The 56,632-nt window shown below is 71.5% G+C and carries 50 protein-coding genes (2 of these 50 running past the window's edge); 31 read left to right on the forward strand and 19 right to left on the reverse strand.

The window, feature by feature from the left end:
* The 9 genes from AB0C66_RS24415 to AB0C66_RS24455 all read left to right on the forward strand — a co-directional run.
* Positions 1-341, forward strand: the end of a protein-coding gene (locus AB0C66_RS24415) for a GntR family transcriptional regulator (protein WP_362442641.1). Its footprint begins 424 nt before the window's first position; the window shows 341 of its 765 coding nt (coding positions 425-765); its start codon lies beyond the left edge, outside the window; it ends in the stop codon at positions 339-341.
* A gap of 511 nt (positions 342-852) precedes the next feature.
* A complete protein-coding gene (locus tag AB0C66_RS24420) occupies positions 853-1,836 on the forward strand; it encodes a sugar ABC transporter substrate-binding protein (protein WP_362442644.1) in 984 nt (327 codons plus the stop codon).
* Entirely contained in the window at positions 1,833-2,927 is a 1,095-nt protein-coding gene (locus AB0C66_RS24425) for an ABC transporter permease (RefSeq protein WP_362442354.1), read from the forward strand. Before AB0C66_RS24420 ends, AB0C66_RS24425 begins: the two co-directional genes overlap by 4 nt.
* A complete protein-coding gene (locus AB0C66_RS24430) occupies positions 2,924-3,724 on the forward strand; it encodes an ATP-binding cassette domain-containing protein (RefSeq protein ID WP_362442357.1) in 801 nt (266 codons plus the stop codon). The genes AB0C66_RS24425 and AB0C66_RS24430 overlap by 4 nt, the downstream gene beginning before the upstream one ends.
* A 208-nt stretch (positions 3,725-3,932) precedes the next feature.
* On the forward strand, positions 3,933-5,084 hold the full coding sequence (locus AB0C66_RS24435; RefSeq protein WP_362442360.1) for an ROK family glucokinase: 1,152 nt from the start codon (positions 3,933-3,935) through the stop codon (positions 5,082-5,084).
* Entirely contained in the window at positions 5,081-5,695 is a 615-nt protein-coding gene (locus AB0C66_RS24440; RefSeq protein WP_362442363.1) for a hypothetical protein, read from the forward strand. The genes AB0C66_RS24435 and AB0C66_RS24440 overlap by 4 nt, the downstream gene beginning before the upstream one ends.
* 33 nt (positions 5,696-5,728) lie before the next feature.
* Positions 5,729-7,039 carry a 4-carboxymuconolactone decarboxylase gene (pcaC, locus tag AB0C66_RS24445; RefSeq protein ID WP_362442366.1) on the forward strand — a complete coding sequence of 437 codons (1,311 nt, stop codon included), beginning with the start codon at positions 5,729-5,731 and terminating at the stop codon, positions 7,037-7,039.
* A 38-nt stretch (positions 7,040-7,077) separates the two neighbouring features.
* Complete coding sequence (locus AB0C66_RS24450) at positions 7,078-7,725, forward strand: MBL fold metallo-hydrolase (RefSeq protein WP_362442369.1); 648 nt, start codon at positions 7,078-7,080, stop codon at positions 7,723-7,725.
* A gap of 33 nt (positions 7,726-7,758) precedes the next feature.
* A complete protein-coding gene (locus tag AB0C66_RS24455) occupies positions 7,759-8,538 on the forward strand; it encodes an exodeoxyribonuclease III (protein ID WP_362442372.1) in 780 nt (259 codons plus the stop codon).
* A gap of 34 nt (positions 8,539-8,572) precedes the next feature.
* On the opposite strand, the gene AB0C66_RS24460 is transcribed toward AB0C66_RS24455, so the two are convergent.
* Positions 8,573-10,393 (reverse strand): GDSL-type esterase/lipase family protein, encoded by a 1,821-nt coding sequence (locus AB0C66_RS24460; protein ID WP_362442375.1) that lies wholly within the window; start codon positions 10,391-10,393, stop codon positions 8,573-8,575.
* A 154-nt stretch (positions 10,394-10,547) separates the two neighbouring features.
* Between AB0C66_RS24460 and AB0C66_RS24465 the strand changes: the two genes are divergently transcribed.
* From AB0C66_RS24465 to AB0C66_RS24485, 5 genes are all read left to right on the forward strand, one after another.
* A complete protein-coding gene (locus tag AB0C66_RS24465) occupies positions 10,548-10,988 on the forward strand; it encodes a DUF6278 family protein (RefSeq protein WP_362442378.1) in 441 nt (146 codons plus the stop codon).
* A 249-nt stretch (positions 10,989-11,237) separates the two neighbouring features.
* Positions 11,238-11,984: an amino acid ABC transporter ATP-binding protein gene (locus AB0C66_RS24470; RefSeq protein ID WP_362442381.1), complete on the forward strand. Its 747-nt coding sequence runs from the start codon at positions 11,238-11,240 to the stop codon at positions 11,982-11,984.
* Between the two features lie 17 nt (positions 11,985-12,001).
* Positions 12,002-12,919, forward strand: a complete 918-nt coding sequence (locus tag AB0C66_RS24475) for a glutamate ABC transporter substrate-binding protein (protein ID WP_362442384.1) — start codon at positions 12,002-12,004, stop codon at positions 12,917-12,919.
* Between the two features lie 9 nt (positions 12,920-12,928).
* Positions 12,929-13,573 carry an amino acid ABC transporter permease gene (locus tag AB0C66_RS24480; protein WP_362442386.1) on the forward strand — a complete coding sequence of 215 codons (645 nt, stop codon included), beginning with the start codon at positions 12,929-12,931 and terminating at the stop codon, positions 13,571-13,573.
* Positions 13,570-14,430 carry an amino acid ABC transporter permease gene (locus AB0C66_RS24485; protein WP_362442389.1) on the forward strand — a complete coding sequence of 287 codons (861 nt, stop codon included), beginning with the start codon at positions 13,570-13,572 and terminating at the stop codon, positions 14,428-14,430. Before AB0C66_RS24480 ends, AB0C66_RS24485 begins: the two co-directional genes overlap by 4 nt.
* Positions 14,431-14,460: 30 nt before the next feature.
* On the opposite strand, the gene AB0C66_RS24490 is transcribed toward AB0C66_RS24485, so the two are convergent.
* Together AB0C66_RS24490 and AB0C66_RS24495 are read right to left on the reverse strand one after the other, a co-directional pair.
* Positions 14,461-16,083, reverse strand: a complete 1,623-nt coding sequence (locus AB0C66_RS24490) for an alpha/beta fold hydrolase (protein ID WP_362442392.1) — start codon at positions 16,081-16,083, stop codon at positions 14,461-14,463.
* 221 nt (positions 16,084-16,304) lie between these two features.
* Positions 16,305-17,051, reverse strand: a complete 747-nt coding sequence (locus AB0C66_RS24495) for a hypothetical protein (protein WP_362442395.1) — start codon at positions 17,049-17,051, stop codon at positions 16,305-16,307.
* A 230-nt stretch (positions 17,052-17,281) separates the two neighbouring features.
* Between AB0C66_RS24495 and ggt the strand changes: the two genes are divergently transcribed.
* Entirely contained in the window at positions 17,282-19,084 is a 1,803-nt protein-coding gene (gene ggt, locus AB0C66_RS24500) for a gamma-glutamyltransferase (protein WP_362442399.1), read from the forward strand.
* A 386-nt stretch (positions 19,085-19,470) separates the two neighbouring features.
* On the opposite strand, the gene AB0C66_RS24505 is transcribed toward ggt, so the two are convergent.
* Positions 19,471-19,665, reverse strand: a complete 195-nt coding sequence (locus tag AB0C66_RS24505) for a hypothetical protein (protein WP_362442402.1) — start codon at positions 19,663-19,665, stop codon at positions 19,471-19,473.
* Between the two features lie 199 nt (positions 19,666-19,864).
* On the opposite strand from AB0C66_RS24505, the gene AB0C66_RS24510 reads away from it, so the two are divergent.
* The 8 genes from AB0C66_RS24510 to AB0C66_RS24545 all read left to right on the forward strand — a co-directional run bounded on the left by AB0C66_RS24510 (position 19,865) and on the right by AB0C66_RS24545 (position 29,152).
* Positions 19,865-20,707: a nitrilase-related carbon-nitrogen hydrolase gene (locus tag AB0C66_RS24510; protein WP_362442405.1), complete on the forward strand. Its 843-nt coding sequence runs from the start codon at positions 19,865-19,867 to the stop codon at positions 20,705-20,707.
* Positions 20,704-22,032 (forward strand): aspartate aminotransferase family protein, encoded by a 1,329-nt coding sequence (locus tag AB0C66_RS24515; RefSeq protein WP_362442408.1) that lies wholly within the window; start codon positions 20,704-20,706, stop codon positions 22,030-22,032. The genes AB0C66_RS24510 and AB0C66_RS24515 overlap by 4 nt, the downstream gene beginning before the upstream one ends.
* On the forward strand, positions 22,029-23,432 hold the full coding sequence (hydA, locus tag AB0C66_RS24520; protein ID WP_362442647.1) for a dihydropyrimidinase: 1,404 nt from the start codon (positions 22,029-22,031) through the stop codon (positions 23,430-23,432). The genes AB0C66_RS24515 and hydA overlap by 4 nt, the downstream gene beginning before the upstream one ends.
* A gap of 19 nt (positions 23,433-23,451) precedes the next feature.
* Positions 23,452-24,453, forward strand: a complete 1,002-nt coding sequence (locus AB0C66_RS24525; RefSeq protein ID WP_362442411.1) for a TIGR03842 family LLM class F420-dependent oxidoreductase — start codon at positions 23,452-23,454, stop codon at positions 24,451-24,453.
* Positions 24,454-24,519: 66 nt separating this feature from the next.
* Entirely contained in the window at positions 24,520-26,055 is a 1,536-nt protein-coding gene (locus AB0C66_RS24530) for an NCS1 family nucleobase:cation symporter-1 (RefSeq protein ID WP_362442413.1), read from the forward strand.
* Positions 26,056-26,197: 142 nt separating this feature from the next.
* Positions 26,198-27,025, forward strand: a complete 828-nt coding sequence (locus AB0C66_RS24535) for an inositol monophosphatase (RefSeq protein ID WP_362442416.1) — start codon at positions 26,198-26,200, stop codon at positions 27,023-27,025.
* 49 nt (positions 27,026-27,074) lie between these two features.
* The gene (locus AB0C66_RS24540) at positions 27,075-28,484 is read left to right on the forward strand and encodes an NAD(P)/FAD-dependent oxidoreductase (RefSeq protein ID WP_362442650.1); all 1,410 of its coding nucleotides are present in this window, start codon (positions 27,075-27,077) and stop codon (positions 28,482-28,484) included.
* A gap of 98 nt (positions 28,485-28,582) precedes the next feature.
* Positions 28,583-29,152: a dihydrofolate reductase family protein gene (locus AB0C66_RS24545; RefSeq protein WP_362442419.1), complete on the forward strand. Its 570-nt coding sequence runs from the start codon at positions 28,583-28,585 to the stop codon at positions 29,150-29,152.
* Between the two features lie 21 nt (positions 29,153-29,173).
* Here the strand turns inward: AB0C66_RS24545 and hemC are convergent, their stop codons facing one another.
* Positions 29,174-30,109 carry a hydroxymethylbilane synthase gene (hemC, locus tag AB0C66_RS24550; protein WP_362442422.1) on the reverse strand — a complete coding sequence of 312 codons (936 nt, stop codon included), beginning with the start codon at positions 30,107-30,109 and terminating at the stop codon, positions 29,174-29,176.
* Positions 30,110-30,196: 87 nt separating this feature from the next.
* Positions 30,197-30,559 (reverse strand): CU044_2847 family protein, encoded by a 363-nt coding sequence (locus AB0C66_RS24555; RefSeq protein ID WP_362442425.1) that lies wholly within the window; start codon positions 30,557-30,559, stop codon positions 30,197-30,199.
* A 139-nt stretch (positions 30,560-30,698) separates the two neighbouring features.
* On the opposite strand from AB0C66_RS24555, the gene AB0C66_RS24560 reads away from it, so the two are divergent.
* Positions 30,699-32,174, forward strand: a complete 1,476-nt coding sequence (locus AB0C66_RS24560) for an AlkA N-terminal domain-containing protein (protein ID WP_362442428.1) — start codon at positions 30,699-30,701, stop codon at positions 32,172-32,174.
* Positions 32,175-32,246: 72 nt separating this feature from the next.
* On the forward strand, positions 32,247-32,777 hold the full coding sequence (locus tag AB0C66_RS24565; RefSeq protein ID WP_362442431.1) for a methylated-DNA--[protein]-cysteine S-methyltransferase: 531 nt from the start codon (positions 32,247-32,249) through the stop codon (positions 32,775-32,777).
* Between the two features lie 23 nt (positions 32,778-32,800).
* Here AB0C66_RS24565 and AB0C66_RS24570 read toward each other — a convergent pair whose 3' ends face one another.
* Together AB0C66_RS24570 and AB0C66_RS24575 are read right to left on the reverse strand one after the other, a co-directional pair.
* Positions 32,801-33,547 carry a Sir2 family NAD-dependent protein deacetylase gene (locus tag AB0C66_RS24570; RefSeq protein WP_362442434.1) on the reverse strand — a complete coding sequence of 249 codons (747 nt, stop codon included), beginning with the start codon at positions 33,545-33,547 and terminating at the stop codon, positions 32,801-32,803.
* Between the two features lie 94 nt (positions 33,548-33,641).
* On the reverse strand, positions 33,642-34,727 hold the full coding sequence (locus AB0C66_RS24575) for an ADP-ribosylglycohydrolase family protein (RefSeq protein WP_362442437.1): 1,086 nt from the start codon (positions 34,725-34,727) through the stop codon (positions 33,642-33,644).
* A gap of 216 nt (positions 34,728-34,943) precedes the next feature.
* Here AB0C66_RS24575 and AB0C66_RS24580 point away from each other — a divergent pair, with 216 nt between their 5' ends.
* Positions 34,944-36,074 (forward strand): glycerate kinase, encoded by a 1,131-nt coding sequence (locus AB0C66_RS24580; protein WP_362442653.1) that lies wholly within the window; start codon positions 34,944-34,946, stop codon positions 36,072-36,074.
* Positions 36,075-36,174: 100 nt separating this feature from the next.
* Here the strand turns inward: AB0C66_RS24580 and pssA are convergent, their stop codons facing one another.
* The 9 genes from pssA to AB0C66_RS24625 form a co-directional block, all read right to left on the reverse strand.
* Positions 36,175-37,035 carry a CDP-diacylglycerol--serine O-phosphatidyltransferase gene (gene pssA, locus AB0C66_RS24585; protein WP_362442440.1) on the reverse strand — a complete coding sequence of 287 codons (861 nt, stop codon included), beginning with the start codon at positions 37,033-37,035 and terminating at the stop codon, positions 36,175-36,177.
* Positions 37,022-37,669, reverse strand: a complete 648-nt coding sequence (locus AB0C66_RS24590) for a phosphatidylserine decarboxylase (protein ID WP_254737565.1) — start codon at positions 37,667-37,669, stop codon at positions 37,022-37,024. Before AB0C66_RS24590 ends, pssA begins: the two co-directional genes overlap by 14 nt.
* Before the next feature lie 170 nt (positions 37,670-37,839).
* Entirely contained in the window at positions 37,840-39,045 is a 1,206-nt protein-coding gene (locus tag AB0C66_RS24595) for an acyl-CoA dehydrogenase family protein (protein WP_362442443.1), read from the reverse strand.
* 1 nt (position 39,046) lies between these two features.
* Complete coding sequence (locus tag AB0C66_RS24600; RefSeq protein ID WP_362442656.1) at positions 39,047-39,553, reverse strand: MaoC family dehydratase; 507 nt, start codon at positions 39,551-39,553, stop codon at positions 39,047-39,049.
* A gap of 2 nt (positions 39,554-39,555) precedes the next feature.
* Positions 39,556-40,533 carry a CoA ester lyase gene (locus tag AB0C66_RS24605; RefSeq protein ID WP_362442446.1) on the reverse strand — a complete coding sequence of 326 codons (978 nt, stop codon included), beginning with the start codon at positions 40,531-40,533 and terminating at the stop codon, positions 39,556-39,558.
* The gene (locus AB0C66_RS24610; RefSeq protein ID WP_362442449.1) at positions 40,530-42,548 is read right to left on the reverse strand and encodes a protein meaA; all 2,019 of its coding nucleotides are present in this window, start codon (positions 42,546-42,548) and stop codon (positions 40,530-40,532) included. Before AB0C66_RS24610 ends, AB0C66_RS24605 begins: the two co-directional genes overlap by 4 nt.
* Entirely contained in the window at positions 42,548-43,885 is a 1,338-nt protein-coding gene (gene ccrA, locus AB0C66_RS24615) for a crotonyl-CoA carboxylase/reductase (RefSeq protein WP_362442452.1), read from the reverse strand. The genes AB0C66_RS24610 and ccrA overlap by 1 nt, the downstream gene beginning before the upstream one ends.
* 424 nt (positions 43,886-44,309) lie before the next feature.
* A complete protein-coding gene (locus AB0C66_RS24620) occupies positions 44,310-45,131 on the reverse strand; it encodes a TetR family transcriptional regulator (RefSeq protein ID WP_362442455.1) in 822 nt (273 codons plus the stop codon).
* A gap of 85 nt (positions 45,132-45,216) precedes the next feature.
* The gene (locus AB0C66_RS24625; RefSeq protein ID WP_362442458.1) at positions 45,217-47,055 is read right to left on the reverse strand and encodes a 3-hydroxybutyryl-CoA dehydrogenase; all 1,839 of its coding nucleotides are present in this window, start codon (positions 47,053-47,055) and stop codon (positions 45,217-45,219) included.
* Positions 47,056-47,430: 375 nt separating this feature from the next.
* On the opposite strand from AB0C66_RS24625, the gene AB0C66_RS24630 reads away from it, so the two are divergent.
* Positions 47,431-48,084, forward strand: coding sequence for a HEAT repeat domain-containing protein (locus AB0C66_RS24630; RefSeq protein WP_362442461.1), 654 nt, complete (start codon positions 47,431-47,433; stop codon positions 48,082-48,084).
* A gap of 237 nt (positions 48,085-48,321) precedes the next feature.
* On the opposite strand, the gene AB0C66_RS24635 is transcribed toward AB0C66_RS24630, so the two are convergent.
* Together AB0C66_RS24635 and AB0C66_RS24640 are read right to left on the reverse strand one after the other, a co-directional pair.
* Positions 48,322-48,858 carry a GNAT family N-acetyltransferase gene (locus tag AB0C66_RS24635; RefSeq protein WP_362442464.1) on the reverse strand — a complete coding sequence of 179 codons (537 nt, stop codon included), beginning with the start codon at positions 48,856-48,858 and terminating at the stop codon, positions 48,322-48,324.
* Positions 48,859-48,907: 49 nt separating this feature from the next.
* Positions 48,908-49,966: an Rv2578c family radical SAM protein gene (locus AB0C66_RS24640; RefSeq protein WP_362442467.1), complete on the reverse strand. Its 1,059-nt coding sequence runs from the start codon at positions 49,964-49,966 to the stop codon at positions 48,908-48,910.
* A gap of 171 nt (positions 49,967-50,137) precedes the next feature.
* On the opposite strand from AB0C66_RS24640, the gene AB0C66_RS24645 reads away from it, so the two are divergent.
* The 4 genes from AB0C66_RS24645 to AB0C66_RS24660 form a co-directional block, all read left to right on the forward strand.
* On the forward strand, positions 50,138-50,593 hold the full coding sequence (locus tag AB0C66_RS24645) for an SRPBCC family protein (RefSeq protein ID WP_362442470.1): 456 nt from the start codon (positions 50,138-50,140) through the stop codon (positions 50,591-50,593).
* A 233-nt stretch (positions 50,594-50,826) separates the two neighbouring features.
* Entirely contained in the window at positions 50,827-53,370 is a 2,544-nt protein-coding gene (locus AB0C66_RS24650; protein ID WP_362442473.1) for an MFS transporter, read from the forward strand.
* 303 nt (positions 53,371-53,673) lie between these two features.
* Positions 53,674-56,187: a SpoIIE family protein phosphatase gene (locus tag AB0C66_RS24655; RefSeq protein ID WP_362442476.1), complete on the forward strand. Its 2,514-nt coding sequence runs from the start codon at positions 53,674-53,676 to the stop codon at positions 56,185-56,187.
* Between the two features lie 135 nt (positions 56,188-56,322).
* Positions 56,323-56,632, forward strand: partial view of a class I SAM-dependent methyltransferase gene (locus tag AB0C66_RS24660; RefSeq protein WP_362442479.1) — the start only. The gene runs 425 nt beyond the window's last position; the window shows 310 of its 735 coding nt (coding positions 1-310); the start codon lies at positions 56,323-56,325; its stop codon lies beyond the right edge, outside the window.

The raw sequence follows: 56,632 nt of genomic DNA on the forward strand, positions 1-56,632 counted from the left end.
TGATCGAGCGGCTGCGGCTGGCCCACGGCGAGCCCATGGCCCATCTCTGCAACCACCTCCCCGCGGGGCTGCTCAGCCTGGACAGCGCGGAGCTGGAGGACACCGGTCTGTACCGGCTGATGCGCGGCGCCGGGATCACCCTGCACAGCGCCCGCCAGGCGGTCGGCGCCCGCGCGGCCACGGCCGAGGAGGGGGAGCGGCTCGGTGAGCCGGAGGGCGCGCCGCTGCTGACGATGGAGCGTACGACCTTCGACGACACCGGGCGGGCCGTGGAGTTCGGCTCGCACACCTACCGGGCCTCGCGCTACGCCTTCGAGTTCCAGCTGCTCGTCCGCCCCTGACCGGCGTTCCCGGCGCGCTCCTCCCCGGCTGATGCCCCGAGGGCCGGTCCGTCCTCAACCGGCCCTGGAGCGCGCTGCCTTGACGCGGTCCGCGCCCGCCGCTACAAGTCCTCCAGCCGCCATGGGGCGGCCGGGAGAAGAAGGCGGATCCAGCATGAGGCGTCTGCGCGACGGCAACTCTCGTACGGCCCGTACGTCCCGCACGGCGGCCGCCCCCGGCGGCACACCCGCGCCCGCCCCGGCGGCGGGCGGCGCCGGGCCGGTCACCGTGACCCGGGGATACCGCCCCGGCCTGCGGAAAGGCGCCCTTCGTCAGACGGCCGAGCCCCCCGCGGCCCCGGTGGCCACCGGTGACGGATACTTGGCGGCGGCCGGAGCCCGGAACAGCTGGCGCCCGGCCGTGATCATGACAGCGGACAGACTGGGTCATCCGGGACGTAACCGGAACAGACGGCGAGAAGGGCGACGCTACGTGGCGAGCGCGGCGAAGGTTCGGACAGGGGTGCGCGCGATGACCGCCGCCCTGGTGGCGGCGGCACTGGGCGCGGGCCTTGCCGGGTGCAGCAGTACCGGCGGCAAGCGCGCCGAGGAGCGGGCCGCCCAGGCGGCCGAGGGCCGGGCGGCGGTCAACACCCCGAAGTGGACCTTCGCCATGGTCACCCACTCCGGCGACGGTGACACCTTCTGGGACATCGTGCAGAGCGGCGCCAAGCAGGCCGCGATCAAGGACAACATCAAGTTCCTCTACGCCCACAACGAAGAGGGCAAGGAGCAGGCCCAGCTCGTCCAGTCCTATATCGACCAGAAGGTCGACGGGCTGATCGTCACCCTCGCCAAGCCCGATGCCATGAAGTCCGTGGTCAAGCGGGCCCAGAAGGCCGGGATACCCGTGATCACCGTCAATTCCGGCTCCGGTGAGTCCAAGAAGTTCGGCGCCCTGACCCATGTCGGCCAGGACGAGACCATCGCGGGCCGGGCCGTCGGCGAGGAGCTCAACAAGCGCGACCGCAAGAAGGCCCTGTGCGTGCTGCACGAGCAGGGCAACGTCGGCCATGAGCAGCGCTGCGACGGCGCGGCCGACACCTTCAAGGGGAAGATGGAGAAGATCTACGTCGAGGGCACCAACATGCCCGATGTCGAGTCCTCCATCGAGGCCAAGCTCCAGTCCGACAAGGACATCGACAGCGTGGTCACCCTCGGCGCGCCCTTCGCGGACACCGCCGCCAAGGCCGCCGACCGCGCGGGCAGTGACGCGGAGATCGACACCTTCGACCTCAACGCGAAGGTCGCCGCCGCGCTCCAGGACGGCACCCTCGGCTTCGCCGTCGACCAGCAGCCGTATCTCCAGGGCTATGAGGCGGTGGACCTGCTCTGGCTGCACCGTTACAACGCCGATGTGCTCGGCGGCGGCAAGCCGGTCCTCACCGGCCCGCAGATCGTCACCAAGGAAGACGCCGGTGCGCTCGCGGCGTACACCAGGCGGGGGACCCGATGAGCACGGACGCCCAGCCCCTGAAGACACCCGGTGCGCCCGGCGGTCCCGGTGCGTCCGGTGGCCCGCGCCGCCCGGACGACGTACGGACGGTGCGCGCCTCGCTGCCGCGCCGTCTGGTGAGCCGCCCGGAGCTCGGTGCGGTGGTCGGCGCCGTCGCCGTCTTCGTCTTCTTCTCGTTCGCCGCCGACGCGTTCCTCCAGTGGTCCAGCTTCAGCACCGTGCTGTACGCCTCGTCGACCATCGGGATCATGGCGGTGCCGGTGGCGCTGCTGATGATCGGCGGGGAGTTCGACCTCTCGACCGGGGTCCTGGTGACCTCCTCGGCGCTGGTCTCCTCGATGTTCTCGTACCAGATGACGGCGAACGTCTGGGTCGGTGTCGGGGTGTCCCTGCTGGCCACCCTCGCCATCGGCTTCTTCAACGGCTATCTGCTGGTGCGCACCAATCTGCCGAGCTTCATCATCACCCTGGCCACCTTCCTGATCCTCCAGGGCTGCAACCTCGGCTTCACCAAGCTGATCAGCGACACCGTCTCCACCAAGACCATCGCCGATATGGAGGGCTTCCCCTCCGCGCACAAGGTCTTCGCCTCGCACCTCACCATCGGGGATGTCGAGATCCAGATCACCGTCCTGTGGTGGTTCGCGCTGATCGCGCTGGCCACCTGGATCCTGCTGCGCACCCGCGCCGGCAACTGGATCTTCGCGGTGGGCGGCGCCAAGGAGGCGGCCCGCGCGGTCGGCGTCCCGGTGAACCGCACCAAGATCGGGCTCTATATGGGCGTCGCGTTCGCCGCCTGGATCTCCGGTCAGCATCTGCTCTTCAACTACGACGTCGTCCAGTCCGGCGAGGGCGTCGGCAATGAGCTGCTGTACATCATCGCGGCCGTCATCGGCGGCTGTCTGCTGACCGGCGGCTACGGCTCCGCGGTGGGCGCGGCCGTCGGCGCGTTCATCTTCGGCATGACCAACAAGGGCATCGTCTACGCGCAGTGGGGCGCGGACTGGTTCAAATTCTTCCTCGGGGCGATGCTGCTGCTCGCCACCCTGCTCAACTGGTGGGTCCGCAAGCGGGCGGAGGCGAGCACATGACCACATCACCGCTGATCGAACTGAACGACATCAGCAAGTACTACGGCACCGTCAAGGCGCTGGAGGGGGTCTCCCTCGAGGTCCGCGCCGGGGAGATCACCTGCGTCCTCGGCGACAACGGCGCGGGCAAGTCCACCCTCATCAAGATCATCTCCGGACTGCATCAGCACGACGGCGGCAGCCTGGTGATCGAGGGGGAGGAGACCCGGCTCGGCTCCCCGCGCGAGGCCCTGGACCGCGGGATCGCCACGGTCTACCAGGACCTCGCCGTCGTCCCGCTGATGCCGGTGTGGCGCAACTTCTTCCTCGGCTCCGAGCTGCGCAAGGGCTACGGCCCCGTCCGGCGGCTCGACGTGGACCGGATGCGCGCCATCACCCGCAGCGAGCTGCTGCGCATGGGCATCGATCTGCGCGATGTGGACCAGCCCATCGGCACCCTGTCCGGCGGTGAGCGCCAGTGTGTGGCCATCGCCCGCGCCGTCCATTTCGGCGCCAAGGTGCTGGTGCTGGACGAGCCGACCGCGGCGCTGGGCGTCAAACAGTCCGGGGTGGTGCTCAAGTACGTCGCCGCCGCCCGGGACGCGGGCCTGGGCGTGGTGCTGATCACCCACAATCCGCACCACGCCTATCTGGTCGGGGACCGCTTCGTCCTCCTCATGCGCGGCGCCATGGCGGGCAGCCATACCAAGGACGGCATCGCGCTGGACGAGCTCACCCGCCAGATGGCGGGCGGCAGCGAGCTGGAGCAGCTCAGCCACGAGCTGGCGCGGCTGGATTCCGGCCCCGCCGCGAGCTGATCACCGTGGGTCCCGGGGCACGCTGCCCCGGGACTCCGCCATGCGGTGCGAGCCCCGGGTGAGGCACAATCGCACGGCGGGCCCCACCCGCCACGGAACGACGCACCCGAGGCCCCCCGGCCTCCCGAGACCCCCGCAGGGACGACGAACTCTTGCGAGCACGCACCCGCAGCGACCGCACCCCCCGCACTGGTGAAGGGGGCGGCCGATGAGCATCTACCGCGAAAGAGTGCACCGGGGCTCGGCCCGCGCCACGGTGCTGCGGACCGTCGGCACCCGCGAGCGCCGCTCGCACCTGTCCGCGCCCCGGGTGCCCACCGTCGGCATCGACATCGGCGGCACCAAGGTGATGGCCGGGGTGGTGGACGCCGACGGCGTCATCCTCGAGAAGCTGCGCACCGAGACGCCCGACAAGTCCAAGAGCCCCAAGGTCGTCGAGGACACCATCACCGAGCTGGTCCTGGACCTCTCCGACCGGCACGATGTGCACGCGGTGGGCATCGGCGCCGCCGGCTGGGTGGACGCCGACCGCAACCGCGTCCTGTTCGCCCCCCATCTGTCCTGGCGCAATGAACCGCTGCGGGACCGGCTCGCCGAGCGGCTCGCCGTCCCGGTCATGGTCGACAACGACGCCAACGCGGCCGCGTGGGCCGAGTGGCGGTTCGGCGCCGGACGCGGCGAGGACCATCTCGTCATGATCACCCTCGGCACCGGTATCGGCGGCGCCATCCTGGAGGACGGCCAGGTCAAGCGGGGCAAGTACGGGGTCGCGGGCGAGTTCGGCCATATGCAGGTCGTCCCCGCCGGACACCGCTGCCCCTGTGGCAACCGCGGCTGCTGGGAGCAGTACAGCTCCGGGAACGCGCTGGTCCGCGAGGCCCGTGAGCTGGCCGCCGCCGAATCGCCGGTGGCGTACGGCATCACCGACCGGGTCGGCGGCAACATCCAGGAGATCACCGGCCCGCTCATCACCGAGCTGGCCCGCGAGGGCGACGCCATGTGCATCGAACTCCTCCAGGACATCGGCCAGTGGCTCGGCGTGGGCATCGCCAATCTGGCGGCCGCCCTCGACCCCTCCTGCTTCGTCATCGGCGGGGGCGTCAGCGCCGCCGACGACCTGCTGATCGGGCCCGCCCGGGACGCCTTCCGGCGCACCCTCACCGGCCGCGGCTACCGGCCGGAGGCCCGTATCGCCAAGGCCCAGCTCGGCCCCGACGCCGGGATGGTGGGCGCCGCCGACCTGGCCCGGCTGGTCGCCCGCCGGTTCCGCCGCGCCAACCGCCGCCGGGTCGAGCGCTATGAACGCACCGGGACCTCCCCGCTGCGGCTGGCGCCCCGGGGTCAGGCGGGCCGAGGATGACCGCCGCCGACCAGATCCCCGCGCAGGACAACCCCGGCGCCACCCCGCCGGGCCGTGGCAGCGGTGTCCCCGAGCGCCCCGGCACCCCCGGCGGCGACGGCCGTCCGCGTCGCCGCTGGCTCAAGGCCCTGGCCGTCTTCCTGCTGATCGCGATCCCGGCCGGCTATGGGGTGATCTCCGCCCTCCAGAGCCGCGAGGGCGGTGAGAGCAAGGAGGAGAGCGCCTCGGCCACCGGGCTCACCGAAGGCTGGCCCACCCGGGTGCAGCGGCGCATATACGACGTACCGGTCCCGGCCTACTCCGCGGACGTCGCGTTCTACGAGACCAACTCCTGGGACGAGAGCTCGCTCTACGTGCAGTTCATCACTTCGCGCGAGGGGCTGGACCACTTTCTGACCCGGGCGGGCACCCGCCCGTCCGCGCTGGAGGGGGGCAAGGTCACCATCAGCGCCGAGGAGGCCAAGAAGGTTGGCTGGCGGCTGGGTTCGGGCAAGAAGTGGTCAGGAACGGTGTTCAAGCAGAAGGACCCTCAGCCCACGCTGGAGATCACCGTCAATCGTGACAATCCCCGGCACCCGAAGGTCTACGTGGTCTCCACGGTGACGCCGTAAGGGGCGGCCACCTCGTTCGGATACCGTTTCCGGGTGAGCGAGATCAAGACACTTCAGTACCGGATGGACGGTCCCGAGGACGGGCCCGTGCTCGTCCTCGGACCGTCGCTGGGCACCACCTGGCATATGTGGGACCGCCAGATACCCGAGCTGTCCCGCCACTGGCGGGTGCTCCGCTTCGACCTGCCGGGACACGGCGGCGCTCCGGCCCACCCCGCCACCTCCGTCAGTGAACTCGCCGGGCGGCTGCTGGCCACCCTGGACCAGCTGGGCATCGACCGGTTCGGTTACGCGGGCTGCGCCCTCGGCGGGGCCATCGGCGCCGAACTCGCCCTGCGGCATCCGCTCAGAGTGGGCTCGCTCGCCCTCGTCTCCTCCTCCCCGCGCTTCGGCACCGCGGACTCCTTCCGCCAGCGCGGTGTGGTGGTCCGCACCAACGGCCTGGACCCGATCGCCCGCGCCACTCCGGAGCGCTGGTTCACCCCCGCGTTCGCGGGCGCCCAGCCCGCCATCGTCGACTGGGCCGTCCAGATGGTCCGCACCACCGACCCCGGCTGCTACATCGCCTGCTGCGAGGCGCTCGCCGCGTTCGACATCCGCGCCGAACTGGGTCTGATCAGCGCTCCCACCCTGGTCCTGGTCGGCGCCGACGACCAGGTGACCCCGCCCGCCGACGCCCGCGTCCTGGTCGCCGGAATCCCCGACGCCCGGCTCGCGATGGTCCCCGGCACCTCCCATCTGGCCCCGGTCGAGCAGCCGGCGGCCGTCACCGATCTGCTGGTCCGCCACTTCTCCGGCACCTGGCAGAGCCCGGACCACCCCACCGGGATGACCGCGATCCCGGCGCCGCCCGTGAAGCCCGTGCTCACCCCCGTGCCCAGCCCCATCCCCGCCACCCCGACGGCCACCCCGGCCGCCGAGATCGGCTGGGCGGCCGCGCCCGAACCGGTGCCGGACGCCCGCACGGACGCCTATGAGCGTGGCATCAAGGTGCGCCGCGAGGTGCTGGGCGACGCCCATGTGGACCGCGCGGAGGCGCGGACCGACGAGTTCACCGGCGACTTCCAGGACTTCATCACCCGCTACGCCTGGGGCGAGGTGTGGACCCGGCCCGGTATCGACCGGCGCACCCGTAGCGTGATCACCCTCACCGCCCTGGTCGCCCGCGGCCACCTGGATGAACTGGCCTTCCACACCCGCGCCGCGCTGCGCAACGGGCTCACCCCCGCCGAGATCAAGGAAGTGCTGCTGCACACCGGCGTCTACTGCGGAGTGCCCGCCGCGAACGCCGCCTTCGCGGTGGCCCAGCGGGTCATCCGCGAGGAGACCAGCCCGGAGGAGTGACCCGTTTACGACGGCGGCCCGGTAGCAGAATGATCCACATGAAGCTCACCAAGAAGGGCCACGCCTGCGTCCGGCTGGAGAAGGACGGGCAGACGCTCGTCATCGACCCCGGAACCTTCAGCGAACAGGACGCGGCGGTCGCCGCGGACGCGATCCTGGTCACCCATGAGCACGCCGACCACTTCGACGAGGCACGGCTGCGGGTGGCGCTCGAGGCCAACCCCGAAGCCCAGCTGTGGACCCTGACCAGTGTGGCCGGGCAGATCTCGGCGGCGTTCCCCGGCCGGGTGCACACGGTCGGCGAGGGCGACACCTTCACCGCGGCGGGATTCGAGATCGAGGTGCACGGCCAGCTGCACGCCGTGATCCATCCCGATGTCCCCCGGATCACCAACGTCGGCTATGTCGTGGACAACACCGTCTTCCACCCCGGCGACGCGCTCACCGTGCCCCCGGGACGGCGGCTGGACACCCTGCTGCTGCCGGTGCACGCCCCCTGGAACAAGTTCAGCGAGGTGCTCGACTACGTCCGGGCCGTGGCCCCGCGCCGCGCCGTCGACATCCACGACGCCCTGCTGTCCGAGGTGGCTCCACAGGTCTACGGCCGGATGCTGGGCCCCCAGGGTCCGGGCATCGGCGCCACCGAGCATCTGCGGCTGACGCCGGGGGAGAGTCTGACCCTGTGAGCGCTGTCGGACCCGGGAGGTAGGTTGGCCTCCATGCGCATCGCTACCTGGAACGTCAATTCGATCACCGCCCGGCTGCCGCGGCTGCTCGCCTGGCTGGAGAGCAGCGGCACGGACGCGCTGTGCGTCCAGGAGACGAAGTGCGCCGAGTCCGCCTTCCCCTACGAGCCGCTGCGCGAGCTGGGCTACGAGGCCGCCGTCCACGCCACCGGCCGGTGGAACGGGGTGGCGGTGCTCTCCCGGGTCGGCCTGGACGAGATCACCATCGGGCTGCCCGGCGGCCCGGAGTACGACGGGGGACAGGAGCCGCGCGCCATAGCGGCCACCTGCGGCGGCGTCCGCCTCTGGTCGGTCTATGTGCCCAACGGCCGGGAGATCGGCCACCCCCACTACGACTACAAGCTGGGCTGGCTCGAGGCGCTGCGCACCGCGGTCGCCGAGGACGCGGCCGGTGCGCGCCCCTTCGCCGTCCTCGGCGATTTCAATGTGGCCCCCACCGACGAGGACGTCTGGGACCGCGCCGCCTTCGACGGCCTCACCCATGTCACCGACCGGGAGCGGGACGCCCTGGCCGCGCTGCGCGACACCGGTCTCTCCGATGTGGTGCCGCGCCCGCTGAAGTACGACCGCCCCTTCACCTACTGGGACTACCGCGAGCTGGGCTTCCCCAAGAACCGGGGTATGCGGATCGACCTGGTCTACGGCAACCAGCCGTTCGCCAAGGCCGTGGGCGACGCGTATGTGGACCGCGAGGAGCGCAAGGGCAAGGGCGCCTCCGACCACGCCCCGGTCGTCGTCGACCTGGAGGTCTGAGGGCCCGGCGGCGCGGCCGCGGGCCCCACCCGGCTCACCCCGTGAGGGCCCGCAGATCGATCGACTCGGCCATCGCCCGCAACCCGGCGTCCCCGGGGTGGAGATGGTCGCCGCTGTCGTACGCCGGGAGGATCCGTGCCGGATGGCTCGGATCCCGCACCACCGCGTCGAAGTCCAGCACCGCGTCGAACACCCCGCCGCTGTCCCGCAGGAACGCGTTGACCACCTGGCGTCGGGCGTCGGCGTCCGCCGTGCAGCGCGCCTCGCCCTCGCAGGGCGCGATCGTCGCCCCGACCACGCGCAGCCCGCGTGCGTGGGCGCGCGCCGCGATGGCCCGCAGCCCCGCGACGACCTCCTGCGCCGAGGTGCCCCAGCGCAGGTCGTTGATGCCCTGGAAGACCACGACGGTCCGGGCCCCGGTCCGGCCGAGCGCGTCCCGCTCCAGTCTGCTCAATGCGCTCACCCCGCTGGTCACCGTGGAGACCCCGTCGCCGGTATAGACATCGGTGACCACGCGGTTCGCCGAGATCCCGCTGTTGACCACCCCGTACGCGGGCACCTCGGACTGCGCCCGCAGCCGCCGGGCCAGTACGTCCGGCCAGCGGCGGTTGGCGTCGGTCGTCGAGTTGGTGCCATCGGTGATCGAGTCGCCCAGCGCCACCACCGTGCCCGGCCCGCCGCCGACGTCCACACCGGTGAGGAACGGCCAGCTGGTCAGGGTGGAGGTGTAGGCGTCCGCGCCGGAGTCACCGGTACGGTCCCCGCTGCCCGGCGCGCTCAGATAGGAGTGCTGGGTGGCCTGGGTGTGCACCGGCGCCGCGCCGACCGGCCCCGGCAGATGCAGACTCACCAGCAGATTGGTGTCCGCCGGGACGGCGAAGTCCACCGGATCGCTGACCGTCCCCGCGCCCGCGGGAATCGAGGCGCTCCGCCGTCCGCCGAAGGTCAGCGGCACCGGAGTGCCGTGCGCCGCCGCCCCGTTCCCCTGGACGGCCACGGTGGCCCGGCCGATCTCGACCGGCGCCGCGGCGAAGGTGTTCGCCAGCCGGATCCTGGCCCGCGGCCCGCCCGCGCCGGTGTGCACCACCAGCCGCAGCGTCTGGTCCGTCCACGGCCCGACCGTGGTGTACCCGGCGGTGCTCGCCGCCCAGCTGCCGGTCCAGCCCGGTGCGGGCTGCCGCAGGGTCGCGGCGAACACATGCAGATCGGCACCCGGACCGGGATCCTCCGGCAGCACCACCGAGGCGATCTCCCGGCCCCGCTCCACCGGCACTGTCACCGCGTACAGCCGCGCGGCCGCCGGCCGCTGACCGGAGGCGCTGTTGAGGTGGGGGAGGCCGACCGCCTTGGTGGCCGGGGAACCCGCGCGCCAGTCCGGCGCGGTCAGTGTGTACGTCCCGCTGGACCCGTCCCGGTAGCGCACCGTCCCGGTGCCGCTCGCCCCGGCGCCGGGCCCGTCCGGCGCGGTGCTCGCCACGAGGAAGGTGAGCGCCTCGCCCCGGCCGCGCAGCCGTACCGCCTGTCCGTCGGCGATCACGTTGTCCGGCCCTGCCCCGGCGCTCCGCGGCCAGGTGAGCCGCGCCGCGTCCAGGTCCACCACCCGCCCCGGCGTCCACCCGGCGGCCCTCAGGTCCCCGGCGGACAGCGAGTTGCCCGCACCGTCGAAGTCCGCGTCTCCCGGCCGGGTGTCCTCGCTGACCGCCCGGTTGTCAAAAAGCCGCTCCAGAGGGAGCGGCTTGAGTGGTGCTGCCTGAGCGGTCGATCCGGCCAGCGCCGGTAGGGCCGAAGCGGGAAGGGCGAAGGCGACACCTCCCGCGACGATTCCGGCCGCTGTCCACCGTCTGCCGAGCCGCATACGTGTCCCCTCTCGCAACCAACCCGACCGCTGATCCGACAGGTGCGGGAAGAACGTAGAGAGGCGGAGGGGTGTCGTCAAGACAATGATCGGGTCACGAGCCATACCGCGCGCCCTGTGGTGCGCCCGTGCGCGGGATGCGACGCTGAGTGGTATGAACATCCCCTTCTTGGACAACTGGCGCAAGCGGCGCGGTCCGGCCTCCGGTACGGCGCTGATGGGCGACCGGGAAGAGGATGCCCAGGGCGTCGCGCAGCTGCTCTCCGAATGTGAACTGCTGCGCGCCCGTGCCGCCACCGCCGGTATCGGACTCGACGACTCCGCCGCCTCGTTGGAGGCGCTCGACCAACTTCTGCCCCGCTGGCGCGACGACCCCGAAGAGCTGCCCTGGCTCGGCAACGACGCCGGTCTCTACCTCGGCACGGTCATCATCCGCACCGTCCCCGGGGCCGTCTGGCAGGTCTGGCCCAACGGCCGTCCGGTCGTCAGACTCGGCTCCGGCCGCGAGGTCGACGTCGTCCAGGCCGGTCACCACTGGGCCGCCGACGGAGCCCCGGAACTCTCCCAGCTCTACGCCGAGGTCGCCGAGGTCTAGAGCCTGTCCGGCCAGTCTGCTCCGGCCCGCGAGGAGCACGCCCCGCACCGGATCGGCCCGTACCGGCTGCTGGCCGGACTGGGCTCGGGCGGGATGGGGACGGTGCACCTCGCCCGGACATCGGCGCCCGGGGCGCCGGTCTCGATCGGGCGTTATCCACCCCCTGGTTTGCGTGTCATCAGCGAAGTGCCGCTTTTGTCTGGATAGCTTGCGCTGACGCGACACAGGCGAAAGTGGGTGGGGCCGGGTATGGCCGTCGGCGAACCGCTGATCGAGATGCGTGAGGTCAACAAGTACTTCGGCGCGCTGCATGTGCTCCAGGACATCGACCTCACCGTCGGCCACGGTGAGGTCGTGGTGGTCATCGGGCCCTCCGGCTCCGGGAAGTCGACGCTGTGCCGGACCATCAACCGGCTGGAGACGATCCAGTCCGGCTCCATCGTGGTGGACGGCAGAGCGCTGCCCGAGGAGGGCAAGGAGCTGGCGCGGCTGCGGGCCGAGGTCGGGATGGTCTTCCAGTCGTTCAACCTCTTCGCGCACCGGACCGTGCTGGACAATGTGATGCTCGGCCAGCAGAAGGTACGCAAGCGCGCCAAGAAGGAGTCCGAGCAGCGGGCGCGGGAGCTGCTGGAGCGGGTCGGGCTCGCGGACCAGGCGGCGAAGTACCCGGCGCAGCTCTCCGGCGGTCAGCAGCAGCGAGTGGCCATCGCCCGGGCGCTGGCGATGGATCCGAAGGTGATGCTCTTCGACGAGCCGACCTCGGCGCTGGACCCGGAGATGATCAACGAGGTGCTGGAGGTCATGCGGCAGCTCGCCCGCGAGGGGATGACGATGGTGGTCGTCACCCATGAGATGGGCTTCGCGCGCTCGGCCGCGAACCGGGTGGTCTTCATGGCCGACGGCCGGATCGTCGAGGACCGCAGCCCGGAGGAGTTCTTCAAGGCACCCGCGACCGAACGGGCCCGGGACTTCCTCTCCAAGATCCTCAAGCACTGAGCCGGGTGGTGACGGAGATGAGGCGCATCCGCCGGACGATCGCCGCGCTGGCCCTGGCGCTCGCCCTGCTTCCGGCGGCGGCCGGCTGCGGCAAGGAGGGCAGCCCGCCCGTCAAGGGACCGCGGTCCGAGAAGCTGCCCACGTACAAGGTGGCCACCGGCTTCCGGCTGCCGGAGTCGCCCACCTGGCGCAGGGCCGAGCGGCGCGGCTACCTCACCGTCGGGGTCAAGGAGGACCAGCCCTATCTGGGCGAGAAGGATCCGGCCACCGGCCGCTACTCCGGCTTCGATATCGAGATCGCCAAGATGATGGCGGCCTCGCTGGGCTTCGAGCCCAGCACCATCCGGTTCCGGACCATCGCCTCCGCCAACCGGGAGACCGCGCTCCAGAACGGTCAGATCGACTACTACGTCGGCACCTACACCATCAATCCGCTGCGCAAACGCCAGGTGGGTTTCGCCGGGCCGTACTACATGGCGGGCCAGTCGCTGCTGGTGCGCACCGACGAGGACGACATCCACGGCCCGCGGGACCTCGCGGGCAAGACGGTGTGCTCGGTGGCCGGTTCGACCCCGCTCCAGCGGATCCAGGCCGACTACCCCAAGGCGCGGGCGGTGGCGTACGACACCTACTCGGTCTGTGTGGACAACCTGCTGAGCTACCAGGTCGACGCGGTCACCACCGACAACGTGATCCTGCTGGGCTACGCGGCCAAGGTCCCGGAGGAGCTGAAGGTGGTGGGCAAGCCCTTCTCCAAGGAGCCGTACGGCATCGGTGTGCCGCGCGGGGACAACGCGCTGCGCTTCGCGCTGGACGACGCGCTGCTGGTCCATGAGCGCAACGGGGACTGGAAGAAGGCGTACGAGGCGACCCTCGGGCTGTCCGGGGTGCCCGCGCCCAAACCGCCGCCCATCGACCGCTACCAGACGCGCTGAGGCCGCCGCATGGATGTGCTCACCCAGAACTTCTCCCTCTACGGCAAGGGGTTCCTCGGTACGGTCCAGCTGACCGTGTACGCCTCGCTGCTCGCCCTGGCGGTGGGCATCCTGATGGCCGCGTTCCGGGTGGCACCGGTCGCCTCGCTGCGGGTGTTCGGCACCGCGTGGGTGACGGTGCTGCGCAACACCCCGCTGACGCTGCTGTTCTTCGCGGTGATGCTGGGGCTGCCGCGGTTCGGTCTGGTGCTGCCGTTCACCACCTTCGCCGTACTGGCGCTGGGCTGCTACACCTCGGCGTTCATCTGCGAGGCGGTGCGCTCGGGCATCAACACGGTGCCGCTCGGACAGGGCGAGGCCGCGCGCAGCCTCGGGATGACGTTCGAGCAGACGCTGGGCGCGGTGGTGCTGCCGCAGGCGTTCCGCTCGGTCATCCCGCCGATCGGCTCGACGCTGATCGCGCTCGCCAAGAACTCCGCCATCGCCGGGTCGTTCAGCGTCACCGAGCTGCTGGGCACCTACAAACCGCTCAACGAGCTGGGCTACAGCATCATCTGGACCTTCGTCTGGATCGCCGTCGGCTATCTGATCGTGACGCTGGCCATCAGCGCGATCTTCGCCGTCCTGGAGAAGCGCTGGGGAGTGCCGCGATGACCACCAACGCCCTCTATGACGTGGCCGGGCCGCGCACCCGGCGCCGCCACCGCCTCTACGGGATCGTCGCGACGGCGGTGCTGCTGGCGCTGATCGCCTGGATCGTCTATCTCCTGGTCGACACCGGGCAGTTCGCGGCCCAGAAGTGGATGCCCTTCGAGTACAAGGGCATCCAGGAGCTGCTGCTGCGCGGGCTCGCCAACACCCTCAAGGCGTTCGGTCTGGCCGCGGTGTTCTCGCTGGTGCTCGGCGCGGTGCTGGCCGCCGGTCGGCTGTCGGAGCACCGGCCGGTGCGCTGGCTGTCCACGCTGCTGGTGGAGTTCTTCCGGGCGATGCCCGTGCTGGTCATGATCTTCTTTGTGTTCGTCGCGCTGAAGGTGCAGCCGCTGCCCGCGCTGGTCACCGGGCTGACGCTGTACAACGGCTCGGTGCTGGCCGAGGTGTTCCGCGCGGGTATCAACGCGGTGGACCGCGGCCAGCGCGAGGCGGCGTACTCCCTGGGCATGCGGAAGACGGCGGTCATGACGTTCGTGCTGGTGCCCCAGGGCGTACGGGCGATGCTGCCCGCCATCATCAGCCAGCTGGTGGTGGCCCTGAAGGACACCTCGCTCGGCTTCCTCATCACCTATGAGGAGTTTCTGCACGCCGGGAAGCTCATCGCGTCCAATCTCGACTACGACCTCCCGTTCATCCCCGTGGTGATGGTGATCTCGCCGATCTACATCGGGATGTGCATGCTGCTGTCGTGGTTCGCCAACTGGGTGGCCAAGCGGGAGCGGCGCAGTGTGAAGACCGGTCAGATGGCGGTCGCGCCGCCCGAACCGGCCGCCCCCATGCCGGGTGACACCCGCACCTGACACGGGGGGCGATGGCCGACGGCGGCCGGTTCAGTCGCGGACCGGCACCGACAGCGAGGACGGGTCGTCCGCGGGTGAGGAGAAGGTGAGCCGGGCCCCGTCCGGGTTGTGCTCGTTGTAGAGCGGGTCCTTGGCGTCGACGACCAGCGCCAGCCGGTGTCCGGCCGGGACGTCGTAGGCGGTCGAGAACAGCTCCAGGTCCACCCCGAACGGCGTTCCCGGGGTGCGGTCGTGGAAGGTGACCGGGGCGTGGGTGATCAGCTTGCCGAGGCCGAGGGCGCCCACGTCATAGAGGTACGCCACCGCCGTACCGCTGGACTTGTTGCTGGTCATGGTGGTGTGCAGGGTGACATCGCCGCGGATGCGCTGCTCGGTGGCGTAGCGCTCGCTCTGCCAGACGGCCGCGAAGGAGCGGGGCAGCAGCGGGATCGAGGCGAGCGGCGGCAGCTTGAAGAACTGGTCCAGCGCACCGCTGAGGATCGCCGTACCGCCGTCGGCGCCGGAGTTGTGGTCGGCGCTGATCCGCTCGGTGCGGTCCAGGGCGATCCGGCGGTGTCCGCTGGGCACCGCCGACCAGCTGGGGTAGCCCTCGTAACCGTCCTTGGTCCGCGAGGCGAGCTGTACCGGCTGCTCGCGGTCGATGCCGTTCCGGTCGCCCTTGAGATAGCGGTCCAGCCAGCGGCGGGAGTGGTCCCAGGTGTCGTTGGGCACGCCCAGCAGCCCGGTGATCTCGGGGGTGGCGTGGTCGCCGGGGCGCAGCTCCAGCCGCTTGGGCCCGGTGAGCTTGTCGTAGAAGCGGGCGTAGCTGTTGGGCGGGAAGATGGAGTCGCCCCAGGCGTTGCCCAGCATCACGGCCGTGCCGTTGGCGTTGATGCGGTCCAGGTAGGTGGCGGGGGAGCGCTTGCGGCCCCACTCGATCATTTCCTTTTCCTTGGTCAGATCGGAGCCGAGGAAGTCCTTGAGGATCTGTTTCATCTCCTCGCTCGGCCGACCGGTCAGCGACCCCAACCCGCCCAGCAGACCGGCCGCCTGACGGTGCTGGGTGCGGCCGCTGTAGATGGAGTCGATCAGATCCGCCCAGCCGCTCATCGCCACAACGGCCTTGACCCGCGGGTCGGCCGCCGAGGCGAGCAGGCTGATCCCGGCGCCGTAGGAGACCCCGGCCATACCGATGTGGTCGGGGTCGGCGGCGGTGTGGGCCAGCGCCCAGTCGATGACCTTGGAGGCGTCGGCGACATCGGGCGGTCCGGCCGTCTCGATCCGTCCGCCGGACTGCCAGAAGCCGCGCGGGTTGTAACTCACCACCACATAGCCGGAGTCGGCCAGCTTCTTGGCCTGGGCGAGATATTCGATCTGCGGGGTGGCCCAGCTGGTGGGCAGCACCACCAGCGGATAGCGGTGGCCGGCGGCGGCGTCGGCCGGGGCGACCACGTTGGCGGCGAGCTTCACACCACCGTCGCCGGGGATGTCGACGAAGCGTACGGACGCCGAGGACGCCGATACCGCTCCCGGGCCGGCGGCGACGGCGCTCGTCGGCGTCGCGGCCGTGGCCGGTGTCGTGGCGGCCGGGCCGAAGGTGCCACCGGCCAGCACGGTCGCCGAGACGGCGGCGATCGCCGCCGTGCGCAGGGTTTTTCGGACAGGGGTCGTCACTTGTCGCTCCTGTGGGGAAGGCCGTGGGGGGCTCAGGGAGCGCGCGCTCAAGTGACTTGACGGTAACCCGGGTGTTTACCGCTGGTAATACCGAGGTAAGTTACGCCTGGGTAACGATAGAGCCGCTCCCGGCTGCCGGGGCCGGAGCGGTTCGGGGCGCTGCCCGGGGGCCGGACCCCGTCCGGGTCCGGCCCCGCGTCAGCACGGCAAGGCGGCCGCGCTCAGCCCTCCTTGGACGCGGTGTCCGACCGCGGCGCCCCCGAGAGGGCGGCCTTGGTGACATCGGCCACCAGCTCGACCACATCCGGGCCGTACGCCTGGGAGTTGACCACCTTCAGCAGCAGGCAGAACGAACCCTGCGCCCCGTACTTCCGGGCCAGCCGGGCGCGGTTGCGCACCAGATGGCGCACCGCCGCGCGATGGGTCACCGGACGCTGCCCGGCGGCCAGGAACACCGGACGTCCGCCCTCGCCCGCCGTCAGCCGCGCCAGCAGGACGTACTCGACCGCGCCCGGTTCGGCGCGGTAGGCGGTGCCGCCGATGGTGAAGGTGCCACGGTCCGCGCCCGACTCGTCGCCCGGGTGCACGGCCACCCCCGGCAGCAGGTTCGACAGATGGGCGGCCAGCCTGCGGTGTGCGGTGGGGTCGCCGACGCAGAACTCCGTCCGCGCGCCGAACCCCTGCAACCCGGTGTCATGCGGCGCGACCTCGGGATGGGCGCCGCAGTTCTCCACGACGGCGGCGAGTCCGAGCAGCGCGAGCGCGTCATGGCGCGGAATGCTCCAGTGCGCCGAGGTGCTGTCCCGATGGGTGACCAGGACACACTCCGAGCCGTCCGGCAGGCCGAAGAAGCGCTGCTCGCGGGCGCGCCTGCGGCGCACCAGCGCGGAATGCACGGCCCAGCCGAGGGCCAGCCCCACGACCAGGGCCGCCGCGGAGGCGATCAGGTCCTGCACGGTGTCGTTCATGGCCGCGCATCGTAGCGGCGAACCGGGTGGGTGTTCGAGACCGCGGATACGGGGGACCCGTTTCCCGTCCTGACCAGCCGGGACGGTCCAGCCCCTGTCGTGATCACACCGGACACCGGTAGGCTCCGGCCCCTGTCGTCCGCTTGGAGGTATGGATGGGGCCCGCCGCACGACCCGCCGCATCGTCAATCACGTCCGGCGCCGCGCCGCGCAGGCGCCGGGTGCCCGCGATGGCCGCCGCGGCCGCGATGGCCGCCGCGCTGGGCATCGCACCGGCCGGTGCGGCGCAGTCCGGTCCGGCGCAGGCCGCACCGCACGGCACCCCCGCCAAGACCCCGGTGGCCGAAGGCTATGGCGGCGCGGTCTCCAGTGTGGACCCGGACGCCTCCGCGGCCGGGATCGATGTGCTGCGGCGCGGTGGGAACGCGGTGGACGCGGCGGTGGCGACCGCCGCCGCGCTCGGGGTCACCGAGCCCTACTCGGCGGGTGTCGGCGGCGGCGGGTATTTCGTGTACTACGACGCCAAGAAGCACAAGGTGTCCACGCTGGACGGCCGGGAGACCGCGCCGCTCAGCGCCGACAAGAAGCTCTTCCTCGACAAGGACGGCAAACCGCTGCCGTTCGCGGACGCCGTCACCAGCGGACTGAGCGTCGGCACTCCCGGCACCCCCGCCACCTGGGAAGACGCCCTGCACGCCTGGGGCACCCGGTCGCTGGCCCAGGTGCTGAAGCCCGCCGAACGGCTGGCCCGGGACGGCTTCACCGTGGACGACACCTTCCGCCAGCAGACCGCCGACAACGAGGACCGCTTCAAGGACTTCCCGGCCTCGTCCCAGCTGTTCCTGCCCGGCGGCAAGCCGCCGGCGGTCGGCTCCACCTTCACCAACCCCGACCTGGCCCGCACCTACGCCCTGCTGGCCAAGAAGGGCACCGGCGCGATCTACAAGGGCGAGCTGGGGCGCGACATCGTCGACACGGTGCGCAAGCCCCCGGTGGACCCCAAGGCCGAGCGCACCGTACGGCCCGGCGACCTGACCGCGCGCGATCTGCGGGCATACGCCACCAAGCGGCAGGCGCCCACCCGCACCGGCTACCGGGGCCTGGACGTCTACGGCATGGCGCCCTCGTCCTCCGGCGGCACCAGCGTGGCCGAGGGGCTCAACATCCTGGAGCGGACCGACCTCTCCGAGCTCAGCCAGCGCGACTACCTCCACCGCTATATCGAGGCCAGCCGGATCGCCTTCGCCGACCGCGGACGGTGGGTGGGCGACCCCGCCGCCGAGGACGTCCCCACCAAGGGGCTCACCTCACAGCGGTTCGCCGACTCCCGCGCCTGCCTGATCAAGCCCGACGCGGTGCTCAAGAGCCCGGTGAAGCCCGGCGACCCGAACCACCCGGCCAAGCCCGGTAGCTGTGACACCCGCGGCCACGCCGCCCCCACCACCTACGAGGGCGAGAACACCACCCACCTCACAGTGGCCGACAAGTGGGGCAACGTCGTCGCCTACACACTCACCATCGAGCAGACCGGCGGCAGTGGTATCACCGTCCCCGGCCGCGGCTTCCTGCTCAACAACGAGCTGACCGACTTCTCCTTCGCACCCGCCGACCCGGCCGTCCACGACCCGAACCTGCCGGGTCCGGGGAAGCGGCCCCGGTCGTCGATGTCGCCGACGATCGTGCTCGACGACAACAAGCCGGTGCTGGCGCTCGGCTCACCGGGCGGCGCCACCATCATCACCACCGTGCTCCAGACCCTGCTCAACCACCTCGACCGGGGCATGCCGCTGGTCGACGCCATCGCCGCACCGCGCGCCAGCCAGCGCAACGCGGCCCAGACCGAACTCGAACCGGGGCTGTGGAACGGTCCCGAGCGCGCCGAACTGGAGGCGCTCGGCCACTCCTTCAAGCAGAACCCGGAGATCGGCGCCGCGACCGGCGTCCAGCGGCTGCCCGATGGACGGTGGCTGGCCGCGGCCGAGAGGGAACGCCGGGGCGGTGGCTCGGCGATGGTGGTCAGGCCCACCGGCTGACCGAGCCGAGCCCGCCGGTCGTCGGCGGGCTCGCCGCCCGTTCCCGCCCAGGCGGGGCGGTTCGCCGGACGCCGTGCCCGGGCCCCCGCGACACCCCGGGGGCCCGGTTCGCCGTGGCGTACGGCACCGGGGGACGGTCGAGAGCGCCCCCCCGCGCCGTACGCGAGGCTGCCCCGCGCGGTGAGGCACACCGCGCCGCCGCCGAGGCCGTCACCCGGCTCGGCGGGCCGCGGGTGCGGGGCGCGGCGGGGCGGCCCCATGTGGCGCCGTGTGAGACCGCCGCCTGGCCCGGCCCGCGGCTGCCTGCGCCCCGGCTGGACCGCCGCGCAGGCCCTGATGGCGGAGGGCCGCCCGGCGGACGCGAGGCGGAGACCCGGCGCGGTGAGTCACATCGTGCCGGGGCCGAGGCCGTCGCCACGGCGCGGTCGGTGCTGGTCGCGGGGGGTGCCGACCAGGAAGCGGGACTCTTGCTGCGGGCCCGGAGCCCGCAGAAGGCGCCCGGCGCGGCAGATCAGGATCCAGCCATCTTGGCCCCGCTCCCGCTCGGCGCGGCCGACCAGACGTCCTCCGGCAGCCATCATGATGTTGCGCTAGCACTGCGCGCGGCCGGTCTGGCCTGACACAACGCGAAAACTGGACGTCTTCGTTGAGTAACTGCGGCGGTATTGCCAGAGTGGTCAGTGCGCTTCTACGTTCTTCACCACAGCCGGATTCTACGTGCGTAGACACAGGTTGACGACGGGGTAAGCCCCCCGGAGCACTGCTGTGAAGGAGCTGATCATGGCCAATGTCGTACGTGCCGCTCTTGTCCAGGCCACCTGGACCGGCGATACCGAATCGATGATCGCGAAGCATGAGGAGTACGCCCGGCAGGCGGCCGCCCAGGGCGCCAAGGTGATCGGCTTCCAGGAGGTGTTCAACGCCCCGTACTTCTGCCAGGTACAGGAGGCGGAGCACTACCGGTGGGCCGAATCGGTGCCGGACGGGCCGACCGTCCAGCGGATGCAGGCACTGGCCCGCGAGACCGGCATGGTGATCGTGGTGCCGGTCTACGAGATCGAGCAGGCGGGCTTCTACTACAACACCGCCGCCGTGATCGACGCCGACGGCAGCTATCTCGGCAAGTACCGCAAGCACCACATCCCCCAGGTCAAGGGGTTCTGGGAGAAGTACTACTTCAAGCCCGGCAACGTGGGCTGGCCGGTGTTCGACACCGCCGTGGGCAAGGTCGGTGTCTACATCTGCTACGACCGTCACTTCCCCGAGGGCTGGCGGGCGCTGGGGCTCGCCGGTGCCCAGCTGGTCTACAACCCCTCGGCGACCTCCCGCGGGCTGTCCGCCTATCTGTGGCAGCTGGAGCAGCCCGCCGCGGCCGTCGCCAACGAGTACTTCGTCGCCGCCATCAACCGCGTGGGCGTGGAGGAGTACGGCGACAACGACTTCTACGGCACCAGCTACTTCGTCGACCCGCGCGGCCAGTTCGTCGGCGAGGTGGCCAGCGACAAGGAGGAGGAACTGATCGTCCGGGACCTCGACTTCGACCTCATCGACGAGGTGCGCCAGCAGTGGGCCTTCTACCGCGACCGGCGGCCCGACGCCTATGAGGGGCTGGTGCAGCCGTGAGCGAGCAGCCCTCCGGCGCCCACGCGGCGCTGCACCGGCGGCACCAGGCGGTGCTGCCCGACTGGCTGGCCCTGTACTACCAGCGGCCCATCGAGATCACCCACGGCGAGGGACGGCACGTCTGGGACGCGGACGGCAATCGCTACCTGGACTTCTTCGGCGGCATCCTCACCACGATGACCGCCCACGCCCTGCCCGAGGTCACCAAGGCGATCAGCGAGCAGGCGGGCCGGATCCTGCACAGCTCCACGCTCTACCTCGACCGCCCCATGGTGGACCTGGCCGAGCGGGTCGCCGCCCTGTCCGGCATCCCCGACGCGCGGGTCTTCTTCACCACCTCCGGCACCGAGGCGAATGACACCGCCCTGCTGCTCGCCACCACCCACCGCCGCTCCAACCAGATCCTGGCGATGCGCAACAGCTACCACGGCCGGTCCTTCTCGGCCGTGGGCATCACCGGCAACCGCTCCTGGTCGCCGACCAGCCTGTCCCCGTTGCAGACCCTGTACGTCCACGGCGGGGTGCGCGGACGGGGACCCTTCGCCGATCTCACCGACGCCGAGTTCATCCAGGCTTGCGTCGCCGACCTCGAGGACATCCTCGGCCAGGCACACGGCAACGTGGCCGCGCTGATCGCCGAACCGATCCAGGGTGTCGGCGGGTTCACCTCCCCGCCGGACGGGCTGTTCGCCGCCTTCCGCGAGGTGCTCGACCGGCACGGCATCCTGTGGATCACCGATGAGGTGCAGACCGGCTGGGGCCGTACCGGTGACCACTTCTGGGGCTGGCAGGCCCATGCGGGCTCCGGTCCGCCCGACATCCTCACCTTCGCCAAGGGCATCGGCAACGGCATGTCCATCGGCGGTGTGGTGGCCCGCGCCGAGGTCATGAACTGCCTGGACGCCAACTCCATCTCCACCTTCGGCGGCAGCCCGGTCACCATGGCCGCGGGGCTCGCCAACCTCAACTACCTCGCCGAACACGACCTCCAGGGCAACGCCCGCCGGGTCGGCGGACTGCTCATCGAGCGGCTGCGGGCCGCCACCGCCGGTCTCGACGCCGTCCGTGAGGTACGCGGCCGGGGGCTGATGATCGGCATCGAACTGGTCGAGCCCGGCACCGACCGGCCGTCCCCCGAGCTCGCCTCCACCGTGCTGGAGGCCGCCCGCGAGGGCGGACTGCTCATCGGCAAGGGCGGCGGGCACAACAGCAGCGTGCTGCGTGTCGCCCCGCCGCTCAGCCTCACCGTCGCCGAGGCGGAGGAGGGCGCGGAGATTCTCGAGGCCGCCCTCAAGGCCACCCAGTCCGGAAGGAGCGCGAGCTGATGCCCCGTACCGTGATCCGTGGCGGGCTTGTCATCACCGCCGCCGAGGAGACCCACGCCGACGTCCTGATCGAGGACGAGAAGATCGTGGCCCTGGCCGCGTCCGACAGCGAGTGCGCCCGCGGCTGGACCGCCGACCGCACCATCGACGCCACCGGGAAGTACGTCATCCCCGGCGGGGTCGATCCGCACACCCATATGGAGATGCCGTTCGGCGGTACCTTCGCCGCCGACACCTTCGAGACCGGCACCCGGGCCGCGGCCTGGGGCGGCACCACCACCATCGTCGACTTCGCCATCCAGACCAAGGGCCACGCGCTGCGCGAGGGGCTGGACGCCTGGCATCTGAAGGCGAGCGGCAACTGCGCCATCGACTACGGCTTCCACATGATCCTCTCCGATGTCGACGCGGGGTCGCTGAAGGAGATGGACCTGCTGGTGGAGGAGGGCGTGAGCAGCTTCAAGCTGTTCATGGCCTATCCGGGCGTCTTCTACAGCGACGACGGCCAGATCCTGCGCGCCATGCAGCGCGGCGCCGCCAACGGCGGGCTGATCATGATGCACGCCGAGAACGGCATCGCCATCGACGTCCTGGTCGAACAGGCCCTCGCCGAGGGCAGGACCGACCCCCGCCACCACGGCGAGGTCCGCAAGGCGCTGCTGGAGTCCGAGGCCACCCACCGCGCCATCCAGCTCGCCCGGGTGGCGGGCGCCCCGCTCTATGTGGTGCACGTCTCCGCCGAGGAGGCCGTCGCCGAGCTCACCCAGGCCCGGGACAAGGGGCTTCCGGTCTTCGGCGAGACCTGTCCGCAGTACCTCTTCCTGTCCACCGACAACCTCGCCGAACCGGACTTCGAGGGCGCCAAGTACGTCTGCTCCACACCGCTGCGGCCGCGCGAGCACCAGGCGGCGCTGTGGCGGGGGCTGCGCACCAACGACCTCCAGGTCGTCTCCACCGACCACTGCCCGTTCTGCTTCAGCGGTCAGAAGGAGCTGGGCCGCGGGGACTTCTCGAAGATCCCCAACGGGATGCCGGGGGTGGAGCACCGGATGGATCTGCTCCACCAGGCCGTGGTGGACGGCCATATCTCCCGCCGCCGCTGGATCGAGATCGCCTGCGCGACCCCGGCCCGGATGTTCGGCCTCTATCCGAAGAAGGGCACCATCGCCCCCGGAGCCGACGCCGATGTGGTCCTCTACGACCCGGGCGTCGAGCAGACCCTCTCGGTGGAGACCCACCATATGAACGTCGACTACTCGGCGTACGAGGGCAAGCAGATCACCGGGCAGGTCCAGACCGTGCTGTCGCGCGGCACCACCGTCATCGACCGGCGGGAGTACACCGGTCACGCCGGACACGGCCGGTATGTGCCGCGCGCCACCTGTCAGTACCTCGCCTGACCCCGAACCTGGAGTGAGCATGGACTTCGGACTCGTCCTTCAGACGGATCCGCCCGCGTCAGGGGTGGTCGACCTGATGCAACGCGCCGAGAACAACGGCTTCCGCTACGGCTGGACCTTCGATTCCGCCGTGCTGTGGCAGGAGCCCTTCGTCATCTACAGCCGCATCCTGGAGCACACCGAGCGGCTGACCGTCGGACCGATGGTCACCAACCCCGGCACCCGCACCTGGGAGGTGACCGCCTCCACCTTCGCCACCCTCAACGACATGTACGGCAACCGGACGGTGTGCGGCATCGGCCGCGGCGACTCCGCGATGCGGGTGGCGGGCCGCAGACCCAACACCCTCGCCCGGCTGGGCGAGGCGATCGACACCATCCGCGACCTGGCCGAGGGCCGCGAAGCGGTCGTGGACGGCAGCCCGGTGCGCATCCCATGGGTCAAGGACGGGCGGCTGCCGGTGTGGATGGCCGCCTACGGCCCCAAGGCACTGGCGCTGACCGGGCAGAAGGCCGACGGTTTCATCCTCCAGCTGGCCGACCCGTTCCTGACGGAGTGGATGGTCAAGGCGGTGCGGGACGCCGCCGCCGAGGCCGGACGGGACCCGGACGCGGTCACCATCTGCGTCGCCGCGCCCGCGTACGTCGGGGACGACCTCGACCACGCCCGTGAGCAGTGCCGCTGGTTCGGCGGGATGGTCGGCAACCACGTCGCCGACCTCGTCTCCCGCTACGGCGAACACTCCGGCGCCGTCCCCGAGTCGCTGACCGCGTACATCAAGGAGCGGCAGGGCTACGACTACAGCCACCACGGCCGTAGCGGAAACCCCGACACCGCCTTCGTCCCCGATGACATCGTGGACCGCTTCTGCCTGCTGGGTCCGGTGGAGGCGCATATCGAGAAGCTGGAGCGGCTGCGGTCGCTGGGCGTCGACCAGTTCGCCGTCTACGCGATGCACGACGCCAAGGAGTCGACCATCGACGCCTACGGCGAGCGGATCATCCCCGCCCTCGCCGGATAGCTCCCCCCGCGGGCCGGTCCCCGGGACCGGCCCGCGGCCCCTCCGTCGCGAACGAAGAGGGTCGCCATGACCGCTACCGCACCTCCCCCCGCCGAACCCGCCCGGATCATCCACCCCGACGGCCGCGTCGAACTGCCGCCGGGCACCTCCCTGGCCGACAGCCGCTTCAGCAACGAGGACCTGCGGCCGGTGCCGGTGGCCGAACGCCGCTGGACCACCTACAACTTCACCGCGCTGTGGATCGGGATGGCCCACAACATCCCCTCCTGGACCCTGGCTTCCGGTCTGGTCGCCCTCGGCATGGACTGGAAGCAGGCCGTCTTCACCATCGCCCTGGCCAATGTCATCGTGCTGCTGCCGATGCTGCTCACCGGCCACGCCGGGCCCAAGTACGGCATCCCCTTCCCGGTGCTGGCGCGCGCCTCGTTCGGGCTGCGCGGCGCCAACCTCCCCGCACTGATCCGGGCCGCCGTGGCCTGTGCCTGGTTCGGCATCCAGACCTGGATCGGCGGACAGGGCATCTACATCCTGCTGGGCAAGGTGTTCGGCGGCGGCTGGGCGAAGGCCGGGGAGGTCGGCGGCTACCCCTGGACCCTGTGGCTGTGCTTCGTCATCTTCTGGGCCCTGGAACTGGCCATCATCTACCGGGGCATGGAGACCCTGCGGCGGTTCGAGAACTGGGCCGCGCCCTTCGTCCTCGTCGGGGCCGTGGTGCTGTTGGTCTGGATAGCCGTCAAGGCGGGCGGTTTCGGCTCGCTGCTCGACCAGCCCTCCAAGCTGGGCTGGGGCAGCGACTTCTGGCCCGTCTTCTTCCCCGCCCTGATGGGCATGATCGGCTTCTGGGCCACCCTCTCGCTCAACATCCCCGACTTCACCCGCTTCGGCGCGGGCCAGCGGGCCCAGGTGTGGGGCCAGTCGCTGGGCCTGCCCACCACCATGACGGCCTTCGCGCTGCTGTCGGTCTTCGTCACCTCCGGCTCGGAGGCCGTCTACGGCGAGGCCATCTGGGATCCGGTGGCGCTCGCGGGCAAGGCGGACAATGTCTTCGGGCTGCTCTTCGCGCTGGTGACGGTGTTGATCGCGACGATCTCGGTGAACATCGCGGCCAATGTCGTCTCGCCCGCCTATGACCTGGCCAATCTGGCGCCGAAGTTGATCACCTTCCGCACCGGGGCGCTGATCACCGGAATCGTCGGTGTGGTGATCTTCCCGTGGAAGCTCACCTCCACCCCCGAGCTGTACATCTTCACCTGGCTCGGTGTGGTCGGCGGACTGCTCGGCACGGTCGCCGGGGTGCTGATCGCCGACTACTGGATCATCCGCCGTACCGTGCTCGACCTCGCCGACCTCTACCGGCCCGGCGGCCGCTACTGGTACGCCGCCGGCTGGAACTGGCGGGCCGTGGTCGCCTTCGCGGTCGGCGGACTGCTCGCGGTGGGCGGTTCGTACTCCCAGCCCGGTAAGGGCCCGTTCCCCTCGGACGGACTGATTCCGTTCCTCCAGCCGCTGGCCGACTACGGCTGGGCGGTCGGGCTCGGGGCGTCCGTGATCCTCTACACCGCGCTGATGCTGCCCGGAGCCGACCGGCACCGCACCGGCTGACCGCCCGCCCCGCTCGGCCCCGGCGCGCCCGCTCCCGCCCCCGCGGGGGCGGCGGCCGGGGCGGCGAGGGGGTTCACCTGGACGACACCCTCCGGCCGCCACCGGGTCACCGGCTGTCGGAGCGGCATGGTTCGATGAACGTATGATCGATCAATTTCTCGCCGGTGATCTCTCCGAGGTCGAGGAGGCGGTCCGCAAGGCGGCCGCCACCGAGATCATGCCGCGCTTCCGGCAGCTCGCCGAGCACGAGATCGTCCAGAAGAACGGCCCGCACGACCTCGTCACCACCGCCGACCGGCTGGCCGAGCAGCATCTCGCCGCCTCGCTGACCGCCCTGCTGCCCGGCTCGGTCGTGGTGGGCGAGGAGGGTGTGCACGCCGATCCCTCGATCCTCGGCGCACTCGGCGGGGACGCCCCGGTGTGGATCGTCGACCCGGTCGACGGCACCCGGCAGTTCGTCCACGGCGACCCGGGCTTCTCCACCCTGGTCACCCTGGCCCACCACGGCGAGCTGCTCGCCTCCTGGACCTTCGCCCCGGCGCTGGACGAGATGGCCGTGGCCCGGCGCGGCCAGGGCGCCCGGCTCAACGGCAGCCCGATCCGCTCCGGCTCCCCGGAGCCCGGCGCCACCCTCGAAGTGGCCATCTCCCACTTCGACTTCACCACGGACGCGGAGAAGCGCGCCCTGGCCGGGCTGAGCACCCCGGGCGTCGAGCCGCGGCCCTGCGGTTCGGCCGGTCTGGAGTATCTGAAGGTGGCCCGCGGCCGGCTCGACGCGCTCGCCTTCACCTGGGAGAACGCCTGGGACCACGCCGCGGGGCTGCTGCTGGTGGCCGAGGCGGGCGGCACCAGCGCCACGCTGACCGGCGAACCCTTCCGTATCGCGGGCGGAAACGCGCTTCCTTTCGCAGCGGCCCGGGACGAGGCGACCGTACGGCATATCCTGAGCCTGCTGGCCGCCGCCGGCTGACATTCCACAGATCCTCAATGGCGAGGAGGAGGAGGCCGACGTGCCGTCGATGCTCGACGCGGTTGTGGTGGGTGCCGGACCGAACGGGCTGACCGCGGCCGTCGAACTCGCCCGCCGCGGCTGCGCGGTGGAGGTCTACGAGGCGGCCGGTGCCATCGGGGGCGGGTCCCGCACCGAGGAGCTCACCCTCCCCGGCTTCCGGCACGACCCCTGCTCGGCCGTGCATCCCCTCGGGATCGGCTCCCCGGCCTTCGAACGGATGCCGCTCGCCCGGCACGGACTGGAGTGGCTGCACCCCGAACTGCCGCTCGCCCACCCTTTCCCGGACGGCTCGGCGGCGGTCCTCGCCCGCTCGGTCGGTGCGACCGCCATGTCGCTCGGGCCGCGCGACGCCGGTACCTACCGGCGGCTGGTCGCGCCGTTCCTCGGCAAATGGCAGACCTTCGCCCCCGACGTACTGCGCACCCAGTGGGACGGGGTACCGCGCGATCCGGCCACCTGGGTCCGCTTCGGGCTGCACGCGCTCCAGCCCGCCACCCTCCTCGCCCGCCGCTTCCGTGACGAGAAGGCGAAGGCCCTGTTCAGCGGGCTCGCCGGACACACCATCGCGCCGACCAGCGCCCTGACCACCGCGGCGCCCGCGCTGACCTTCGCGATCGCCGCCCATGAGGTCGGCTGGCCGGTCCCGCGCGGCGGCTCCCAGTCCATCGCGGACGCCCTCGGCTCCTATCTGCTCGAGCAGGGCGGCGCGATCCATCTCGACACCCCGGTCAAGCGGCTCGACGAACTGCCGCCCGCCCGCGCGTATGTCTTCGACACCTCACCCACCGCGCTGGCCCGGATCGCCGGACTGGGCAACGCCTTCGGCCATTACCGCTACGGCCCCTCCGTCTTCAAGATCGACTACGCGCTGGACGGCCCGATGCCGTGGACCGCGCCCGAGGCCCGCCGCGCCGGGACCGTCCATATCGGCCCCACCGCGCGCGAGATCGGCGCCGCGCTGCGGGTCGCCACCGAGGGCCGCGAGCCGACCGTACCGTTCCTGATCGGCGCCCAGCCCTCGCTGCTCGACCCCTCCCGGGCCCCCGAGGGCAAGCACACCTTCTGGGTCTACGGCCATGTGCCCAGCGGCTGGAAGGGCGATGCCACGGAGGTCATCGAGCGGCAGCTCGAGCGGTTCGCGCCCGGCTTCCGTGATCTTGTGCTCGCCCGCGCGGTGGCCGGGCCGCCCGAGCTGGCCGCGCACAACGCCAACTATGTGGACGGCGATATCGCCTGCGGCGCCTTCGCCGGTGTGCAGGCGGTCATACGGCCCCGGCTGGCCCGGGTCCCGTACGCCACCCCGCACCCCGCCGTCTTCCTGTGCTCCTCGGCGACCCCGCCCGGACCGGGCGTCCACGGGATGTCGGGGCACCACGCGGCACGGGCGGTGTGGCGGAGGCTGCGGCAGCGGCGCTAGGGCCCCGCGCTCGCACGGCGGGAGTCGCGCCCGCGGCGATGAGTTCCGCGTGCCGGGACGGTCCACGGTGACAGACGCACCGATACGGAGGTCCTGGGATGCGCGATCTGATCGTCACGGAGAACATCACCCTGGACGGGGTCATCGACGCCTCGGGAGGGTGGTTCGGCCCGGCCGGGGACGGTCCCGGGACCGACCTCTCCGACCTGGAGGGGGCGTTGCGCGCCCAGGCCGCGGCGGCCGACGCGTTCCTGGTGGGCCGGGCGACGTTTGTTCAGATGCGGGGCTACTGGCCGCACCGGACCGAGGACACCACCGGCGTCCGCGACCATCTCAACGCGGTCGCCAAGTACGTGGTCTCCCGCACGCTGGACGAGCCCGGCTGGGAGGGCACCACCGTGCTGCGCGGCGCCCTCGCCGACGAGATCCGGGAGCTGAAGGACCGGCCCGGCAAGGACATCGTCACCACCGGCAGCATCACCTTGGTGCACGCCCTGATCGCGGCGGGACTGGTCGACGAGTACCGGCTGTTCGTCCACCCGGTGGTGCTGGGGCGCGGCGCGCGGCTGTTCGCGGACGCGCCGGAGGGCGCGGAGAGGGGGCTGCGGCTGGTGGAGTGCCGTCCGTTCCGGTCGGGGGTGGTCCTGCTCCGCTACCGCACGGCGTAGGACCGTCCGCCGACCCGGTCCTCAGTGCGGAATGGTGTCGATGACCTCGCGGGCGCCCTGACGCAGCAGCGCCACCGCCACCGAGGTGCCGAGCGTGGCCGGGTCCAGCGGGCCCGCCCACTCATGCGCGTCCAGCACCGTCTTGCCGTCCGGGCTGAACACCCGGGCGCGCAGCGAGAGCCGGCCGTCGCGCTCGGCCTTGGCGAAGCCCGCGATGGGGGAGTTGCAGTGGCCCTGGAGGACGTGCAGCAGCATCCGCTCCGCCGTGATCTCCCGCCACGCGTCGCTGTCACCGAGCCCGGCGACGGCCTCGATCGTGGCGGTGTCCTCCTCGCGGCACTGGAGCCCGAGCACCCCGGCGCCGATCGGCGGGCACATGGTGTCGACGGACAGGATCTCGCTGATCCGGTCCGTACGGCCGATGCGCTCCAGTCCGGAGACGGCCAGCAGCAGCGCGTCCGCGTCGCCCGCCGCCAGCTTCTCCAGACGGCGGTTGGCGTTGCCCCGCATCGGCACACACCGCACCTGCGGGTGGGTGACGGCGAGTTGGGCGACCCGCCGCACCGAGGAGGTGCCGATCCGGGTGCCCTCCGGCATCTGATCGAGGGTCAGCCCCTCGGGGTGGATCACGGCGTCGCGGATGTCGTCCCGCTTGAGGTAGGCGGCGAAGACGGTGCCCGCGGGCAGCGGCCGGTCGGCGGGGACGTCCTTGATGCAGTGCACGGCCAGATCGGCCTCGCCCGCCAGCAGCGCCGCGTCGACCTCCTTGGTGAACGCGCCCTTCCCGCCCAGCTTCGACAGATCGCCCATCCACCGGTCGCCGGAGGTGGTGACCGGGACGACCTCGGTACGGATCCCGGGGTGGAGGCCCGCGAGCTCGGCGCGGACCCGCTCGACCTGGGCCAGGGCCATGGGGGAGGAGCGGGAGACGATGCGGATGAGGTCGGTGCGCGACATGGCGTACACGATAGGGCGTCCGGCGGGCGCCCCGTGCCAGGACGCGGACGGGGTGACGAGCCGCACGCCGGTGCCCTGTTCCCGCGGTCAGCTCGTACGGGGGCCCGGGAGCCGCCAGGTGGCCGAAATCGTCAGGCTCGCCTGTCCGTTGGCGCCGACGATGCCCAGCTTGAGGTCCTGTCCGACCTGTACCCCGAACTGCACCTGGATCTCGTCGGGCGGGTCCGGCGCGGCGGACACCGCGTCATGTACCTCCTGCAACAGCGGCCCCAGCGGCCGCAGTACGGTGCGCAGCCCGTCCGTCACCAGCACGGTGGCCGCCCGCGGCGCCCGAGAGACCGGCGTCACCCCGGCGGGCGGCGCGGCGGGTGGTGTGGCCGTGGCCACGGGGGTCAGCTCAAGACGTACGGGGGTGCCATCGGGAAGCGGGAACTCGGCGTAGTCCGTCACAGGGCCATGATGCCGACCGGCGCGTCCCCGGTCCGCCCGTTCGACCACATCCCTTCGCGGACGGGGCCGCCCCGCACCCGCCGACGTCGACGTCGGATTTCCGCGAGCGCCGCCCCATCCGCTGGCGGATGCTGGAGACATGCACACCGACACCGACCGGTGCCTGCGCGCGGCGCAGGCCAAGGACGCCCGGTTCGACGGATGGTTCTTCATCGCCGTCGTCACCACCGGTATCTACTGCCGTCCGAGCTGCCCGGTCGTCGGCCCCAAGCCGGAGAACATGCGCTTCTACCCCAGTGCGGCCGCCGCCCAGCAGGCCGGGTTCCGGGCCTGTAAGCGGTGCCGGCCCGACGCCAGCCCCGGCTCCCCGCGGTGGAACGAGCGCGCGGACCTGGTGGCCCGGGCCATGCGGCTGATCGCGGATGGTGTGGTGGACCGGGACGGGGTGCCGGGGCTGGCCGCGCGGCTCGGCTACAGCACCCGCCAGATCGAGCGGCAGCTCCTCGCCGAGCTCGGCGCCGGACCCCTGGCGCTGGCCCGCGCCCAGCGGGCGCAGACCGCGCGGCTGCTCATCGAGACCAGCCCGCTGCCGATGGCCGACATCGCCTTCGCCGCCGGATTCGCCAGCATCCGCGCCTTCAACGAGACCGTGCGCGAGGTCTTCGCGCTCACCCCGACCGAGCTGCGGCAGCGGGCCAGAAGCGGTCCGCAGCCCGCCGTACCCGGCGCGCTCACCCTGCGGCTGCCCTTCCGGGCGCCGCTGTGCCCGGACAACCTCTTCGGACATCTGGCCGCCACCGCCGTCCCCGGCGTGGAGGAGTGGCGCGACGGTGCGTACCGGCGGACGCTGCGGCTGCCGTACGGGCCCGGGGTCGTCGCCCTCAGCCCGGCTCCGGACCATATCGCCTGTCAGCTCTCGCTCGCCGATCTGCGCGACCTGGCCGGGGCGATCAGCCGCTGCCGCCGCATGCTGGACCTCGACGCCGACCCGGCCGCCGTGGACGACCTGCTGCGCTCCGACGAACAGCTCGCCCCGCTGGTCGACAAGGCCCCGGGGCGGCGGGTGCCGCGCACGGTGGACGCCGAGGAGTTCGCGGTGCGCGCCGTGCTGGGCCAGCAGGTGTCCACCGCGGCGGCCCGCACCCACGCGGCCCGGCTGGTCAGGGCCCACGGCGAACCCGTGGAGGACCCGGCGGGCGGGCTGACCCATCTCTTCCCGACCGTCCGGGCCCTCGCCGGTCTCGACCCGGAGGCGCTGGCCATGCCGCGCACCCGCCGCGCCACGCTCACCGGTCTCATCGACGCCCTCGCCGAGGGCCGGGTCGCGCTCGGCGTCGGCACCGACTGGGACGAGGCCCGCGCCGGTCTGGCCGCGCTGCCCGGTCTGGGCCCCTGGACGGTCGAGGTCATCGCGATGCGGGCGCTCGGCGACCCGGACGCGTTCATCCCGGCCGACCTCGGGGTGCGGCGGGCCGCCGCGGAGCTGGACCTGCCCGCCACCCCCGGCGCCCTGACCCGTTACTCCACGCGGTGGCGGCCGTGGCGGGCGTACGCCGTGCAGTACCTGTGGGCGGTGGACGAGACACACGCGATCAACCGGCTGCCCGCGCCCTGACGACGGGACCGCGCCCGGCCCACCCGGAACGAGCCACCACGCTCCATGAACCACCCGAGGAAGACACCGACCATGACCACCACCGCTCCCGTGGCCACCCACACCGTCATCGACAGCCCCTGCGGCCCGCTCACCCTGGTCGCCACCGACGGCGCGCTCAGCGGTCTCTATATGGCCGGGCAGCGCCACCGCCCGCCCGAGGAGAGCTTCGGTGTGCCCGGCGACCCGGACGACGCGCCGTTCGCCGAGACCGCCCGCCAGCTCGCCGCCTACTTCGCGGGCGATCTGACCGCCTTCGACCTGCCGCTCCGGCTGGCCGGTACGCCCTTCCAGCGGCGCGTCTGGGACGAGCTGTGCCGTATCCCGTACGGCGAGACGCTCTCCTACGGGCAGCTCGCCGACCGCATCGGGCAGCCCACCGCGTCCCGCGCCGTCGGACTGGCCAACGGCAAGAACCCGGTGGGCATCATCGTCCCCTGCCACCGTGTGGTCGGCTCCACCGGCAGCCTCACCGGCTACGGCGGCGGGCTCGGCCGCAAGCGCCAACTCCTGGACTTCGAGAGCGGATCCGGGCTGGTCGGCGTCTGGGACCTGGTGGGCTGAGGCGGTTCACCCGGTGCGCCGTGTCAGCCGCCCGCCGCGATCCGGTCCAGCAGGGCCGGCAGCGCCTCGCCGATGGGATCGCGGACGACCTCGTCCGCGATCTCGTCGTACGGGGTCGGCTCGGCGTTGACGATGATCAGCCGGGCGCCGCCCTCCGCCGCCATCCCGGCGAGCGAGGCCGCGGGCTGCACCTGGAGGCTGCTGCCGACCGCGAGGAAGATCTCGCAGGCGCGCGCCACCGCCACCGCCTCGGTCAGCACCTCCGGGTCCAGGGCCTGCCCGAACATCACCGTCGCCGACTTCAGGATCCCGCCGCACTCCTCACACGACGGGTCCGGATCGCCGGACTCCACCCGCGCCAGCGCGTCCGCCATCGCCGAGCGCGTATGGCACACGGTGCACTGGACGGTCCGTGCGGTGCCGTGCAGCTCGAGCACCTTGCGCGCGGGCAGCCCGGCGAGCTGGTGCAGCCCGTCCACGTTCTGGGTGATCACCCGGACCGGCACCCCGGACCGCTCCAGCCGCACCACGGCCTCATGCGCCCCGTTCGGCCGGGCGTTCAGCGCGGCGCTGTCGCGCCGCATCTGCCAGGAGCGGCGCCGGATCTCCGGGTCGGTCATGTAGAAGTCGTATGTCACGAGCTTCTCGGCCTCCGGATCCCGCCGCCAAAGCCCTTGCGGGCCGCGGTAGTCCGGGATCCCGGAGTCCGTGGAGATGCCCGCCCCGCTCAGGATCGCCACCAGGGGCCGGTGCTGTGTCTCGCCGCTCATGGAGCCGAGCGTACGCAGCGAGCGCGACCAGGGGCGACCGCGTTTCACCGGGGGAGCGACCTGGTGAGCGTCCGCCCGGACGGACGGGCCTGTCTCATACCGTGACCGGCCGGGCCGCCACCGCCAGCCGGTGGGTGCGGGCCGCCAGGTCGCTGATGCGGGCGCCGTCGAAGCCGAACACCGCGCTGCGCAGCCGGTCTTCGAGGGGAGCGGTCCACTGCGGCGGAATCGCCTCCGCCCCGCACAGCACGCCCGCGACCGAGCCCGCCGTCGCGCCGTTGGAATCGGTGTCCAGGCCGCCGCGGACGGTCAGGGCGAGGGTGGCGGTGAAGTCCCCGGCGCCGTAGAGCAGTCCGGCGGTGAGGACGGCCGCGTTGGGGACGACATGGATCCAGGGCAGGCCGGTCGTCTCCCGCTCCAGCTGGTCCAGGGCGTCCGCCCAGCCGACGCCCGCGTCGTACAGGGACGCGGCGCGGCGGACGACACGGGCGAGGCGGCAGCGCGGCGGGATGGCGGCCAGGGCCTCCTCGACGGCGGCGCGCGGACCGTCCGCGGTGAAGGCGGCGGCGATCAGGGCGGCCGCCCACATCGCGCCGTAGACCCCGTTGCCGGTGTGGGACAGCACGGCGTCGCGCCGCGCCATCCCGGCGGCACGGCGCGGGTCGCCGGGGTTGACCCAGCCGTGGATGTCGGCGCGGATCAGGGCGCCGATCCACTCCTGGTACGGGTTGTCGAGGGTGGCGCTCAGCGGCGGCCGCACCCCGGCCGCGAGATTGCGGTACGCGGCCCGCTCGGCGGTGAACACCTGGAGGTACGGCAGCCGCAGCAGCCACATCTCGCCGACCTGCTCGGTGGTGAACCCGAAGCCGTGGGTCTCCAGCAGATGCAGCCCCAGCACGGAGTAGTCCACGTCGTCGTCGCGGCAGCTGCCGTGGATCCGGCCGCGGACGCACTCCTGCCAGTCGGGGCGCAGCTCGAACTCGACCGGATCCGGTGGCGGCTCCAGCGCGGGCAGGTAGTCGGTCAGCGGCAGGGCACCGGCGCGGCGCAGATAGCGGTCGATACGGTCACGGGTCCAGATGTCGCCGTGCTCGACGGGCTTGCCGAGCATGTTCCCGGCGACGCGGCCGAGCCAGCCGCCGTGGATCCGGTCCGCGAGTGCGCTGCCGCTGAGGCCCATGTCTCAGGTCTACCGGAGTCCGAGGTGGGGCGCGCGGGAAATCCCCGTCGGCAGATCCGCTCGGGAAAGCGGTGGTGGGCAAGGGGCTTGGCGGCGGATAGGGTCGCAGCGGCGCGACTGCCTGTTCGGAAGCAAGGGGTTACCAAGGTGACGGACGAGGAAAAGGCAGAGTCGACGAAGACATGGGCGGAGGGCCAGGCGACCCGGCCGGCCCGCGTGCTCATCGCCGCGGACAAGTTCAAGGGGTCGCTGACCGCCGTGGGGGTCGCCGAGCATGTGACGGCCGGGCTGCGCCGGGGCGCGGCGGACGGCGCCGAGCTGGAGATCGTGTCGCTGCCGGTCGCCGACGGCGGTGACGGCACGGTGGACGCGGCGGTCGCGGCCGGATTCGCGCGGCGCGAGGTGACGGTCAGCGGGCCGCTGGGCACCCCGGTGACGGCCGCGTACGCGCTGCGCGGCGCCACGGCCGTGGTCGAGATGGCCGAGGCGTCCGGGCTGCGCCATCTCCCCGCAGGGACCTGCGCACCGCTGACCGCGTCCACCCACGGCAGCGGTGAGCTGCTGCGCGCGGCCCTGGACGCGGGGGCGCGCACGATCGTCTTCGGTGTCGGCGGCAGCGCCACCACCGACGGCGGCGCGGGCATGCTCGGCGCGCTGGGCGCGCGGCTGCTGACCGCCGACGGTACGCCCGTCGCGCCCGGCGGCGGCCCGCTGCGCGAGCTGGCCACGGCGGATCTGACCGGTCTCGACCCACGGCTCGCGGACAGCCGGATCGTGCTGGCCGGCGATGTCGACAATCCGCTGACCGGTCCGAAGGGCGCGGCGGCGGTCTACGGCCCGCAGAAGGGCGCGGACGAGGCGGACGTCGAGGCGCTGGACGCCGCGCTGGCGCACTACGTACGGGTGCTGGAGCGCGCCGTCGGCTCCCGGGCCGCCGACTGCGCCCAGGCGCCCGGCGCGGGCGCGGCGGGCGGTATCGGCTTCGCCGCGCTCCTCGGCCTGGGCGCCGCCTTCCGCCCCGGCATCGACGTGATGCTGGAGGTGCTCGGCTTCGCGGCGGCGCTGGAGGGCACGGACCTGGTGATCACGGGCGAGGGCTCGCTCGACGAGCAGACCCTGCACGGCAAGGCCCCGGCGGGGGTGGCCACGGCGGCCCGGGCGCATGGCATCGAGGTCGTGGCGGTCTGCGGCCGTCTCGCCCTCTCCCCGTCGGCCCTGGGCAACGCGGGCATCCGCCGCGCCTACCCGCTGACCGACCTGGAGCCGGATCCGGCCCGCTGTATCGCCCAGGCGGGCCCCCTCCTGGAGCGCACCGCGGAGCGGCTGGCCGCGGACTTCCTCGGCTGACGCCGTGGACGTCCCCGGCTGACGAGGAACCGGAAACGGGTGGGGCCCGAGCGCTGTCGCTCGGGCCCCACCCGTCTGTGCGTCCGCGTCGGAAGGCCGGTTACGGGACCTGCGCCGTCCGGGCCCCGCGGCGGTTGTCGCGGAAGGCGTTGACCCGGCGGGCGGTGGCGAAGAGCGGGATCACCGCGCCCATGACCACCTGGAGGGCACAGGCCGACTGGAGCAGCAGCTCGCCGCCGGGGGCCTCGAAGGCCCAGGCCGCCAGAAGGCCCATGCTGGTGACGATCCAGCCGAGCATGGCCACCGCGAGGCGGCCGCGCGGCTTGGGGTACTCCACCCGGCTCACCATCAGCCAGGCGATGCCGATGATCGCCAGCAGCGTCGGCACGAAGGGCAGGCCCAGGAGGACCACCGAGACGACCGTCAGCGCGCCGAACGGGCTCGGCATGCCCTGGAAGACTCCGTCACGCAGTGTGACGCAGGAGAATCTCGCAAGCCGTAGCACCACCGCCAGGAGCACCACGATGGCGGCCACCGCCGACACCCGCTGATACGCGTCGTCGGCGACCATGCCCCAGACGAGCACGAAGTACGCCGGGGCGAGACCGAAGCTGATCAGGTCCGAGAGGTTGTCCAGCTCCGCGCCCATCGCCGAGCTGCGCAGCTTACGCGCGACAAGCCCGTCGAAGAGGTCGAAGACCGACGCCAGCAGCATCAGCATCACGGCCGAGGCGGCGCTGTGCCGCGTCATACCGCCGTCCTCGCTGCCCGTGAGATGTGGGATGAGCACGCCGGTGGTGGTGAAGTACACCGCCAGGAAGCCGCAGGTGGCATTGCCGAGAGTGAGGGTGTCGGCTATCGACAGTCGTGTCGACAGCGGCATGTCGTCCGTCTCGTCGATGTCGTCCACCTCGGCTTCGGGAACCCAGGAAGCCTGTGTGTCGGGATCAATCACGGTCAAGGCGAGTCACCCCCGCGGTGGTGGCCTGGCCGACCTCGACCGCGACGTCGACACCCTCGGGGAGGTAGATGTCCACGCGCGAGCCGAAGCGGATGAGGCCGATCCGCTCACCCTGTTCGACCTTGGTGCCCTGCGGCACATAGGGGACGATGCGCCGGGCCACGGCACCGGCGATCTGGATCATCTCGATGTCCCCGAGCTCGGTGTCGAAGTGCCACACCACGCGCTCGTTGTTCTCGCTCTCCTTGTTGAAGGCGGGAACGAAGCCACCGGGGATGTGCTCGACCGAGGTCACCGTGCCGGCGAGCGGGGCGCGGTTGACGTGGACATTGAGCGGACTCATGAAGATCGCGACGCGGGTGCGTCCGTCCTTCCAGGGCATGATGCTCTGCACCACACCGTCGGCGGGGGAGATCACCCGGCCCTGGGTGATCTCTCTCTCCGGGTCGCGGAAGAACCACAGCATGCCCGCCGCGAGTGCGGTGGCGGGCACGGCGGCCGCCGCCCAGCGACCCGAGCGCCGGGCGCGAGTGAGACTGACCGCCGCGGTGGCGACGGTCGGGAGGAGCCACGGCGACGCTCCGCGCGCGAGGCGGACGCGACCGCGTTGTGCAGAGGAATGGCTGTGGGGCATGGATGACCTTCGTGGCGGAGGATGCCGCGACGCGAGACTGGGGACGGCGGCTTTCCGGGGATGGTATCGGTTGCGAGCGGTAACTGGGCAAGCGCCAGGGCCTGTCGGTGGCCGAAGACCCCTGGCGCGGTGTGACCTTGTTCTCTCGGATACCACCCCAAATGGGACGTTCAGCCTTGGGTCCGGTATTCCTCCAAGAGTCGTCGTCCAATAATCATCTTCTGGATCTCGGCGGTGCCTTCGCCGATGAGAAGCATAGGCGCCTCACGGTAGAGGCGCTCGATCTCGTATTCCTTGGAGAAGCCGTAGCCACCATGGATGCGGAAGGCGTCCTCCACGACCTCTTTGCAGTACTCCGACGCCAGGTACTTCGCCATTCCCGCCTCGAGGTCGTTGCGTGCGCCCGCGTCCTTCTTGCGGGCCGCATTGACCATCATCGCATGGGCCGCCTCAACCTTTGTTCCCATTTCAGCCAGTTTGAACTGGATGGCCTGGTGCTGGGCGATGGGCTTACCGAAGGTGTGGCGTTCTTGTGCGTACGCAACGCCCAGCTCGAATGCGCGTTGTGCGACGCCACAGCCGCGGGCGGCCACATTGACCCGGCCGACCTCGACTCCGTCCATCATTTGGTAAAAACCGCGGTGGGGGGAACCGCCGAGGACCCGATCGGCCGGAATGCGCAGTCCGTCCATGATCAGTTCGGTGGTGTCAACGCCCTTGTAGCCCATCTTGTCGATCTTGCCGGGGATGGTCAGGCCCGGCCTGACCTCGCCGAAGCCCGGCTCCTTCTCGATCAGGAAGGTGGTCATCGACTTATGCGGGGCGGCGCCCTCCGCGGCCCCCTCCGGGGTCCGGCACAACACGGCCACGAGGGTGGAGCTGCCGCCGTTGGTCAGCCACATCTTCTGGCCGTTGAGCACATAGTCGTCGCCGTCCCGCACCGCCTTGCTGGTGATCGCGGACACATCCGAGCCCAGCCCCGGCTCCGACATCGAGAAGGCGCCCCGGATCTCGCCCAGCGCCATCTTGGGCAGGAAATAGTCCTTCTGCTCCTGGGTGCCGTGCTGCTTGAGCATGTACGCCACGATGAAGTGGGTGTTGATGATGCCGGACACGCTCATCCAGCCGCGTGCGATCTCCTCCACACACAGCGCGTAGGTGAGCAGTGACTCACCCAGACCGCCGTATTCCTCGGGGATCATCAGCCCGAAGAGGCCGAGCTCCTTCAGCCCCTCGACGATCGCGGTCGGGTATTCGTCGCGGTGCTCCAGCTCGGTGGCGACCGGCAGGATCTCCTTGTCGACAAAGTCCCTGACCGTGGAGAGAATCTCCCGCTGGATGTCGGTCAGGCCGTCGGTCTGCGCGAGTCGGCTCATGTCACTGCTCTCCCAGCTCCGGGCGGCCCGGCTGCTCGCCGCCGCGCTCCTTGATGTACGTGGCGGTGGGCACCATCACCTTGCGGCGGAAGATACAGACGAGGGTGCCGTCCTGCTTGTAACCCTTGGTCTCCACGTACACGATGCCCCGGTCGCTCTTGGACTTCGACGGCGTCTTGTCCAGGACCGTGGTCTCGCCGTAGATGGTGTCGCCGTGGAAGGTCGGCGCCACATGCCGCAGCGACTCGATCTCCAGGTTGGCGATGGCCTTCCCGGAGACATCCGGCACCGACATGCCCAGCAGCAGCGAGTAGATGTAGTTCCCGACCACCACGTTCTTGCCGAAGTCGGTCGTCTTCTCGGCGTAGTTGCTGTCCATGTGCAGCGGGTGGTGGTTCATGGTGAGCAGACAGAAGAGGTGGTCGTCGTACTCGGTGACGGTCTTCCCGGGCCAGTGCTTGTAGACCGCCCCGACCTCGAACTCCTCGTAGGTGCGCCCGAACTGCATGCTCACGCCTCCGGGATCTCGAACGTGCTGGTGCGCCGCATACCGGCGGCGCGGCCCTTGCCGGAGACGACCAGGGCCATCTTGCGGCTGGCCTCGTCGATCATCTCGTCGCCGAGCATCGCCGAACCCTTCTTGCCGCCCGCCTCGGACGTGTAGTAGTCGTACGCGTCCAGGATCAGCTCGGCGTGGTCGTAGTCCTCCTGGGAGGGCGAGAAGATCTCGTTGGACGCCTCCACCTGGCCGGGGTGCAGCACCCACTTGCCGTCGAAGCCGAGCGCCGCGGCGCGCTGCGCGACCGCGCGGTAGCCGTCGATGTTGCGGATCTGGAGGTAGGGGCCGTCGATCGCCTGGAGGTTGTTGGCGCGGGCGGCCATCAGGATCTTCATCAGGATGTAGTGGTAGGCGTCGGCCGGGTAGCCGGGCGGCTGCTCGCCCACGACCAGCGACTTCATATTGATGGAGGCCATGAAGTCGGCCGGGCCGAAGATGATGGTCTCCACCCGCGGGGAGGCCTGTGCGATCTCGTTGACGTTGTTCAGGCCCTGCGCGTTCTCGATCTGCGCCTCGATGCCGATCCGGCCGAGCTCGAACCCCATCGTCTTCTCGATCTGGGTCAGCAGCAGGTCCAGCGCCACCACCTGCTGGGCGTCCTGCACCTTCGGCAGCATGATGCAGTCGAGGTTCTGGCCCGCGCCCTCGACGACGGTGACCACGTCGCGGTACGTCCACTCGGTCGTCCAGTCGTTGACGCGCACCACCCGCGTCTTGCCCGTCCAGTCGCCCTCGTTGAGGAACTTCACGATCGTGTGCCGCGCGTCGGGCTTGGCCAGCGGGGCGCAGGCGTCCTCCAGGTCCAGGAAGACCTGGTCGGCCGGGAGGCCCTGCGCCTTCTCCAGGAAGCGCGGGTTGCTGCCCGGCACGGCCAGGCAGGAGCGGCGCGGACGCAGCCGGTTGGGCGCGGTGCCCTCGGGGGCGGTCATACGGGAACCTCCAGAGCGGGAAGTGTGTTCGCGGTACGGATCTCATCGACGATACGGCCGATGATCTCGGTGATACCGAAGTCCTTGGGGGTGAAAACGGCGGCGACACCCGCCTCGCGCAGTGCCGCGGCGTCCGCGGCCGGGATGATGCCGCCGACGATGACCGGGATGTCCTGGGCGCCCGCGGCGCGCAGCCGCTCCAGTACGTCCGGTACCAGCTCGGCGTGCGAGCCGGACAGGATCGACAGACCCACGCAGTGCACGTCCTCGGCGACCGCGGCCGAGACGATCTGCTCCGGGGTCAGCCTGATCCCCTGGTAGACCACCTCGAACCCGGCGTCCCGGGCCCGTACCGCGATCTGCTCCGCGCCGTTGCTGTGGCCGTCCAGACCGGGCTTGCCGACCAGCAGCCGCAGCCGCCCGCCGCCCAGCTCCGCCGCGGTCTTCTCGACCTTCTCGCGGACGGAGGCGAGCAGTGAACCCGCCTCCGCCGCGACCGCGAGCGGCGCGCCCCCCACCCCCGTGGGGGCGCGGAACTCGCCGAACACATCGCGCAGCGCCCAGGACCACTCGCCCGTGGTGACGCCCGCGCGGGCGCATTCGAGGGTGGCCGCCATCAGGTTCTCGGTGCCCGCGGCCGCCTTCCGCAGTGCCGAGAGGGCGTCCTCGGCGCGGGTGGTGTCCCGCTGTTCGCGCCAGGTGTGCAGGGCCGAGACCACCCGTGCCTCATTGGCCGGGTCCACCGTCATGATGGCGGTGTCCAGATCGGCGGTGAGCGGGTTGGGTTCGGTGCCCTCGTAGCAGTTGACGCCGACGATCCTCTCCTCGCCGGTCTCGATCCGCGCCCGGCGCTCCGCGTGCGAGGCCACCAGCTGCGCCTTGAGATAGCCGGACTCCACGGCGGACATCGCCCCGCCCATCCCCTGGATCCGCTCGATCTCGGCCTCGGTCTCCTCGACCAGCGCGGCGACCTTGGCCTCGATCACATGGGAACCGGCGAAGATGTCGTCGTACTCCAGCAGATCGCTCTCATGGGCGAGCACCTGCTGGATGCGCAGCGACCACTGCTGGTCCCAGGGGCGTGGCAGCCCCAGGGCCTCGTTCCAGGCCGGGAGCTGGACCGCGCGGGCGCGGGCGTCCTTGGACAGGGTCACGGCCAGCATCTCCAGCACGATGCGCTGGATGTTGTTCTCCGGCTGTGCCTCGGTCAGCCCGAGCGAGTTGACCTGGACGCCGTAGCGGAACCGGCGCTGCTTGGGGTTCTGGATGCCGTACCGCTCACGGGTGATGCGGTCCCAGATGCGGCCGAAGGCGCGCATCTTGCACATCTCCTCGATGAACCGGACGCCCGCGTTCACGAAGAACGAGATCCGGGCGACCACATCGCCCTTGCGGTCCTCGGGAACCTGTCCGGAGTCGAACACCGCGTCCAGCACCGCGATCGCCGTCGACATCGCGTACGCGATCTCCTGGACCGGGGTGGCCCCGGCCTCCTGGAGGTGGTAGCTACAGATGTTGATCGGGTTCCACTTGGGGATGTGGTTGACCGTGTAGGCGATCATGTCGGTGGTCAGCCGCAGACTGGGCCCCGGCGGGAAGACATGCGTCCCGCGGGACAGGTACTCCTTGACGATGTCGTTCTGCGTCGTCCCCTGGAGCTCGGAGATATCGGCGCCGTGTTCCTCGGCGACCACCTGGTACAGCGCCAGCAGCCACATCGCCGTCGCGTTGATGGTCATCGAGGTGTTCATCTGCTCCAGGGGGATGTCCTGGAACAGCCGCCGCATGTCCCCCAGATGGGAGACGGGGACTCCGACCCGGCCCACCTCGCCACGGGCGAGGATGTGGTCGGGGTCGTAGCCGGTCTGGGTCGGCAGGTCGAAGGCGACCGAGAGACCGGTCTGGCCCTTGGCCAGATTGCGCCGGTACAGCTCGTTGGACGCCTCGGCTGTCGAGTGACCGGCGTACGTCCGCATCAGCCACGGGCGGTCCCGTTCGCGAGGTGAGCCGCTCATCAGATGTTCCGGAAGCGGTTGATGGCGTCGAGGTGCTGGGCCCGCTTCTCCGGGTCGCGCACGCCCATGCCCTCCTCGGGCGCGAGGGCGAGCACGCCGACCTTGCCCTGGTGGAGGTTGCGGTGCACGTCGTACGCGGCTTGGCCGGTCTCTTCGAGCCGGTAGGTCTTGGACAGGGTGGGGTGGATCTTGCCCTTGGCGATCAGGCGGTTGGCCTCCCACGCCTCGCGGTAGTTGGCGAAGTGCGAGCCGACGATCCGCTTCAGCGACATCCACAGGTACCGGTTGTCGTACTCGTGCATATAGCCCGAGGTGGAGGCGCAGGTGGTGATGGTGCCGCCCTTGCGGGTGACGTAGACACTCGCGCCGAAGGTCTCGCGGCCGGGGTGCTCGAAGACGATGTCGATGTCCTCGCCACCGGTGAATTCGCGGATCCGCTTGCCGAACCGCTTCCACTCGCGCGGGTCCTGGGTGCGCTCGTCCTTCCAGAACTTGTAGTCCTCGGCGTTGCGGTCGATGATCGCCTCGGCGCCCATCTTCCGGCAGATCTCCGCCTTCTGCGGCGAGGAGACCACACAGATCGGGGTGGCGCCGCCGGCCAGCGCGAACTGCGTGGCGTAGGAGCCGAGTCCACCGCTGGCGCCCCAGATCAGGACGTTGTCGCCCTGCTTCATCCCGGCGCCGTTACGGGAGACCAGCTGCCGGTAGGCGGTGGAGTTGACCAGCCCCGGCGCGGCGGCCTCCTCCCAGCTGAGGTGGCCGGGCTTGGGCATCAGCTGGTTGGACTTGACCAGGGCGATCTCGGCGAGACCGCCGAAGTTGGTCTCGAAGCCCCAGATGCGCTGCTCGGGGTCGAGCATGGTGTCGCCGTGGCCGTCGGCGCTCTCGAGCTCGACCGACAGACAGTGGGCCACGACCTCGTCGCCCGGCTTCCAGGCGTTGACCCCGGGACCGGTGCGCAGCACCACGCCCGCGAGGTCGGAGCCGATCACGTGGTACGGCAGGTCGTGCCGCTTGGCGAGCGGGGAGAGCTTGCCGTACCGCTCCAGGAACCCGAAGGTCGACATGGGTTCGAAGATGGAGGTCCACACCGAGTTGTAGTTGACCGAGCTGGCCATCACGGCGACGAGTGCCTCACCGGGGCCGAGCTCCGGCACCGGCACCTCGTCCACGTGCAGTGACTTACGGGGGTCCTTCTCCTTGGAGGTGAGGCCGGCGAACATATCGGCCTCGTCCTTGCGCACGGTCACCGCGCGGTACGACTCGGGGATGCGCAGTGCGGCGAAGTCCTCGGGTCCTGTGTCCGACGCCAGGATGGCGTCAAGTATCTCGTTCATCGGTGCCTCCGGCGAAGCGTCGCATGGGGACGCTTGAGGGAACGCTGGGCTCGTGACGGGTGATGCTGCTGCGGTGCCGTCGGTTCGGCGGAGGTGCTGCTCGATGGGCGCGGGTAGCGCCGGGAACGCCTGGTGACGCAGGCGCTGTCCGGACGCGCAAAGTGTTTTGCGGGGACAGCCGGCGCGCGGGGTGTGCAGCGCGCCGGCCGTCCGGACATCTTCACGGTATGGCACCCTGTGCCACCCCGCAAGACACTGCGTGCCAACAATTTCTCTCAGTTGTCATCCGCGGTGCACGCATGAGCAAGAACGGCCGTCCCGGAGGGGACGGCCGTTGCTGAGGGTGTTCGATGATGTGTGATGGGTAGGGGAACCGGGTTCGCGGACGAACGGCGGCACCTCGCGGCACCTTCGGCGGAGCGCGTCAGCGCTTGAGGGCCCGCTCGATCGTCCGCATGACCTCGTTCAGCGGCGCGTCGGTGCGGGCCACCATCACCACCACGTCGTCCTCCTCCTGCGCCGTCACGGTGGCCGCCTGGCGCCCCGGAGCGGGTCGTCCGGCGCCGATACCGGTGCCGAAGGTCTCCCGGACGATCGCGAAGGCGTGGTCGAGGTGGGTCTCCACCTCGCCCTTGCCGCCCGCCCGCAGCCAGCGCCGCAGGACGTGGTTGTGCGCCGTGACCACCGCCGAGGCGGCCACCTCCGCGAGCAACGGGTCGTCGTCGCCGTCGTGGTGGGCGCCCTCGTCGAAATGGCCCAGCAGATAGCGGGTGAACAGCCGCTCGTAGCGGGCCACCGAGGCGATCTCCCGCTCGCGCAGCGCCGGTACCTCACGGGTCAGCCGGTAGCGCTCCACGGAGACCGCGGGGGAGGCCGCGTACATCCGCATGACCTCCTTGATCCCCCGGCAGACCGTGTCCAGCGGGTTCTCATGCGGCGGGGCCGCGTCCAGCACGGCCGCGGCACGCACCAGGGTGTCGTCATGGTCCGGGAAGATCGCCTCTTCCTTGGAGCGGAAGTGACGGAAGAAGGTGCGCCGGGCCACCCCCGCCCGGGCCGCGATCTCGTCGACCGTCGTCGCCTCGTACCCCTGCGTCGCGAACAACTCCATCGCCGCCGCGGCCAGTTTGCGGCGCATGGTCAGACGCTGGGCGGCGGCGCGGCGGCTCCCCGCGCGCTCACCGCCGTCGGAGGAGTGCGAGGAGTTCGCGGACTTGCTACGAGCGGCCTTCACGGGCTGGGACATGTGGGGAACGTAACACGCCTGTGAGTGCCGGTGCGGGGGCGGACCAGCAGAGGGCTCCAGCAGTCCGCCCCACCCCGGATCGTACTCAGCGCCTCGCATACTCGCGGAAGCCGCGCCCGGTCTTGCGCCCCAGGCAGCCCGCCGCGACCAGATGCTCCAGCAGCGGCGCCGGAGCCAGCCCCGGATCGCGGAACTCGCGGTGCAGCACCTTCTCGATCGCCAGCGAGACATCGAGGCCGACGACGTCCAGCAGCTCGAAGGGGCCCATCGGATAGCCGCCGCCGAGCTTCATCGCCGCGTCGATGTCATCGGGGGTCGCGTAGTGCTCCTGGACCATCTTCACGGCGTTGTTGAGGTACGGGAACAGCAGGGCGTTGACGATGAACCCGGCCCGGTCGCCGCAGTCCACCGGATGCTTGCGCACCGCCGTGCAGACCGCGTGCGCGGTCGCCCGGACATCGTCCGCCGTCAGGACCGTACGCACCACCTCGACCAGCTTCATCGCGGGCGCCGGGTTGAAGAAGTGCAGCCCGATCACGTCCTGCGGACGCGAGGTGACCCGGGCGCAGGCGATCACCGGAAGCGAGGAGGTGGTGGTGGCCAGCACCGCCCCGGGCTTGCAGACCTTGTCCAGCACCCGGAACAGCTCCTGCTTGACGTCCAGGTCCTCGGCGACCGCCTCCACGGCCAGGTCCACACCGGAGAAGGCGTCCAGCGAGTCGGCCGGGGTGATCCTGGCCAGTGCGCCGTCCCGAGCCTCCTGGGTCATCCGCCCCTTGGTGACCGAGCGGTCCAGGGACTTGGCGATACGGGCCTTGGCCCGGTCCGCCTTCTCCTGGGTCCGGGCGGCCAGCACCACGTCCAGCCCCGCCTTGGCGAAGACCTCGGCGATACCGCTGGCCATCGTGCCCGACCCGGCGACGCCCACGGCACGCACCGGACGCGCCCCGTCCGCGGCGTGCTCCTCGTCCACCGTCGCCCCGTCCGGGACCACGGTGCCGCTGCCCGGCGCCTCGTAGGTGTAGAAGCCGCGGCCCGCCTTGCGGCCGGTCAGCCCGGCCTCGGAGAGCTGTCCCAGGATGGGCGCGGGCGCGTGCAGCCGGTCGCCGGAGGCCGCGTACATCGCCTCCAGGACGGTCCGGGCGGTGTCGATGCCGATCAGGTCCAGCAGCTCCAGCGGGCCCATGGGCAGCCCGCAGCCGAGCTTCATCGCCGCGTCGATGCCCTCGCGCGCCGCGTACTTGGCCTCGTACATCGCGGCGGCCTGGTTGAGATAGCCGAACAGCAGACCGTCGGCGACGAAGCCGGGCCGGTCGCCGAGGGCCACCGGCTCCTTGCCCAGCTCGCGGGCGAGTTCGGTGACCGCCGTGACGGCCGCGGGCGCGGTCAGCACGCTGGAGACGACCTCGACCAGCTTCATGGCGGGCGCGGGGTTGAAGAAGTGCAGGCCCAGCACCCGTTCCGGATGGGCGGATTCGGCGGCCAGCCGGGTCACCGACAGCGCGTTGGTGCCGGTCGCCAGGATGGCGCTCGGGCCGACCACGGTGTCCAGCTCGGTGAAGACCTCGTGCTTGATGCCGTAGTCCTCGGGCACGACCTCGATCACCAGCTGTGCGTCGGCCGCGGTACGCAGATCGGTGGAGACCCGGAGCCGGGACAGGATGCCGGTCCGCTCCTCCTCACTGATCCGCTCGCGTTCGACGGCGCGTGAGGTGGCAACCTCCAGTGCGGTCACGGCCCGTTGACAGGCGTGCTCACTGATATCGATACCGATCACCTCGCGCCCCGCACGGGCCAGGATTTCGGCGATGCCGGTGCCCATCGTGCCGAGACCGACGACGGCGACAGTAGTGAGCGGGGCCGCGGAGGGGGAGAGATCAGAGGAAGGAGTGGTGCTGACGCCGGTGTGTGGGAGACGGTCCATCGCGGACTCCAGAGGGTGTTCCCCGTCAACAGCGGGGATGAAGTGACGACTGAGGGGAGCTGGCGGTCATGCCGCTGAAGCGCTGGGGTCTGACGCGGATGACGCACAACTCCGACGAAGGGGCTTGCACGCTCCCTGGCGGACAGCGCCGCACGGAGGAAACCGCCCGTGGGAGACACACGGCGGGCCCTGTCCCGGGGCCGTGCCGAACTGCTGAGTACTGCCGAACCGACGTCACACAAGGCGGCTGCGTCACCAGGCCGCCCGAGCAGGGGTGCTGCTCGTGTCGCCATATTAACTCGCGGGTAACCAAGACGCCAGAGCAGTTCGCGAGCCGACGCCGTGGCGTGGCTCACCGGGGAGGGGAGACCTCGCATGGACGATGAATTCCGGACGCTCACCGAGCGGGTACGGGCCTCGCTCACCACGGAGCAGGAGACGGCGGCCCACGCCTCGCTGCTCTCGCTGGTACGCAAGGGCACCCCGGCCGCGCGGGAACAGCTCGCCCGCATCCTGGTCGCGCCCGGGCAGCCGCTGTGGGCGCGGGAGACCGCGGCCTTCGTACTCGGCAGCGCGGGCGACCGCCGGGCCTTCGAAACGCTGGTCCTGCTGCTCAACTACCGCGAGCCCGCGCGCTGTGCGACCGCCGCGCGGGTGCTGGCCCGGCTCGGCGATCCGCGCACCGCCCGCGCCGCCGCCGCCCTGGCCACCAACCCGCTGCGGACCGCCTACTCCCTGCACCCGATCCGGCTGCTGGTCGAGCTGCGCGCCCCCGAGTCGGTGCCCTCCCTGGTCGCCGCGCTGGAGCGGCAGTTGGCCGCACGGGACCGGCACTGGCCGATCGCCCGGGCCTGTGTGGAGGGTCTGGGCGCGATCGGCGACGAGCGGGCGGTCCCGGCCCTGACGGCCGCGGGCAAGTACATACGGCTGAGCGCGGCGGCGGCCGCGGCGCTGGCCCGGATCAGCGGGGGAGGCGGACCGCCGGACGCCGGACCGGCCGGCGCCGCGGACAAGGCACACGCGCGGTGACGGCGGGGCGCGGCCCCGCTGTTTCCGTACGGCCGCTCGCACCGTCGGCTCGGCGTGCCCCTTCGTACGGGCCCCTTCCGCGCGGGGTGCGGGTACGCGCTGCGCCTTGCGGGCGGTGCCGTACGGGTGCGTTCCGACCGCGCGGGACGGCTCTTCCTCGCGCGGTGCCGGGTACGCCGTGTGCCGTACGGGCCGTGCCGTACGGGCGGGTCCCGGCGGTACGGGGTCCGGCGCCGCTCAGCCGGTCACCGCGTCCAGCCGCCGCGCGTAGCGCACCTCGGGCACCGGCACCCCGTCCACGTCATACGCCGCCGCGCCGCCGTCCGGCTCGAACCCGGCCCGCTCGTAGAAGCGGCGGGCGCGGGCGTTGTCCCGCAGCACCCACAGCCGCAGCCGGGGGAAGCCCCGCTCGGCGGCCCGCTCCAGGGACTCGCCGAGCAGGGTGCGGCCGATGCCCGTACCCACCAGCGCCGGGCGTACGTACAGCGCGTACAACTCGGCGTCGCCCGCGGGCATATCGCGCTCCCGGTACGGCCCGAAGCAGCACCAGCCCACCGCCTCGCCGCTGTCCGCCTCCGCCACGAGGTTGACCACGTCCCCCACACCCCGTGAGAAGAACTCCCGCCGCCGCGCGGCGTCCTCCGCCACGCTCAGCCCGTCCAGATACGACTGCGGCATCAGCCCGGCGTACGCCTCCTGCCACCCCCGCACCCGCACCGCCGCCACCGCGTCGATATCCGCCTCGGTCATCTCCCGTACCAGCACCCCGTCCATGGCCCCACGGTAGGCCGCTTGACCTTGTCGCCGACGGCGGGGCCACACCTCACAGCAGGGTCAGCTGGGCCGGTTCCGCGCTCGCCGGGTCCGCCGTGCCCTCCGCGTCGGCGGGCGGCTCTTCCTCGCGCGCGCGGACATTGCGGTGCGCGCCCGGTTCGTAGGGGCCGATGCCGTACTCGGTGGCCAGATCGTGGACCATCCCGGTGATCCGCCGCTGGTACCACTTCGGGGCGTAGGTGCCGCCCTCGTACAGCGCGTCGTACCGGCGCAGCAGCCGGGGGTGGTGCTCGGTGAGCCAGGCGGTGAACCACTCGCGGGCGCCCGGCCGCAGGTGCAGCACCAGCGGGGTCACCGAGGTCGCGCCGGACTCCGCGATGGCCCGCACGGTGGCGCGCAGCTGCTCGGGGGAGTCGCCGAGGAACGGGATCACCGGGGCCATCAGCACCCCGCACGGGATGCCGTGGGACGTGAGGGTGCGCACCACGTCGAGCCGCCGCTCGGGCGAGGGGGTGCCGGGCTCGACGGTGCGCCACAGCTCGCGGTCGGTGAAGCCCACCGAGACCGAGACCCCGACATCGGTGACGCGCGAGGCCCGGCGCAGCAGCTCCAGGTCGCGCAGGATCAGCGTGCCCTTGGTGAGGATCGAGAACGGGTTGGCGCGCTCGGTGAGGGCGGTGAGGATGCCCGGCATCAGCCCGTACCGGCCTTCGGCGCGCTGGTAGCAGTCCACGTTGGTGCCCATGGCGAGGTGATCGCCGCGCCAGCGGGGGGAGGCCAGCTCCCGGCGGAGCAGCTCCGGGGCGTTGACCTTCACCACGATCTGGGAGTCGAAGCCCAGCCCGGTGTCCAGGTCCAGATAGCTGTGGGTCTTGCGCGCGAAGCAGTAGACGCAGGCATGGGTGCAGCCGCGGTACGGATTCACCGTCCACTCGAAGGGCATCCGCGAGGCGCCCGGCACCCGGTTGACGATCGAACGGGCCCGGATCTCGTGGAAGGTGATTCCGCGGAATTCGGGGGTGTCGATCGTGCGGGTCGTGACCGCGTCCGCCGCGAACAGGGCCGGGGCGGTCGCTTCGGTGTCGTTGGTCAGGTTGTCCCAGCGCATGGCACGCACCTCCGGGGTCTCGCTCGTACCACAATAGAACACATGTTTCATTCGGTTCCGTCAACCCTGGATTTGGGCGGCCGCCCCGGAGGTGGTTGGCTTGCCGCAGCCAGCGGCGCCGCGGTCAGCAGGGCGCCGCACCGGTTCACGGTCGATCACGGAGGAAGAGCAATGGGGCAGGTCGAGGCCACCACGGAGCGCGTTGTCACGGGTAAGCCCGAGGACGTGTTCGACGCACTCGCCGACTACCGCGAGACCCGCCCCCGGCTGCTTCCGCAGCACTTCAGCGAGTACGAGGTGCGCGAGGGCGGCGACGGCGAGGGCACTGTCGTCCACTGGAAGCTCCAGGCCACCAGCAAGCGGGTGCGCGACTGTCTGCTCGAGGTCTCCGAGCCCACCGAAGGACAGCTGGTGGAGAAGGACCGCAACTCCTCGATGGTGACCACCTGGACGGTGACCCCGGCGGGCGAGGGGCGGTCCCGGGTCGTCGTCACCTCGGTCTGGAACGGCGCGGGCGGGATCGGCGGTTTCTTCGAGCGGACCTTCGCGCCCAAGGGTCTCGCCCGTATCCATGACGAGCTGCTGGAGAAGCTGGCGGCGGAGACCGCCGCGCAGGGCTCCAACTGACGCCCCGCGCACCTGCGTCGGCCGGGCCGCGGCCGGTCCGCCCCGTCAGGGAGCGGCTGCCGCGGTCACCGGTTCGAGTGGTTTCCCCTTAGTCGCGGCATAACGCCCGCACACCGTCTCACCGGGGAGAATGTCCCCTCATCTCCCTCGTCGACGATTCGTCGTGGTTTGCCGGTAGTGACGCGTAATGCGAGAAATGGGCGGCGGCGCAGGCGTGACGAGGGGAGCAGGACGTGGGCCACACCAACGGGACCACCTTGGCGAAAGGCGCGGACGGAGCCGGGGACGCCGAGGGATACGGGCCCATGGGCGCCCCCCTCACCGTCTCCGTCTCCGTCCCCGCGCCCACCCCGGTCCCCGACACGGACGGTCGGCCGCCCCCGGAGGCCGACGGTCCGCTCGCGGCCGACGGTGCCGCGGCCCCACTCAGCCCGGCCCGGGTCCGGACGGTCTTCATCGGGCTGATGCTGGCGCTGCTGCTCGCGGCGCTCGACCAGACCATCGTGGCCACCGCCCTCCCCGAGGTCGTCGGTGAGCTCCACGGTCTGGACAAGATGTCCTGGACCGTCACCTCCTACCTCCTCGCCGTCACCATCGTGCTGCCGCTCTACGGCAAGCTGGGCGATCTCATCGGGCGCAAGAGCGTCTTCATCTTCGCGATCGTCGTCTTCATCGCCGGGTCGGCGCTGGCGGGCTGGTCGCGCACGATGGAGGAGCTGATCATCTTCCGTGCGCTCCAGGGCGTGGGCGCGGGCGGGTTGATGATCGGCGTTCAGGCGATCATGGCCGATATCGTTCCGCCACGGGAACGCGGTCGCTATATGGGGCTCATCGGCGCCGCGTTCGGCCTCGCCTCGGTGGCCGGACCCTTGATCGGCGGCTTCTTCACCGACCATGCCTCCTGGCGCTGGTGCTTCTACGTCAACGTCCCCTTCGGCCTGGTGACCCTGGCCGTCGTGGCCATGGTCCTCCGGGTGCCCGAAGCGCCCCGCCGGGCCCGATTCGACTTCCTGGGCGCGCTGTTCCTCTCGGTGTTCTCCACCTGCGCGGTGCTGCTGACCAGTTGGGGCGGTACGGAGTACCCCTGGGGCGACCGCGTCATCGTGGGGCTCGCACTGGGCGCGCTCGGCGCGGCGGTGCTCTTCGTCGTCGTGGAGTGCATCGCCCCCGAACCGATCATCCCCATGCGGCTGTTCCGCGATTCGGTCTTCTGCGTCAGCGGGCTGATCGGCGCGGTGATCGGGGTGGCCCTGTTCGGCGCCGCCAGCTATCTGCCCACCTTCCTCCAGATGGTCGACGGGGTCTCGGCCACCGAATCCGGTCTGCTGATGGTGCCCATGATGGGCGGCATGGTGCTGGCCTCGATCATCACCGGTCAGCTCATCAGCGGCACCGGGCGGTACAAGGTCTTCCCCATCATCGGCGGTCTGATCTCGGTGGGCGGCATGTGGCTGCTCTCCCGGCTGGACGAGAACACCTCGCGGCAGGAGTACAGCCTCTGGATGGGCATCCTGGGGCTCGGCCTCGGACTGGTGCTGCCGGTGCTGGTGCTCGCCGTCCAGAACTCCGTACCCGCCACCGACCTCGGCTCGGCCACCAGCGCCAACAACTACTTCCGGCAGATCGGCGGCAGCGTCGGCGCGGCCGTCTTCGGCACGCTCTTCGCCAACCGCCTCGCCGACCGGCTCGCGGTCGAGCTGCCCTCCGGGGCGGCGCTCGGCCGGAGCGGGGACGGCGGCGGTCTGACCGACCCCGAGTCGGTCACCCCGCAGATGGTGCACGCCCTGCCCGGTCCCCTCCGCGACGGGTACATCGCGGCGTACGCCCACGCCATGCCGCGGATCTTCCTCTATCTCGTGCCGGTGCTCGTCCTGGGCTTCCTGCTCGCCTTCCTGCTGAAGGAGAAACCTCTGGTGTCCCACACCGACTTCGCTGTCCAGCCAGACCCCGTCGTCCCCCCGGCGCGCACCGGCGCGGCGCCACGGCACGCCGCCTCCTCCGCCGCGCCGCCGCCCAGCGCGGGCGTCCCGGTCTGCGGCACCGTCCAGCACCACGACGGCACGACGGTCCCACGGGCCGCCCTCACCCTCATCGACGGCGGCGGGCGTCAGATCGGACGCGGTGCGAGCGGTGAGGACGGCCGGTACGCGCTGAGCACACCGGGCAGCGGTGCGTACGTCCTGATCGCGGCGGCCGGAGGGCATCAGCCCCGGGCGGTCAGCGTCACGGTCGGCGAGCGTCCGGTCGAGCTGGATGTGGTGCTCGGCGGCGCGGGACGGCTCGCCGGGGCCGTGCTCACCGCGGACGGCACCCCCGTGCGGGACGCCACGGTGACCCTGACCGACGTCCGCGGCGAGGTGGTCGCCTCCACCCGCAGCGGACGTGAAGGCGGCTATGTCATGGCCGAGTTGGTGGCGGGGGAGTACACCCTCGCCGCGAGCGCCCCCGCGTTCCGCCCCGCGGCCCTGCCGATCACCGTGCAGGCCGCGCGGGAGACCCGGCAGGACGTCGAGCTGGCGGGCGGCGCGGTGCTGCGCGGGGTGGTCCGCGCGGGCGGCGGCCGCCCGGTGGAGGACGCGCGGGTCACGCTGCTGGACGCGGCGGGCAATGTCGTCGACACGGCCACGACCGGGACGGACGGCGCCTTCCGCTTCATCGATCTGTCGGCGGGCGAGTACACGGTGATCGCCGCGGGCTATCCGCCGGTGGCGACCGTGCTCCAGGTGGCGGGCGGCGGCCGGACCGAACGCGACCTCCAACTGGGCCACGAGGACTGACGGCCCCTTCGCCGAGAACGCCTCGGAGCGCTTCGGAGCGCTTGAGACGGCTCGGCACCGCTCCGCTGTCGGCCTTTGCGCGCCGCCGGGAGCCATCCCCGACAGGGATGGCTCCCGGCGGCGTTGGCGTTCCCGGTGCCCGCGTCCGCGCGCGTGTTCGTCTCGCGGGGCACGGGAACGGGCGAGCCGTGGACGCTCCCCGGCACATGACACCTATTCGGGTATTGCCCCACACGGGCGGCCAGGACGGCCGTACCGTGGGTAGCGGTGTCGGAGATCTTGCGTGCGAAGGAGCTGCCGCCGATGGAGCATGGCACGTCGCGCGGCGACGACGAGTTGGGCGGCGCGCCCGCGGCGGTTGAGCGCCGTGGCGCCGTGCCGGGGAGGATGCCGCTCGCGGTGGTCGTGGTGGACGCCGAAGGGCTGATCACACACTGGAGTTCAGGGGCGCGCAAACTCTTCGGACGCGCCCGTGAACACGCCGTCGGGCGCCCTGCCGTGGATCTGATGCCGGTCTCGGGCGCGCTGCACGGCGCGGAGCTCTCCGGTGACCACCCCGGTCTCGAGGACTCGCTGAACGGACCGGTCCGCTATCCGACCGCGGGCCGCGCCCGGTTGGCGGATCCGGCGAAGCACCGGGCCGATGTGCTGTGGTGGGCCTATCCGCTGGTGGGGCCGGGCCCGGAGCGGCTGCTGGTGCTGGCCGCGGACGCCGCCGCGCTCGCCGGGGAGGCGACCGCGCCCGGTGCGGAAGCGCCCGGGGAGCATGAGCGGTTCACCCCCGGCTTCGCGCTGCACACCGAGTTCCCCGATGCCCGGCGGCTTGCGGGACGGCTGCCGGACATCCTGCCCAACATGGGCCCGGCCGCCATCGGCCGGATCGTGTCCCAGGTCCTTGAACTGGGCTATCCGGTCATGGAGATCAGCCACCACGAACGGGTCCCGGTGACGCCCGACTGGGGTATGCCCCGCTATCGCGAGCGCCAGGCGCGTCAGGAGGCGGCCCGGCGGCGCGTACAGACGACGGACGGCGCACGACCTCATCCGCACCCCCTCGAGGACTCCCCCGCGCCCGTCTCCCTCGCGCCCGGCGGGTCCGACCCGGGCGCCGAGACCGATGAGATCGACCTCGAACACGCCGCCGTACGTGAGCGGTTGGAGTTCCTCAACGAGGTCAGCGGCCGCATCGGCAGCTCCCTGGACCTCTCGCGCACCATCCGCGAGGTCACCAGCGCCGCCGTACCCCGCTTCGCCGACTTCGCCGGCACTCATCTGCGCGCCCAGGTGCTCGCGGGCGAGGGCTTCCCCGACGGACCGCCCGACATCACCACCGTCTGGCACCGCGTCTGGGTCGAGCACAACGATGAACCGGGCCGCTGGGACGACACCGTTCCGGTCGGCGAGAGCATCGCCTTCCCCGAACACACCCCGTTCTTCCAGTGCATGGTCACCGGTGAGCCGGTGCTGATCCCGCATCTCGGCGAGGAGATCGGGGATCGGATCGCCGGGCAGTTCGAGAAGCGCGATCTGCGGCCGCTGATCAACGGCCGCTCGGTGCTGATCGTGCCGCTCAAGGCACGCGATGTGGTGCTGGGCTTCATGGTGCTGCTGCGCCGCCAGGGGCGTGAGCTGTTCGACGATATGGACCGCACCACCGGCGCCGAACTCGCCGCCCGCGCCGGGCTGGTGCTGGACAACGCCCGGATGTACACCTTCCAGGAGAACGTCGCCGAGACGCTCCAGGACAGCATGCTGCCGCAGGTGACACCGCGGATGGCGGGCTGTGACACCGCCACCCGCTATCTGCCCGGCACCCGGCTCGGCCGGGTCGGCGGCGACTGGTTCGACAGCATCAAGCTGCCCGGTTCGCGCACCGCGCTGGTGGTGGGCGATGTGATGGGCCATGGGCTGAACTCGGCCGCGATGATGGGCCAGTTGCGCACCGCCGTGCAGACCATGGCCGCCCTCGACCTGCCGCCCGCCCAACTGCTGCGCCACCTCGACGACCTGGCGCAGCGGCTGGGCGAGCACTATCTCGCGACCTGTCTCTACGCCGTCTACGACCCGATCCGCTCCGAGCTGCTGATCGCCAACGCGGGACATATCCCGCCGGTGCTGGTGCGCGCCCAGGACGGCCGCAGTGAACTGCTGGACCTGCCGACCGGGGCGCCCATAGGGGTCGGGGGAGTGCCGTTCGAGACGGCGCGGGTCCGGGTGGCGCCCGGCGACCGGCTGGTGCTGTGCACCGACGGGCTGGTCGAGGTGCGTGGCCAGGACATCGGCGCGGGGCTCGCGGCGCTGTGCGAGTCCGCCGCGCATCCGGCCGCGTCCATGGACGACGCGTGCGACACCATCATCCGCGCCCTCAACCCGCGTGACGGCCGTAAGGACGATGTGGCGCTGCTGATGGCCCGGTTGAACGGCATTCCGTCCGACCATGTCGCCCAGTGGCGGCTGGCGCTCGACCATCAGGAGGTCGGGCGGGCCCGGCGGCTGGTCCGGGAGCGGCTGGACCACTGGGGGCTGGGCGAGGCCGCCGAGACGGCCGAGCTGCTGGTGAGCGAGGCGGTGACCAACGCGATACGGCACGCCCACACCCACCATGTGGTGCTGCGCGTGGTGCGCACCGAGGCCCTGCTGTGTGAGGTCTCCGACGATGACCACGAACTGCCCACGCTGCTGGCCGCGGACCGTGAGGACGAGTTCGGCCGGGGGCTCCGGGTGATCAGCGCGCTGGCCCGGGAGTGGGGCACCAGCCGCTCCGGGCGCGGCAAGACCGTCTGGTTCGAGCAGGCGCTGCCGCGCCCGGCGGTCTGAGCGTTCGAACACGAGGTGAAGGATTCCGGGGGCGCGCTCCGTCGTGCGCCGGAGCACTTGCCCGCGCCGGGTGGTCACGGTAGGCAGCGGGGCAGCACGTCATGGTGTCGGCCAAGTCGGACCCGGGGAGCGGCGATGAGCGTGTCGGAGCGGTACAGGCGAGCGTGGGAGAGCTACTGGAAGGAGACGTCGGACGCCGCGGGGGAGGCCATCTGGGACGCGGATCCGTCGTTGAGCGCGGCCCCGCACTCGGAGCTGCTGGCGCCGTACGCGGACCCCGCGCTGCCGGTCGTGGACCTCGGCTGTGGCAACGGCACCCAGACCCGTTATCTGGCCTCCCGCTTCCCGCGGGCGATGGGCGTGGACCTGTCCTGGGCGGCGGTGGAGCACGCGCGGCGCGCGGACACCGCGGGCGTCGCGGAGTTCCGGCAGCTGAGCCTGACGG

Origin of the sequence: Streptomyces sp. NPDC048636, from assembly GCF_040650655.1 — a bacterium.
In the GTDB taxonomy this organism is placed as follows: Bacteria; Actinomycetota; Actinomycetes; order Streptomycetales; family Streptomycetaceae; genus Streptomyces.

Coding starts and splice junctions, on each gene's coding strand:
- AB0C66_RS24420 (WP_362442644.1), top strand. CDS start 853: ATGACCGCCGCCCTGGTGGCGGCGGCACTGGGCGCGGGCCTTGCCGGG.
- AB0C66_RS24425 (WP_362442354.1), top strand. CDS start 1,833: ATGAGCACGGACGCCCAGCCCCTGAAGACACCCGGTGCGCCCGGCGGT.
- AB0C66_RS24430 (WP_362442357.1), top strand. CDS start 2,924: ATGACCACATCACCGCTGATCGAACTGAACGACATCAGCAAGTACTAC.
- AB0C66_RS24435 (WP_362442360.1), top strand. CDS start 3,933: ATGAGCATCTACCGCGAAAGAGTGCACCGGGGCTCGGCCCGCGCCACG.
- AB0C66_RS24440 (WP_362442363.1), top strand. CDS start 5,081: ATGACCGCCGCCGACCAGATCCCCGCGCAGGACAACCCCGGCGCCACC.
- AB0C66_RS24450 (WP_362442369.1), top strand. CDS start 7,078: ATGAAGCTCACCAAGAAGGGCCACGCCTGCGTCCGGCTGGAGAAGGAC.
- AB0C66_RS24455 (WP_362442372.1), top strand. CDS start 7,759: ATGCGCATCGCTACCTGGAACGTCAATTCGATCACCGCCCGGCTGCCG.
- AB0C66_RS24460 (WP_362442375.1), bottom strand. CDS start 10,393: ATGCGGCTCGGCAGACGGTGGACAGCGGCCGGAATCGTCGCGGGAGGT.
- AB0C66_RS24465 (WP_362442378.1), top strand. CDS start 10,548: ATGAACATCCCCTTCTTGGACAACTGGCGCAAGCGGCGCGGTCCGGCC.
- AB0C66_RS24470 (WP_362442381.1), top strand. CDS start 11,238: ATGGCCGTCGGCGAACCGCTGATCGAGATGCGTGAGGTCAACAAGTAC.
- AB0C66_RS24475 (WP_362442384.1), top strand. CDS start 12,002: ATGAGGCGCATCCGCCGGACGATCGCCGCGCTGGCCCTGGCGCTCGCC.
- AB0C66_RS24480 (WP_362442386.1), top strand. CDS start 12,929: ATGGATGTGCTCACCCAGAACTTCTCCCTCTACGGCAAGGGGTTCCTC.
- AB0C66_RS24485 (WP_362442389.1), top strand. CDS start 13,570: ATGACCACCAACGCCCTCTATGACGTGGCCGGGCCGCGCACCCGGCGC.
- AB0C66_RS24495 (WP_362442395.1), bottom strand. CDS start 17,051: ATGAACGACACCGTGCAGGACCTGATCGCCTCCGCGGCGGCCCTGGTC.
- ggt (WP_362442399.1), top strand. CDS start 17,282: ATGGCCGCCGCGGCCGCGATGGCCGCCGCGCTGGGCATCGCACCGGCC.
- AB0C66_RS24505 (WP_362442402.1), bottom strand. CDS start 19,665: ATGATGGCTGCCGGAGGACGTCTGGTCGGCCGCGCCGAGCGGGAGCGG.
- AB0C66_RS24510 (WP_362442405.1), top strand. CDS start 19,865: ATGGCCAATGTCGTACGTGCCGCTCTTGTCCAGGCCACCTGGACCGGC.
- AB0C66_RS24525 (WP_362442411.1), top strand. CDS start 23,452: ATGGACTTCGGACTCGTCCTTCAGACGGATCCGCCCGCGTCAGGGGTG.
- AB0C66_RS24530 (WP_362442413.1), top strand. CDS start 24,520: ATGACCGCTACCGCACCTCCCCCCGCCGAACCCGCCCGGATCATCCAC.
- AB0C66_RS24535 (WP_362442416.1), top strand. CDS start 26,198: ATGATCGATCAATTTCTCGCCGGTGATCTCTCCGAGGTCGAGGAGGCG.
- AB0C66_RS24540 (WP_362442650.1), top strand. CDS start 27,075: ATGCTCGACGCGGTTGTGGTGGGTGCCGGACCGAACGGGCTGACCGCG.
- AB0C66_RS24545 (WP_362442419.1), top strand. CDS start 28,583: ATGCGCGATCTGATCGTCACGGAGAACATCACCCTGGACGGGGTCATC.
- hemC (WP_362442422.1), bottom strand. CDS start 30,109: ATGTCGCGCACCGACCTCATCCGCATCGTCTCCCGCTCCTCCCCCATG.
- AB0C66_RS24560 (WP_362442428.1), top strand. CDS start 30,699: ATGCACACCGACACCGACCGGTGCCTGCGCGCGGCGCAGGCCAAGGAC.
- AB0C66_RS24565 (WP_362442431.1), top strand. CDS start 32,247: ATGACCACCACCGCTCCCGTGGCCACCCACACCGTCATCGACAGCCCC.
- AB0C66_RS24570 (WP_362442434.1), bottom strand. CDS start 33,547: ATGAGCGGCGAGACACAGCACCGGCCCCTGGTGGCGATCCTGAGCGGG.
- AB0C66_RS24575 (WP_362442437.1), bottom strand. CDS start 34,727: ATGGGCCTCAGCGGCAGCGCACTCGCGGACCGGATCCACGGCGGCTGG.
- AB0C66_RS24590 (WP_254737565.1), bottom strand. CDS start 37,669: ATGCCCCACAGCCATTCCTCTGCACAACGCGGTCGCGTCCGCCTCGCG.
- AB0C66_RS24595 (WP_362442443.1), bottom strand. CDS start 39,045: ATGAGCCGACTCGCGCAGACCGACGGCCTGACCGACATCCAGCGGGAG.
- AB0C66_RS24600 (WP_362442656.1), bottom strand. CDS start 39,553: ATGCAGTTCGGGCGCACCTACGAGGAGTTCGAGGTCGGGGCGGTCTAC.
- AB0C66_RS24605 (WP_362442446.1), bottom strand. CDS start 40,533: ATGACCGCCCCCGAGGGCACCGCGCCCAACCGGCTGCGTCCGCGCCGC.
- AB0C66_RS24610 (WP_362442449.1), bottom strand. CDS start 42,548: ATGAGCGGCTCACCTCGCGAACGGGACCGCCCGTGGCTGATGCGGACG.
- ccrA (WP_362442452.1), bottom strand. CDS start 43,885: ATGAACGAGATACTTGACGCCATCCTGGCGTCGGACACAGGACCCGAG.
- AB0C66_RS24620 (WP_362442455.1), bottom strand. CDS start 45,131: ATGTCCCAGCCCGTGAAGGCCGCTCGTAGCAAGTCCGCGAACTCCTCG.
- AB0C66_RS24625 (WP_362442458.1), bottom strand. CDS start 47,055: ATGGACCGTCTCCCACACACCGGCGTCAGCACCACTCCTTCCTCTGAT.
- AB0C66_RS24630 (WP_362442461.1), top strand. CDS start 47,431: ATGGACGATGAATTCCGGACGCTCACCGAGCGGGTACGGGCCTCGCTC.
- AB0C66_RS24635 (WP_362442464.1), bottom strand. CDS start 48,858: ATGGACGGGGTGCTGGTACGGGAGATGACCGAGGCGGATATCGACGCG.
- AB0C66_RS24640 (WP_362442467.1), bottom strand. CDS start 49,966: ATGCGCTGGGACAACCTGACCAACGACACCGAAGCGACCGCCCCGGCC.
- AB0C66_RS24645 (WP_362442470.1), top strand. CDS start 50,138: ATGGGGCAGGTCGAGGCCACCACGGAGCGCGTTGTCACGGGTAAGCCC.
- AB0C66_RS24655 (WP_362442476.1), top strand. CDS start 53,674: ATGGAGCATGGCACGTCGCGCGGCGACGACGAGTTGGGCGGCGCGCCC.